We start from the raw sequence: 55,039 nt of genomic DNA, 5'->3' as shown, positions 1-55,039 counted from the left end.
GCAAGTTCTGGATGCGCTTCTTTATAATCAGCAACTAGTTTTGTCCAAGCTTGATAAGCTGATGCACCACGGTCTGCAACATTTTCTTTAAAATCAGCATAAACTTGCTCTGGAATTTCAAATGGTTCATAGTCCCAACCGAGGGCTTGACGAGTTGCTGCAGTTTCGTCGGCTCCAAGAGGAGCACCGTGTACAGCATTGGTTCCTTGTTTGTTTGGAGAACCGTATCCAATAACAGTCTTCACTTCAATCAAAGATGGTTTGCCTGAAGCTTTAGCAGCTTCGATAGCCGCATGGATTGCTTCCAAGTCTGTTCCATCTTCAACCAAGGCTGTATGCCAACCGTAGGCATTGTAACGGTCACGAACACTTTCTGTAAAGGAATCCTTTGTCTCACCATCCAAGTTGATGTCATTTGAATCATACAGAACCACCAACTTGTCAAGTTTTTGCAAACCTGCGTATGAAGCTGCCTCACTTGAGACACCTTCCATCAAGTCTCCGTCTCCACAGATCACATAAGTATAGTGGTCAAAGATATTGAAGCCTTCACGGTTATACTTCGCTGCAAGGAAACGTTCTGCTTGGGCAAAACCAGTAGCAGTTGAAATCCCTTGCCCTAGAGGACCTGTCGTAGCGTCAACCCCTGCAGTATGCCCAAATTCTGGGTGACCTGGTGTTTTGGAACCCCATTGGCGGAAGTTCTTGACTTCATCCATGCTGACATCTTCAAAACCAGAAAGGTGAAGAAGGGCATAGAGAAGCATAGATCCGTGTCCTGCTGAAAGAATAAAGCGATCGCGGTTAATCCAGTTTGGTTGAGCTGGATTGATACGAAGTTGCTTTGTAAAGAGGCTATAGGCCATTGGAGCAGCCCCCATAACCACCCCTGGGTGACCTGAGTTTGCTTTGTTGATGGCGTCAATACCTAGAAAACGAATTGCATTAACAGATAGATTTGACATAGAATTTCCTTTCTCTTTGAGGTGATTAATGAATCACACATTCTATTTTACTATTATATGAAAAAATGCATAGAATAGCAATTAAACAATTTGAGCTCCTCTAGTACATTTGATTTGTCTATCCTCTCGTCACCTCATAGTAAGGAAGTAGGAGGATATAAGCATCTTCTAACTTTTCTAAAATTGCTTCTAATGCCTGATCTTCTAAGAAAGAAATATCTGACTTGATCAAAACTTTACGGATTTCCTGATTGCGCACCTTCTCGCGTAAGAGAAGGCGGTTTTCTTCATTAGCTTCCATCTTATGATTTTCTCCATTTGAGTAGACTAAGTAATAAATACCTTCTACTGGTGGAATATCTAAAATCTTAGCTTGTTTGCTCAGTGTCTGCTCATCTTTCTTGCGCTCGATGAAACTGACTTCCAAAGAAATTCCAAAGTCAGCGGGTGTTCCATACAAACGCAAGGCCATCATAGGTTCTGTCACTTCTCCGTCTCTCTGTAGATAGGTCCAGAAATGCGGTCGTAAGCGCTGAGCTTGGTTCATCCACTGACTAGTTTGTTGCAGTTGCCATTCTGGATGCTTTTCTTGGAAGGCCTTGGCTAAGTTCGTAAAAGCCTTGCGAGCCTCCTGCCCTTTGTGGCGCAATTCCAGCATCTTCTCTCGCTCATATCCAGCCTTATTTGGATGACGATATTGGATACCTGCATAAGATAGATAGTTCCTGATTGCTTCCATCATCTGTTTCTTCTCCCTTTTCTAATAAAAAATCAGGACAAGCCTGATTTTATTTATTCTTTATCTACGACTACATAGCGATTTGGCTCGTCACCTTCAGAGTAACTCGTCACACCATCCATGCGCGATATAATGCGATGGATTATCTTGCGTTCGCTATTAGACATTGGATCTGTTTGCTGGCTTCGACCTTCTTCTAGAACGCGAGTCGCCAATTTTTGTGCATAGGTTTGCAACACTTCTGCACGGTGTTCAACGTAATCATTGACGTTGATTGTGATATAGAAAGTTCTCGAATAGCGATTGTAAAGGTAATTTTGCGCTAACAGTTGAAGAGCTTTCAAGACTTTTCCGTGGTAGCCGATAATACGGCCTGGTTCATTGGTGTCAATTTGAAGGTTGATGGTGCGGCGATTGTAGTCGCTTGAAATCGTCCCTTCAACATCCATATCATCCACAATGGTTTGAACATAGTTAGCCACTTGAGCTGCTACTTGTTCGATGTCATAACTCGGTTCCACCTTCAAACCCAGTTCTTCCAAAGACTGGCTTTCTACCGATTCTGACATAGATACAAATTCTTCACACTCTGCTGGGGCTTCCACTCCAGCATCTCCTGTCTGCAATTCATTTAAAATCGCGATGTGACCTGTTTCTTCTAAGATCGTGCTAGCATGTTTCTCATTTTTCAAGATCTCAGCCTTGATTTCATCAGAAACACCCTGACCTTCCTCTTCTATTTTTTTAATCGCCTCAACAACATGACCAAGATCAACTGTAGCCTCTGTTACTGTCTTAACAGGTTCGTTTTGTTCATTAATTTCTTTCGGAACACCTTTTACAGCTTGTTGATTGGCCTTAATCACAGTCGTCTCACTAATCGCCTCAATATCAACTTGAGCTGGTTTTTTCCCAAATAAGCCTAAAAAACCTTTCTTCTCTTTGGACACGACCTTGATGTGAGTCTTCATTCTCGGAATACCTAACTCTTTCAATCCTTTCTGGATTGCTTCTTCAACAGTTGAACCTGTAAATAACACCATTATCAGATTCCTCCTTATTATTTCGTTTTCTGAGCCTTTTTCTTGGCTTTTCTTTTTCTATTTTCCAAATCTTTTTTAGCCTGTACTTCCGCCTCACGCGCTGCAATAATCTTAAAAGGATTATTTAAGAAGTAGGTTTGCAAAACTTGATAAGCATTGGATACTGCCCAGTACAAGGCTACGCCACTAGGTGAAGAGATGGCAAAGATAAAGATCAGTACAGGCATCCCGTACATCATCCCTGTCATAGCTCCACTTCTTTCAGGTAAAGCCTTATTCGATAACCAGCTACTTAAGAAGGTAAAGACTGCTGCCAAAATCGGAAGGATAAAGCTTGTATCCACTCCCCCAAGGTTCACCCACAAAAAATGCCCTGTTTTCAAAAAGTCTACTCGAGTCAAGGCTTGGAAGAGAGCCAAGAGAACCGGCATTTGAATCAAAATCGGCCAGAGAGAAGAAGAGTGTTTGACCCCTAATTCTTTATAGACCTTCCGCATCTCCTGATCCAGCTTGGTTCTACTTTCCATATCACGACCTGGATATTGTTCTTGCAGTGCCTTGATGCGTGGTTGAGCCTCTTGCATTTTTCTAGAGGCCACCATCTGAGTCTGAAAGACTGGTAATAGAATCGTACGAATCAGGATCGTAAAGAGGATAATCCCCACTCCGATACTAATGTCAAAGGACAAGAAGCGGATGATTTCAGCAAAAAAATAGACAAATTTACTCCATATATCTGTAGAATCTGCTGCAACATCGCTTGTCCCACAGGCTGTCATGACAAACAAGGACAAGCCCAGCAAACTAATCAACTGTAGTTTCTTTTTCACTCCTAATTCCTTCCCGGTAAATCTTTGATAACTTTAATACGTGGAGTAGATTTTTCTCCATTTCTGCATAATCCAAGCCTTCAACCCCTTTTCGAGCAATTACGACAAAATCAACGTTATCAGCTAAGTGCTCCCTTACGCTTAGCAAAATGTGTCGAATCCGTCTTTTAATTTGATTTCTAGTGACTGCATTCCCTAATTTCTTACTGACGGACAGCCCTACTCGAAAATGACTTTTCTGATTTTCCAATTGGTAGACAACAAATTTGCGATTGGCAAAACTTGTTCCATCCGTGAAAATAGCCTTAAAATCTTTCTCTCTTTTTACACGAAAGCTTTTCTTCAAAACTCAACTCCATCTATTAAATTACTACTATTATACCATAAATTTCAAAAAAGCCAATAATGACAAGGTTTTAGACTGTTTTAACAACAAAAAGTTGGGAAAATTTATCTCCCAACTCCTTTTTATTGTATCTTACCTTGTAATTTTATTCAGATTATCTTACTTTTTCAAGCGTTCAACGTCACGAGCGATAACCAATTCTTCATCAGTTGGGATAACCAAGACACGAACTTTAGCAGCTTCTGTTGAGATATCACCTGTTGCTCCAAAGACATTCTTTTCAGGATCGACATCGCAGCCAAACCAAGAAATGCCTTCAATGACCATCTGACGAATCGTTACAGAGTTTTCTCCGATTCCGGCTGTAAAGATAATAGCATCTGCACCATTCAAAACTGCTAAATACTGACCAATGTATTTTTGGATACGATCTACAAAAATCTCATTTGCCAGCTGCGCTTTCTCATCACCTGCACGCATAGCTTCGTGGATATCACGCATATCACTTGATCTCTCAGAAACACCCAAAAGTCCTGACTCACGATTTAGGATTCGACTGATATCCTCTGGTGTATTAAAGTCATCTGTATGTTGCATTAAATAGGGGATGATAGCCGGATCAATATCACCTGTACGAGTCCCCATCATAATACCACCAAGTGGAGTGAAGCCCATGGATGTATCAACAGACTGACCGCCTTTGACAGCTGTAATAGAACCACCATTTCCAATATGACAAGTAATCAATTTCAACTCTTCTAGGGGGCGACCCAAAATTTTTGCTGCTTCTCCCGCCACAAACTGATGACTTGTCCCATGGGCACCATACTTACGAACTTTATTTTCAGTATAGTATTTGTTTGGAAGAGGGTAGCGATAGGCTTTCTCTGGCATGGTTGTATGGAATGAAGTATCAAAAACAACAACGCTGGTAATATTTGGAAGCAATTCCTTGAAGGCACGAATTCCTGCCGCGTTGGCTGGATTGTGAAGAGGAGCCAAGAGTCCCAACTCTTCAACCTTTTCCAAAACATCTCCCTCTACCAAGGTTGACTCTTTGAAATATTCACCACCAGCCACAACACGGTGCCCAACACCAGTTATTTCATCATAACCTTTGATGATGTCAAAACGAATCAAATCATCCAATAAAATTTTAACGGCTTGTGTGTGATCGTCAATATCAAGAATTTGTTTTTCAGAACGGCCGTCGAATTTTACAGTTGAAATAGAGTCTTTCAAGCCAATACGTTCAATCAAGCCTTTCGCCAATACTACTTCTTCTGGCATTTGATAGAGTTGCCATTTCAAACTTGAGCTTCCTGCATTGATTGCAATTGTTTTTGTCATAAGATAATACCCCTTTTAAGCGTTTTCATCCATTATAACAAATTTTTGCTTAATTTTCAGTACCTTGACTCCATTTTTGAAAATTTTCTTTGAATTTCATTAATGCAGCTGGATCTTGCAGACTGGTCAAAGGATAGACAAATGGTTCTATTTCCTTGTCTCTTTTCTTCTGTAAGACAAAAATACTTTTAGCTTGGCTTGCGATTGAGAAAATATCCTCTGGCAGAGCGATGATAGCAGCCAGACTCACTTCATCTTTGAGCCACCCTTTTAATAAGTCACTTTGAGGGCTGGTCAATAAATCACTCGGAGCTAGAAAAATAGCATAGCCATTTGACTTAAGGTACTTGATCCCTTGCTCCATCAGCAAATGGTGGGCATAGGTATGCTCTTGACTAGAAGCCACTTGATAGCGTGAAGCGATGGCATCGTCTGGGTAATAGCCAACAGGCAAGTCGCTGATGACCACGTCACTTTCTTTAAGCATTTGCGGACGAACGGCATCTCCTTGGACAAAACCAGCCTGTAAACCGATCACATCTGCCATACTAGCTGCCAAATCAATCAGCAAGTCATCCACTTCGATTCCCAAGTAATCCACTTTTTTAGCAAGAGAAGTCAAGAAAGTAGCCCCCAAAATTCCCATACCAGAACCTATTTCGAGGATACTAATTTCCTCTTGATCAAGCAATTCTTCCACAACAAGTACCAAGAGGAGGGCAATGGCATCCGGTGTAAACTGGTGATTGGCCTGTAAAGGCTCCGTTTGTCCTGCCTTCATCAAGAGAAACTGGTAGGTCTTGAGCCACTCTTCCTTGCGAAGTGCTAAGTGCTTGAGGGCTTGATTGTTCTCTTTGACCTGTTCTAGCTCGGTCTCACCATCTAGGTAGATACTATTTTGCTCCACCAAGGCATCATAAAAGTTGGTCACCAGATCACTTTGGATGACTTGGACATTTTCTAATAAATACGTATAAGCTTGTTCTATTTTTTCAAAATCCATATCCCTATTTTATCAAAATTCCCCTATTTTTTCCATCTGAAGAAAAAAATCACTGCTTTAGTCAGCGAGTGATTTTTGGGCTACAGTTAAAAAGAGCTCTGCGTAATTTCCTAGGAAAAGACCTTCAGCACTATAGAGAATCTGACTGTCTATGCTTGAAAAACCAAACTGGGCGAGCTTAGTTTCCAGTTCAGCTAAATCAAAACCATGGTGGTTGGTATCTGTCTTGACAAAATCGGCAATGAGGACCTGTCCATTCTCCCTAAGGTGATGGTGAAACATGGCAAGAGTCGCATCTAGATTAGGCATATGATGAAGAACCCGACTGACAACAATCAGATCAAATTGTTGCTCCAAAGGATTCACCAGTAAATCCTGCTCCAAGAGTTGAAGATTCCTGATTTCTTGCTGATATGTTTTCAAACGGGCTTGCTCCAGCATTTTCTCCGAGATGTCTACAATGGTAACCGACTTGGCCTGCTTGGCTAGGGGCAAGGCTAATAGCCCCGTCCCACCACCAAAATCCAGTATTTCCTTGTCTGATAAAAGATCAATCTGTTTTTCAACTGCTTGACAAACCAAGTTTGCAAGAAAGATGTTTTTGGGCGAATCAAAGGTTTCTGCTTTGTGATTAAAATCATGTTTCATGCTTTTAGTTTAACACAAAGTAGTTGAATTGACTAGGAATTGTCTTTCTTATCTGCCTTATTTTCTGTTTTTTTCTGATTTGGTTCTTGGCTTGAATCAGTCGCTACCTCTTCCTTTTTAGCTGTTTTCTTCTCTTGGGTTTTCATCGGAGGAAAGAGAAATTCATAGTTGCCCTTATTCATACGAACACTTGTTGCAAAACCTGTTTTCGTATTTTGATACCTGACTTTTCCTAAGTTGAAGACTCGTTCCCCACTTTCTTGCTCAACCTTATCTTTACTTCGCTTGGCCATAGCAAAAGCGGCCAACTTTTCTTTGTTTAGGGCAAAGTCTTTGCGATGGGCTACTTGCCGATTCAAATAAAACTGCAACAAAAGACTAAAGATAGCTGCCATGGTGACTGCATATAAGAGAACGCCTGCCTTAACTTTTTGCTTTTTCCACACGATAGATGAACTCCCTTTCTAAGCCCTTTTGAAATTGGAAATGAAAGCGAACCAAGTGATTTTCCTCTGTGATTTGTGCTGATTTCAATCCATAAACCATAGGCTGATAGCCCCGGCCACTGCTATCGGTCTTCCGAAAATCATCTAATTTAGACTTGCCTACCGCAATTTCCTTGCCATCCTGCTTCATATAAATACGATTGCCTTCCACCTTTTCGAACTGCGAACGCTCTAACTCCGCCTCCAGCTGTTCCACAAACAAGAGCCACTCCTTTTGCTCGCTTTGTTGCTGGTAACGAACTTCTGAAATGAGGAGCTGACTCATGGCTTGAAAGAGGAGCAAGCTACCGCTAATGACGATAAGGGCAACCAGAGATTCTAAAAGAGTGAATGCTCTTACCTTACCGCTCTTTAAGGTCGAGCAATTTCTCTGAACCATAGTAGACCTCCAATCCTTTTTCATTAGAATACACCTGAATCTCCACTCCATTTACCTTTACCTGATTTTGACCTGTTTGCAGAGCCATCTTAGCCACACGTAAGACTTCCTCTTTTTGCAAGATTTCTGCCTCTTCTTGTCTATTTTTCTGAATTTGTCCCAAGAGGAGGGTTGCAATACTGGCAAATATGGCTAGCGCTACTACTGCTTCTAGTAAGATCACTGCCTTAATTTTTAGTTTCCTTAATGCGTTTAATTTTTCCATTTCCTAGATATAATTGGTAACGAATCGCTCCTTTGCTAGTCTGAAATTCAACCTTAGCTAGAGAGGAATTGCCCCCAGCTCGGTCAAAATGAATCGTTTGTCCAGATGGTGCCTGAATCCCTTTGGGAACAGTCAACTTCTGACTACCATTGTTGATTGTCTGCCCATCTAAGTTCAAGCTGGTCTTTTGCTGACTGGCTAGACTGCGTTTTTGAGTTTCCCGATAGAGTTCTTCAAATTCCATAAAGAAAATCTGCTCCTCTACCGCTGCAAAACTGGACTGAACTGAGCCGGACAAGCCCAAGGCAATGATACTCACAAGCCCCAAAACCAAGAGACTTTCTAACATGGTAAAGGCCTTAATCCGCAACAGTTTGACTTGTTTTTTGTTTTGCATGGTATTCTTTATAAGCCTTGGCTTGCTCTGCTGTGATGCGACCGTCTGCCTGTAATTTGCTTAGGCTAGCATCTTCATTCTTGTCCAGACTATAGAGTTCTGCCTGACTTTCCACCACCTTAACAACAGCAGCTTTTCCTTTGTCATTCACTGCATCCTTTTGTTTGGTCAAATTAGGCACAAAGAGCAAGAGAAGTACGCTAATGATTAAAAGGACCACCAACATTTCCACGAGAGTAAAGGCTTTCGCCTTGGCTTTTTTCAAATTTGTCATAAGTTTTTTCATTTTAAAAATTTACCTCCATATTTTGATACATGGGCATAAGCATTGCCGCATAAAGTAAAACGATAATCAGGGCCACAAAGATAAAGACCAGTGGCTGCACCAAATTCATGGTGCGATTGACTCGGGTAAAAAAGGCTTCCCAAGTTTTCTCAGCATAGATTTCCAACTCACTCCCCAGCTTGGACTTGACTTCCCCATACTCGATGATGAGACTCAACTCCTTCTTAAAGAAAGGATAGGTCGCTATGGTTTGAGAAAATTCGCGACCATTTTGCAGGACTTGAGCCAGATCTTGACCGATTTCTTTAAAGAGCTGAGAACCTTGTTCCTGCATGATCTGAAAAATCTGCGTCAGCTCCATTCCCTGTGAAATCATATTGCCCCATTCACGCGCGTAATAGGCCGTCAGATAGGTCTGGACAAAGATTCCAAGAAAGGGAATCCGTGCTAACATCGAGAATACCCGCATCTTGGAACTTCTTTTGTAAAAAGTGAGGGCTAAAAGTAAAGATAGAGAGCAAACCAACACTAGTCCCAGAAATATTTGTGGCAGATTGCCGATGATTTTGGTGGCGATATTGCTACTGTCCAGTTGGGGGAGCAAATAGTTTCTCAACCCCATCATGATTAGCAGGAGAAATCCCAGCAAAATCAAAGGATAGGTCGCCACTTCGATTAACTTTTTCTTGACCTTGGCCAGATTGTCTAGATACTCTTCTATCTTTCCCAAACTCAGGTGAAGATTCCCGTGAACTTCAGCTAGGGATAATTGGGTCACAATGGCACTTGAAAAACCCAAGCTGTCCATCATTTCTGAAAAGGATTTCCCCTGGGACAAGCCTTGGTGCATCTGGGTCACATAGTCCTTTTCTAGCAAGGCACTTCTGCCCAAGAAAGAAATGATTTCCACCAAATGAAAACCACTGGAGAAGAGATTGTTAAACAGGGTGATGATTTTCTTCTGCTTAGCTGTAGCTAATTTTTTCCGTTTCAGCCTGAAGACTTGTGATATGTCCATCTTTAAGAAGCTGATCAATTTGCGCATTCCAGCTAGTTGGCTGGTGTTCTTGATAGTCTTGGTTTGCAAAGTCAATGATTCCTCCTCCCCCGATTAATCTCTGGTAACAGACGCCTTGCAGGACAACTGCTAGTTCCTCCTCCGTCACACCCAACTCCAGAAGGCGTTCATAAACACCTCGGATACTCTTGGCATGAATGGTTGAAAAAACTGTCGCACCTGTCAAACTGGCTCTGACAACTGCACGCGCCGTCTCACTGTCCCGAATTTCTCCGATAATCAAGAGATCTGGACGATGTCGGAGAGACAGTTTGATCAGATTTTCATAGGTCAATCCGATCGTCTCATTCAACTGCAACTGGAGCATGTCTTCCTGCTTGATTTCTACTGGATCTTCGATGGACATAACCTGCTGCCCCTTAAAGAGAGACTTAGCTAATTCGTGCATCAGAGTCGTCTTACCGCTTCCGACTGGACCTGCAAAAAGGTAGAGGCCCCGTTGCCGGTACTGCTCACCCAGTTCGTTCATATCCTGAAACCAGAAATGCAGTTCCTGCTCCTCATCGTGCAACAAACGAATAACCAAACTCTCATGTCCCCGATAATCTCCTACGGTAGACAAACGCAGAGAAGACACCTTCTCCCCATGCTGATAGTCGCAAGAGCCCAGCTGACTACGTCTCTTCTCCCCTACATTCATACCCGCTACAAACTTAAAATGACTAATCACAGCAGCTAAAACATCAAACTCATAGGAGTCAACTAGACACCGTTCGTCTCCAACCCGCATGTGAAGCTCATAGGATTTTTCCTTGGGAATAAAATAGATATCCTGAGCCTTCTTTTCTTTCGCAGTAGCAATAATTTTCTGTGCAATTTCTTGTACCATACCGCCCTCCTTATCTAACTATTCGCAAAAAAATAAAAAAAGCAACTTAAAAAGTTACTTTTTTTATCTCCATTTCATACGGCAAGAACGGTGTTTTTCTTGACCTGTTTGTTTTTCATAGCCTGGACGTAGCTTTTCATCGGGGATGACTTGCCCATCCTGTAAAAGAGCCAAAGAATGATACTGCTGCAAATACTCATCACACTCATCACACCAACGTTGGTCTGCAGGATCCCAAAAAATAGTCATCAAATCGCTCCGACTCTTATAAAGAGGATTCTTCTTTTCCAGCTCAAACCAGCATGATTTATAATATTTTAGAGCATCATAGTACTTGTTAAAAGAGCGACTCATAATGACATCTTTTTCCCAACCTTCTATGAACCACCACGGTTCAAAGTCCCCATACATTTCTATAACACGATACATTTTCACTACTTCCTTTGTACCGTATATTATAACGAATTTTCTAGAACAATGAAAGGATTTTGCTTCATTATAGAACAATCCTCTAGCTTTCTGAAGATACCTCTGAATAGAAAAGCAAAGGCTGAGTCATCACAGCCTCTGCTTTTTATTATGCTTGATAACGTTTCACACCATCTAGGTAGGTTGCTACCAATTCCAAATCTTTATCTAGCACGATAAAGTCGGCGTCATAGCCTTCACGGATTTGACCACAGACATCGTCAATGTGAACAGATTTTGCTGGGTTGAGGCTGGCCATCACGACTGCTTCATGCGGATTCGCAATGCCCCATTCGACCACATTCTTCAAACCGTCTTTGAGTTTGAGGATAGAACCTGCCAAGTTACCTGTAGATTTGAGACGAGCAGTTCCATTGGCAACCACTACCGGGAATTCTCCCAGCATGTAGTCGCCGTCTTCCAAGCCACCAGCTGTCATACAGTCTGTGATGAGAGCAATATTTTCTGTTCCTTTTTGTTTGATAAGGATTTCGCAGGCTTTTGGATCCACGTGATGACCGTCACAGATCAACTCTGCATAGGTATGTGGCAATTGATACATGGCTCCAACCATACCGAGCTCACGGTGAGTCAACCCACGCATCCCATTGTAGGCATGTACCCAAACGCTTGCTCCAGCATCTACCGCTTTTTTCGCTTCATCAAATGTTGCATTTGAGTGCCCAAGAGCAACCGTTACTCCCTCACCTGTAACCGTACGAACGAAATCTTCTACACCATCACGTTCTGGCGCAAGGGCAATTTTATTAAGCAAGCCATTTGCTGCTTTTTGCCAAGCACGGAACTCATCCATACGAGGATCTTTCATGTAGGCAGGGTTTTGAGCTCCCTTGTATTTCTCTGTGAAATAAGGCCCTTCAAAATAGATTCCACGAATCTTGGCTCCACTTGCTTCCTGGTAACGGGCACCGATATTTTCTGTTACCGCGAGCAATTGCTCATAAGAAGAGGTCAAAGTAGTTGGCAAGAAGCTCGTTACTCCCATGCTGAGGAGCCCTTCACTCATGGTATGAAGTGTTCCTTCGATGTTATTATCCATGACATCCACACCACCAAATCCATGAATATGCGTGTCCACAAGTCCTGGTGCAATGCTGTAGCCTGTATAGTCAATGACATCAGCACCTTCAGGAATCTGTTCTACATGCTTTCCAAACTTGCCATCCACAAGTTCCAAGTAACCGCCACGACGAACTCCGTGTGGGTAGAAAAACTGATCCGCTTTAATATAATTAGGCATAATGATAACCTCCTTGATAGATTGATTCTAGAATTTATTATGTCAATTACATTATAAACCTTTCTTTTTCATTTGTAAATGGTATAGACCTATTTTCTAGAGATATTTTAAAAGAGCTGGATTTCTCCAACTCTTTGACCTTATTTTGATTTCACAGGCAATTCTTGAGCAGCCTTAACAGCAACTGCAATCGTCTCTGCGTAAAGTTTAGCACCTTCTTCAATCATGTTGCTATCATTTCCAAAGTGAACTTGGTCAGTTCCAGCCCAGATTTCAGGGTGCTCCTTAGCGACCTTATTCCAGTCAGCGATGCTCACATAAGGATTCTTTTCAGCTAATTCCCGCGCATAAGCCGCAAACTGCTCCACTGATTTGTAAGTTTCCTTGCTCTTGTCACCTTCATAAGGTGTTACCAGAATCAGATGGTGACCTTTGGGGAGATTTTTAACGATCGTATCTAAGTCATCTTTATAACCCTCTGGTCCGTTTACACCCGTTGCAATGACAACTGTTTTTAGAAGTACCTTGTTCTGGCTGTTATTGAGCATGATGTCATTGGCTTGCTTGGTCGTTCGACTAACTTGGGCATTGATATTTGCTTCAGGAAGTGCCTCTTGTAAGGCTGTATTGGCACGCAAGGCTACCGAATCTCCTATCAGGCTTGTTCCCTCAGAAATTCCAAGTCGGCTAGCCTCTGCTTGCTCAGCAAGAGTCTTTGTTTGTCCTATATTGGTCTGGGCTTGTTTGAAACCATTGACCATCAAGTCTGTCTCAAAAGCTCCAACTTGGGGAGCCACAGTTATGATAATCAAGGTAATCAAAGTAAGAATGCCAACACCACTAGCACTAATTGGTTTAATATGAGGTAATAGACTAATCTTCCGTATTAAAGGATTGGATTTACCGGCAATCAATGGCTCAATAATATAGAAGGATAGGATAGCGAAGAAATAAGAAAAGATGATTGTCAGAATAACAGCAGGCAGATTGCTCATCAACTGAGAAAAGATAATATAAAAAGGCCAGTGGAAGAGATAAACCGCGTAGCTGGTATCCGCTAAAAATGTGATTATATGAGGTTCTTGTATCTCAGGCGTTTTCTCATGCAAGACACGCGCAGCAAAAATCATGACCACGGCCGCTAAGCTGGCAAACACGAAGCCAAATAAGTACGCAAACAGGTAGGTGAACTTGACAAAGAAAGTCAGGAGCAACAATACCAAGAGACCTGCAGCGAACACCAGTAGATTCTGACGAAGATCCCACGTCCGATCAAACTGCTTGACTAAATCGCTCGTCTGACGAACACCCACAACCGTCGCCAAAATGCTTCCTAAAAAGAAGGGATAGACATGGGTTAGACTTGAAAAGTAGACAGATGAATAGGAACTAGCCATTAGACTACCAATAAACATGGAGAAAAAGCTAATGATGAAAGCTCCCGCAGAAAGGAGAAAGACCATCCCTCTCAATTGGCTACTAGATTTTGAGCGTTTGGATAAGAACCAAACCGCTAAGCCCCAAAGGATATAGTAGTGAACCTCAACGGCCAAGCTCCAATTATGTACAAAAAGATGCGGAATGAACTGGGATTCATAACTTCCCCCTGTTAACATCTCATAGAAGTTGGTCATAAAACCAAAAACTCCAGCAATCTGGCCGCCAATTCCAGCAACATAGTCTTGACGAACCAAGAAAGTAAAAGGCATGGTCACCAGAACCATCAGAACCACAGGTGGCACGATGCGGTAAAACCGTCTCTTAAAAAAGCCCAGCAAATCAATCTGGCTTTTCTTTCCAAACTCTTCTAAAAGGAGGGAGGTAATCAAGAATCCCGAAAATGTGAAAAAGACATCTACCCCGAAAAATCCTCCAGGAAAGATGGTCTGAAAGAAGTGGTACAGAAGCACCAGAAGTAAACCTGTAATCCTAATCAAGGAAAACCATTTAATACGCATACGAGTCTATTCTCCCTTTCGTTATACACTTTATTCTATCAAAAAAAGAAGAAAAATCCTACGAGAAAACGTAGGATTTTTAGCTTCTATAAATTCCATTTTAGAAATTGCGTCCTGACTTGTTGTAGCCATATTTTTCCACAAAATACTCACGGAATTCCAAGAGATTGTCATCCATGATAGCTTGGCGGACCTGCTTCATCAGGTTAAGCAAGAAGTAAAGATTATGGTAGCTAGTCAAGCGGATACCAAAGGTTTCATCAGCCTTGAGCAAGTGACGAAGGTAGGCGCGTGTGTAGTTCTTACATGTGTAGCAATCACACTCGGGATCTAGTGGCGTAAAATCCTCAGCAAACTGAGCATTTTTGACAACCAAACGTCCCTGACTGGTCATACAGGTACCGTTACGAGCGATACGAGTCGGCAAGACACAGTCAAACATATCCACACCACGAATAACCCCATCAATCAAGCTATCTGGCGCTCCCACTCCCATCAAATAGCGAGGTTTGTTTTCAGGAAGAAGTTGGGTTGTAAAGTCCAAGACGGCATTCATCTCTTCATGCGTTTCTCCTACTGCCAAACCACCGATAGAGTATCCAGGGAAATCCATGCTGACAAGGTCATGAGCTGACTGACGGCGAAGATCTTCAAAGCCTGCCCCCTGTACAATTCCAAATAATCCTTGATCATGCGGACGACGATGAGCCTTCAAACCACGCTCAGCCCAACGACTGGTACGCTCGATGGATTTCTTAACGTAGTCATAAGGTTGATAAAATTGAGGACATTCGTCAAAGGACATCATGATGTCTGAGCCTAGATTATTCTGAATAGAGATGGCTTTTTCTGGCGATAGGAACATCTTGGAACCATTGAGATGGTTTTTAAAGGTTACTCCTTCTTCTGTGATATTTCGGCTATCTGCTAGGGAATAAACCTGAAAACCACCACTATCTGTCAAAATCGGCTGGTCCCAGTTCATGAACTTGTGGAGACCGCCTGCGCGTGCGATGAGTTCATCTCCTGGACGAAGCCACAGATGATAGGTATTAGAGAGGATAATCCCTGATCCCATCTCCTTCAATTCTTCTGGTGACTGGGTTTTTACAGTAGCTTGGGTCCCAACTGGCATAAACATAGGCGTTGGGAAGGTGCCGTGAGGGGTGATGATTTCTCCCAGACGAGCTCCTGTGTGTTTCTCTTTCTTAATCAAACGATATTTGATTGGTGAATCTGACATTTTCTACCTCCGAAGCTGGGAAAGACAGTCCCAGTTCATACTTTGTGCCCAAGGGCATACCGTATGATTTTATCAAAAAAAGCTGGAACTGTCACGAACTATGGTATAAGTGACAAATGTTTACCAATGCTTTCTGTTGCTTATCAATAGTTGAGTTTTTGCTTATTTTTCTTTAAAATTATTTTCATTAATTGCTATCGTTTTTTTAAATCGTATTCATCTTCGTATTCATTTTTGCCCGTATAGTTGAGAAGGTTTTAATTTAATTCTAATAGTTTACAAAAGGATCAGTGACTAATTTCACTGTTTTTATTTTTGACAAAACACCTCCCTATTCTTCAAGAAAGCGTTTTTTTGAACAATAGGATTGTGATTTCAGAGCAAACAAAAAAGCCCGCAAGCTTTCGCCTGCGGGTTATTAAGAAGAAAAATAGAATCTCCTTTCTTTTTTTAAATTTATTTCGTAGTGATAAGCCCATCAGGCTCAACTGTAAATTCTGGCTTGTCTGCCATGCTGCCATCTGATTTAAGGTAGTACCAGCCGTTGCCATATTTGACAAATTGATCGGATTTCATATCTCCATCTTTTTCATCGAGATAGTACCAAGTTTCACGGTATTTCACCCAACCTTTAGCCATACGACCATCTGACTTGAAGTAATACCAGCGGTTATTGATGTACATCCAGCCTGTAACCATCGCACCACGCTTGTCAAGATAGAACCAGTCTTTCCCATCGTTGAACCAACGATTGATTAGGCAGTATCCTCGTTCATTGAAGTAGAACCACTCGTTGTTGATTTGCTTCCAGCGGTCTGTCAGATAAGAACCATCCGACTCCTCCCACCACCAGCCAGTTTCATTGCGTTTCCAGCCAGCTTCAGACAGACCACCTTCAATATCTTTTTTGAATTGCTCACGACTGATTCCCCATTTTGCCAGATAAGGATATGGATCCACATGGTCTGAGTGGTTGTTTGGTTGGTTATTCGTGCAATACTCGTGCGTTTTAATTCCAGCTAAACTCCCTGTATCAAGTGTTTTCGGCAAATCTGCTTCATCCGCAAGGTTTCGCAAAAGCTCAACATAGAGCTTGTAATCACGCATGAACTCTTCTTTTGATCCATGGCTTTCAATCAATTCGACTGCTGCGTAACTCTCAGCATTCCAACCGCCCCCAACATCCCAACTTCCGTTATTTACAGGTCCGACCTGCATCACACGACCATTTCCTACAACGTGAGAAAAGAATCCAAGTTCAGGGTCTTTACGATAATGGTAGTCCGCTTCATTTTGTGCGGTTGAGTTACGGTTACCTGTTGAATGAGCGTGTACTTGACGATAAGGTTGTACACCAACCTGAGGTAAATTAGTTCTTAATCTGCTTGTATCAATGTCCATAACTATTCCCCTTTCCAGGCATCGTTCATCTGCTTAACCGCTGACTCGACAAATGTATCAAGGTCGCAGTCAGTCATGCTGATGTTATATTTGGTAAGTTCTGCACGGATTTTCGTGCGGGCTTGCTCCAGCTTCTCCTCACCTTTATAGCCTGTCTCAGAAGCGACCTGCTCAACCGCATTGACCGCATTTTTGGCCAAGATTTCAACGATTTTTACCGCTTTTTCTCCGCCTTTTCGTAAAAGATAATCTTTTACTGCTTTTACGATACTGCCTGTTGCCACTGCTAAAAAGCCTGTAGCAAATGCAATAATGATTTCGTTAAATTGTTGCATGTGTTATTCTCCTTTTTCGATTTCTTCCATGCGGTCGTTCATGCGGACCATTTCTTTTTGAATGTCTCCGACCGTGTGAGTGATTATAGTTAATTCTGTAGTGGTCTTTTCTAGGTGAGTCATCAAACGCTCTTCTCGTCTGTTAGAGTCGGCCTTTGATTGCTCGTGCAAATCCATAATCTTCTTTTCTCGCTTGTCCGAAGTCTTGATGAGATATCGAATGATAATAAAGAAAAGTAAGATAAATAAAATCGCCCAAGCTACCTGACTTTGAGCGATTTTTTCAGCTTCTTCAATCGGCATATAACCTCCTTTTACTCAATCCGTGGCATGACCACGGTCAAAATACCCTTCTGCAACATTTCGGTAAGAGGTTGCTCTTTGAAAGTGTACCCCTCTGCTTCCTGCATCTGGAATTTCAGGATGGTTAATGTGTCCTTAGGCCATTTTGGATTAGTATCGTACGGATAAGGCATCGATACGATATCACCGTTCGCATAACGACGGTCCTTAACAAGAGGTTTGATGAATTGCGCAACCTTACTATAAGTATTCGTGGGCATACCACCGTTTTGAGAGATGGCAAGGGCAATCAATACCTCGGTGATAGCTGAGACAGATTCAAGATACTCTTTGTTAGCAGTCAAATCTTCCTTAGCTTGTTTAAGCTGTTCCTGAGCCTTCACGATTGCGCTAGACGGGTCAATTTCAGTCTTGACAATATCTAATACTGCCTTGATCAAAACATCGTCAGAATCGCCTGTGCGGTCTCCTGCCAACTCACGCATATTCGTACTGTAGCGACTGCCATCGGCAAGCTTGACTTCAACGACCGTCACAGTCTTGTCTCCCAAGCCTCGTGTATAAGGTTTACTAGCTAGTTCATAATTATTAATTGCCATTTGTCATTCGTCCTTTCGCTTCTTCAAATTTAACTTTTAGCTCTTCGTCTGATTCGATGATTCGTTTCATCTGCTCAAGCTCCATAGCGGTTACTGTATAGAGGGCTTCGAGCGTAGCCGATTGAGTAGCCTCATTACCGACTTTTTCACCTAACGATTTAATTGTCAAGCTGCTGATTTGTTTATCTTGTTCGTTCATGCTGTTTTCTCCAATTTTTCTATTTTTTGATTGAGCTCTTGAATGGCCTTAATTAGATAAGGCACAAGAGCAAATGTGTTGTAAGAGTAGGCGCCGTCAGGATTTTCAAAAAATGCTTCAGGGGCGTACTTCTGGACATCTTGCGCCATGATACCGCAAGAAATGTCCTCAATTTTCCCATCGTATTCTTTGCGATAACTGTACGTTTTCAAGTTTTCGATTACATCAATACCTGAGACTGTACTGGCTTCGATATTGTGTTTGTAACGACGGTCTGAGATTTCCTTGTTCATCGGAATCCAGTCGTAACCTGAACCGCTGTAATAAAGATAAAGATAGTTGTTTGAGGGCTCGAAATTTGAGTATTTAGATGAGTGAATCCAGTACCCGGATTTTCCTGAATTCTCATTGTTGTAAAAAATATGACCGGTAACGCGCAGGTCCCCATGGATGACTGGCGTGTTCCAAAATTCTGCTGTATTGTAACAATACATCTTACCGTTATTTTTTACATACCATGCATAATCTCCAGGATACCCCCAATTATTCCCCCAGTTGACCCAAAGAGCCGTTTGTGACCATTGACCAGTCCCATTACTCATACCGACCGAAAATTGATTTTCTCCAGTGATCCAGTACACCGACGAATCTTTCTCATGTGTACCAATCTGGAATCCACCAATACGACCTTTATAGCCTTCAAGCAAAGTCGCTGTGACCACGACTGACCGCAACTTGTTGATGAAAGCCTCTTTAGCCGCAAGCGTATCCGTGAAGATATCGCTTGAAACAAACATCCGAGCCATGGCCATATCCATGACCAACTTATCTGCTGTGATGGTCTTTGAAGCAATAATCTCAGCGTTCAGCTTAGCAAACGCACCCTCACCAACAAATAAGCGTTTGAAATAACCTTGAATAGCAGTCAATTCATCAAGCAGAGTCCGACCTTCAAGTCTGATCGTCTCGGCTTTAATGCCTGCATTTCGGCCAGCTAGGTTAAAACCAGCGATGATTTCATTGACGCTGTTCTTATTATGGACTCCCCATGAACCAGCTAGCTGACTTTGAACCGTGCGAATCGCTTCGTCGTTGTCTTCAGGGGCAGGGGACCACGGTGTCGCGACTGTACCTCTTTCGAATTTAATCCTACGAACGGAATAATTATTGTTTCCACCAAAGTCATACAAGGCCATCTCTCCTCTCGCATAGCGAGGGTCGTCATTCGGGAAGATAACTGGACCTGTGAACGTGAACCGTTGCCAGTCCTTGCTTGGAGTGATGTCAGCACTAGCTTTTATCCCAAATCGGTTTGTTTGGTAATGATAAAAATGTAGAGGACGAATCTCGCCCCCTTCATTGATTTTTAAATCAAACGAGAGGGTCCATGTCTCCCCGACGTTTTCTTGTGAAAGGTAGGGATGCAGAGGAAATGAGAAGAAACGAGTTTTTGTTTGAACTTTTTCAGAGTCTCGATAATAATTCCGACCTTTTTGAACAGCTTTTCCAACCTCAACCTGAAATAGTTGATTAGTCATAGCCATGCGAGCGACCTTATCAGCAATCCCGTTCTCAGAATTTCCAAGAATCCGCTCATAGAGTTGGCTAGTTTCCTTCACACGCTGGAAGTCCGTCTGATTAGCCTTACCAGCAATCAATGAAGTGATATCTGAAAATCTGCCATCTACTGCTGTTTTGTAGTTGGCAATCTGAGTAGCAATCGAGCCATTTTGTGGGTTGGTGATCGTTTCAAATCTGCGTTCAATGGCTCTCACATCTTCCTGATGGGTTGCCTTCCCGACAAAATCACGAGTAACTAGCTCGCGTAAAGACGTCGCTTGTTTAGCGCTCTCTTCACGAGAGTATCTTCTCAAAGCTTCCTGTCGCTGACCGTCTTGAGCGACATAGCTTTCAATGGATACTATCTTAGCAGATAGGCCATCAGCGGTTTTCTTGAATTCAGTCTTGACAGCTAAGAGCTCGTCTTCTCCATCTTCAGGGGCAGGGGACCAAGGCGTCGCGACTGTACCTCTTTCGAATTTAATATTTTGAATTGAAATATTATTATCCCCTGCATGATCGTAAATAGCCATTGCTCCTTTAGCGTAAGCAGGGTTAGAACCGCCTTGAACAACCTTTCCAGTAAAAGAATATCTTTGCCATTCTTTCGACGGATTGAAAAATGTATCAATCCCTATTGCCAATCCATTTCGTTGATAGTGATAAAAGTGAAGTGGTCTGACTGTACCAGTTTCGTTGATTTTTAAATCAAATGAAAAAGTCCAATCTTGTCCGACATTATCAGCATCCAAATAAGGATATACGTCAAATTGAATAAAGCGCGGTCTAGTAACTAACTTGTCAGAATTTCGATAATAGTTCCGACCACCAACCATCATCTTAGCAAAGGTCTGCGTAAGTCCATCGATGTCCTGTTTAACCTCTGATTTGGTCGCAAATCCGTTCATCTGGCCAGTCATTCGACTAAGGGCCTCAGTGGTCGTTTTGCGATATTCTGAAGCTTGATTGACCTCATTTGCGACCGTCCGTTTCAGAACGTCCAAATCACCCGACAGAGCTGTCTGAGCGCTCGTAGCCTGTGACTTAAACGCTTCAAGTCTAGCAACAGAATCCAGACCAATCCGCTTCGCTTCTTGAGCGAGTAGACTGCTGGCCCCAGAATTTTTCAATGCTTCTTCAGTTCTACGCTTGACCTCTTGTAGTGGGCCATTATTAAAGCTATTGAAACGCTGGTCAATCGTATCAGAGAGTTCTCTCTTGACTTCTTCGGCTCTGGCTTTGGCAGCGTTGAGACCGTCTGTGAATTGATTGACCAACTCTTCTTTCTGCCTATCAAATGCAAGATCAGCATTCTTGAGTTCTCTTGCTAACTGCCTTTCAAAATCATCTTGAAGTTGTTGAGCTTCATTCTTAACCGCGTCACTGACCGCGTTAGAAACCATGTTGGACAAACCTGACTTAAATTGTCCAAATCCAATAGATAGTAGCTTATTAGCCATCGGTGAGTAAGTGTATTTGGTGATTTTCTTGCGCACATCCAGATTGTATACCTCATGAAACAGGCTCACAATGTCATACATCTGGACAGGCACGTCACTCTGGCCGACAACCTCAAGTTCAAGGCTATCTTCCATCATGTCACAGAGCGATGTCTTGAAATACTGCTCGCCATATTTTCGCAGGCTCGCTTCATCTTTCACATCTTCGTCATTAACCTCAATCACATCTTCGTATATTTGACTGTATTTGTTAATGAGTGGGCTATCCACTACCACAGAAAACTTACGGTCAGGCGCCTTTTCTCCCTCACCTTTGACAGTAGTCTTGAAGGTGATTCGAGTTTTCAAAGATTTTGTAGAGGTCTTGTGTTGATAGCTAGACAGGTTTTTCTTGTACATAAAAAGCGATTCATTCTCTGAACCGCCATTTTTCAAAAGCCGTACCTGGTAGCTATGACGCACAAGGTCACCACCCCATTGGCCAAGAATAGAATGCTTGTCTTTCACGAATGCTTCCATCGCATTCTTTGCGTCGATGTTGAAGGTGTGACGCTCGCCGATGTCTGAAAAGAACGAAAATGGATGACTACGAGTGATGCTTCCAGCAAAACGACTCAAGGCAGTCGAACCAGTCGCTCTATCCAAGGAAATCGGATTGACCACATAGTTATTCAAGAGGGTGAAGACTTGGTTGGCATAGACCTGGATATAGCCGTGCTTCTTCTCAACCTCAAAAATGACGAAATCCTGCTCACCATGTAGGTCGTCAGCCGTCAGGAATGTCTCTTCCTTCAACTTCTCCCATAAGGAATCCGAAGTCGGAAATCGGAAGGTAAGTTGGTAGGTGCTACCATCTTCTTGGACAATCTTATCCTCGTAAGCAGCATTCAGAGGTGTGTTGCCATTTGTTAAATAAATCAAATCTTATACCTCCAATTCGGTCGAATAGTGATTTTTCGGACATTTCCAGTAAACGAGATACCAACTTTCCCAGTTGGAATTTCCAAGAATCCTCCACGCTTACGAAGTGTGTTCTGGACTGCACCAGTTGCATTGTAGATATTCTGCTTGCCTTGCCGACAATCGATTGTAGCCTTGGTCTTAATCGCTAGATACATAGTCTTACGGCCAATCGTGAGGGAGATATCACCATCCCCCTCAATCTCAATGATTGGTTCAGAATAAATCGTCCCAGGATTGATGATTGTACCAGATGCCGTAAGAACCACAGGATCTACATTCTTTTGGTATCGGAACGGCTGCATGTCTAGCTTGATTTCTAACTTCCAAGCATGATTCCCAAACGGCTCAAAATTAGCAGTCACAAAATTAGCGTAGAACAATGAGCCAAGCTGATAGCTAAATTCCAAAACGTTATCATTCGATTGAAACTTATCAAGAATGCTTGAAATCTCAACCATTTTTTTAACATGAAGAATGAAGGTCCTTTCGTAACTGTCGAAAGAACCGTCCAATACACGGTAACTACCATTGACTCCGTGAAGGTTGGCTACCTCCCCTCTCGGTTTAGCAGCCTCAACTTTCCCAAAGTCAGTGACAACACAACCAGGAAGGGTTGAGGTGTTAAAACCATTGATGATCATATAATCCATTAAATTCCCTCCCTTGCATAAATTGCACCATGTTGTTCATATGTTTTTAGTGAGATAATATCATTGTCCAGATAAACGTCTGACGATTTTTCAAGGATAGCGGTAAGGATCTTCTCCATACTTGCTCTCAGAATCGCTATCTCAGACACAGTTTTATTTTCATGCGCTTCAAATTGAGCGCTTGGCATAGCCAACTGTGCCTCAAGACTTTTGGTCACGGACGCAGAGGAATTCAGATCCAGATTATCTCCTGAAAATACATCCGAAATCTCACCAGCCATACCTCCGACCGTTTTCTTGACGTCTTTAAACCCATCTTTTAATCCGTGGTCTAAACTTCCCATAATTGCATTACCTGCTGGAATCAAAAGCTTACGGTCATACTCAATAGGTCCTTTATGGTCACGGATCCAACCAGCGATACCACCGACAAAGTCAGTAACAGAAGACCACATAGACTGCAAACCATTCAAGAAACCTTGCAAGATTGCTTGACCTGCACCATACAGATCAATATTCCACAATTGATTAAAGAATCCAGTTACATTACTTATCAGATTAGATACCGCATTAGACATGCTGTTCCAAGCATTTTGCGCCCCAGATATAAGACCATTGATAATGTTTAGAACGCTAGATGCTAGAGAACTCCAAGCATTGCTCGCCGTTGACTTGATACCTTCCCACAAACTTGATAGGAAGTTCATAAAGCCATCCCAGATACTTTGAGCTCCCTGCACCAAACCTGTGATCAGACTTGTTACAGTAGATTTTATCCATTCCCAAGTCGCTGAAGCAGCCGACTTGATAAATTCCCAAATCGCACTAAGAACAGAAGAAAAGTTTTCAAAAACAGCAATACCATAGCCAACAATAGCATCTACAATACCAGAAAAGAATGTTTTAATCCCTTCCCATATCAAAGAAATGCCATTTTGAATACCTTCCCAAATTAGAGAAAGATCAGCTCCCAGCTGATTAAAGTTTCCTGTCACAAGGTCGATGATGATCAGAATAGCACCCAAGAAAATCGATTTGATAAATTCCCAAGCGCCTTGAAAAATCATCTTAATCCCTTCCCAAATTTGAGTAAGACCGTCTGAAATGTTATTCCAAACATTCATAAACCCATCAATGAACGGTTGAACAATCGCCATCACTACTGTCGTGATAGCTGTCCAGGCCACAGAAGCAGCCTCTTGAATGCTTACCCATAAATCAGAAAAGAATGTTACAACAGCATTCCACATCGCCTTTAAAGACTCGATGTAAGCATTCCAGGTTGTAACAACTCCATCCCACAATGTGCTAGCACCCTCAGAGATACCAGACCAAATACCGACAAAGAAATCAGCAATCCCCTGCCATGCCTGCTTGATCCAATCCACAAAAGATGACCAAATTTGTTGACCAGTTTCTGTTTGAGTAAAAAACCAAGCTAATGCAGCAACTGCTGCAGCAATCCACCCCACAAGAGGAATTGACGAAATAGCAGCCATCGCTGATGTAGCAAATCCTGAAATAGCCGTCTTAGCAATTGTTAATATTCCAGGCAAGCCACCTAAACCTTGCATGAATTTGGTAAACTTAATAACAGGTAAACCAACTCCTAAAGCAACTACAGCTGACTTAAGTAAATCTGCTGCTAACTGATTCTCTTTAAAAAATTTAGTAACTTCTTTTAAAATTCCTGAAGCTTCTTTCAGAATTCCAGTCAATGCCTCAAATGCAAAACCGAGCAGGTTCACTCCCTGCTCTCCGTCTTTAATTCCTAAAAGGTCTCCGACAAAATCAACAACAATGCTTGCAACATTACCAGCAACGACCCCAATATTCTCAAAAGTAACTCGGATATTATCCGCAATATTGACAATTTGAGTCGCAGCTTCCTCACTAAAACCAAGCGTATTCAGAATATCAATGTTATCTTGCTTACTTAATGATCCAAAGATCATGTCAAAAAAGGTATCAAAGATTCCAGTCACACGAGACAGCTGATCAAAAACTGCACTTCCAAAAGCATCCCCAAAAAGCTGAGATGCAATCTGACTAATCCCTTCAGTCAAAACCAAGCCAAGGCCAGAAAAAATATTCCCAACCATCGGCAAAAAATTATCAAAGAGAAAGGTCGATGTTGTTTTAAGCAAAGCATGCAGAGAAGGCAGGATGTTCTCCCCCAATGCTAGCTTTCCAAGAACGTTTTGAGCAGCTGCTTTCATGGATTCAAAAGATCCACTAAAAGTAGATGCTGCCTCTTTGGCAGTTGTACCAGTGATGTCGAGATTTTCTTGGATAGCATGGATAGCGTTATAAACATCTGAAAGGTTGTTAATATCATACTTAACACCAGTCAACTTCTGAGCGTCATTCAAAAGACGCTCCATTTCTTGCTTGGTACCACCGTAACCAAGCTTCAGATTGTCCAGCATAGTATAGTTCTGCTTAGCAAAACCTTGATAAGCCATCTGAATGCTTTCCATCGATGTACCCATCTTATTCGCATTGTCTGACATATCAATCATGGCCATGTTTGCCGTTTCAGCAGCCTTGTTCGTGTCACCGCCCAAGGACTGCAAGAGACTTGCTGAGAAGCCTGTCACATTTTCCATGTAAGCATTAGCTGATAGACCTGTTGTCTTGTAGGCTTCATTAGCATACCCCTTGACCTTGTCAGCAGAACCTTTGAAAAGAGTTTCAATACCTCCGAGCGATTGCTGAAGCGCTGCCCCCTCACTGATAGCTGCCGAAAATGCCTTGCCAATCCCTGCCGCTGCAATAACCTTTGTCATAACGCTAACAAGGCTAGAACCCAATGACTGCCCAGCGCTTTGCCCTGCTGCACTCGCTTCAGGATCGAGGATTGATTGGATTTTACCAGTAATACCTCTTGCTGATGGTATCAATTGTACATAAGCTTGTGCTATTTCTGTCGCCACTAATCCTCACCTCCAATCTTTTCTAGAATTTGCTGACGATATTCTTCAAAGTCCTCACCAGAATCAAAGATCATCTCCTTACTTTCTTTAGCTTTAGTTTTACCTGTCAGCTCCTCTGCAACCATTAATGGTTTGTTGATTCCTTTCTGTCCATCTGTTGTTTTAAACCAAACAAGAGCAGAAAGCCTATCAAGCACACCCGCAAGTAAAAAAGTTTCAAAAGGAACTTTGCTACCAGTCATTGCTAGTTTGATCCGTGAATTATCTCTCAGACCAAAAGCAAAAACAGCTACCTGGTCAGCAGGTAACTGTCTGTAATCAAAAATCCCATAAGTTTCAGCTAAATCACAGATAAGAGCGTCTTCATCTGTTTGAATCATTCTAGCAAGGAGCGCTATTTTTTTAACTGATTCTGACTTGAAAAGATCTCACTAATTTCTGCCCCCATTTTATCCAAAGGAACAATGCCATCCGCAGTTCGCACATGATTTTTCAAATCTTCGGATTTGTTACCAAGCATGAGTTGTACTACTTTTGGTAAAACTGCCGGATTTGTATCTACTTCAGCGATTGCTTCGAGCAGCTCATAGTTTTCCAAGCGCTCTTTTGTGATTTCAAAAGCAAATCCGGTCGAAGTTACCCCACGGATTGTTTTAATCTGTGGGACTGCTCCGTTATTTTTTTTCTTACGATTTCGTCTTGACATGATTAAGCTCCTTTGATGTATTCATAGTGTGTGTCGTCAGCAGCGTTAGGGAAGGCAGTTACTGTCGTACCATATCCAAGAACACTTCCATCGTTATAAGTGATTTCATCAATGGAAGTTACCTTTCCTGAAGGAATAACAATACGTTTAAGTACACCACCTTTTAGAACCGTTTCGATAACCAGACAGTGATGTGGCAATTCTTTTGAATTTGCCTTAATGGTAATTCCTGACGACAAATCCCCAGATACATTATCTGGTCCATAGACTTCCTTCAAAACATGTAGATTCAATGCTTCAATAAGCATATATTTGAATGTGTCAGTTTTTTCCTTTTGAACTGAGCTTACAACGACACCGCCCCAAGCTTTGATATTTTCTGACTCTGGCGAGTTACTGTTGGTCATACCGTCTTCCGAAATATAACCTAGTGCTTCAAACGCCTCATCTAATTTTGTTGTTGCGTCTGTTGGCAGTGCTGTACCAAGAGGGGCCGAATAAACCGCACCTCCGATTTTAGGTTTTGCAGTCGTTACATTTGCTTCTTTTCCCATTTAATTTCTCCTTTTTAAAAAAAGTTAATATCAAATACAGCTTGATATCGATATTGTTTTGTTTCAGTGTCCGTAAAATTGTAATCACTGTTCAGGTGGACACCACAGATTGAATCTAATTCAATCAGCCCTTTCACAGCACTTTTCACTTTCACATTGAGCTCGGCAGCCTTCTGCATAGTAGGACCATAGCTTTGAAAAGCAAAAGTCGCACTACCAGAATGATTCCGCTCCCTTCCTCCTGTCTTTTGAATAATGACAAAACTATCAGGAACTTCGGCTTCATGCTCAAAAAATGACGGTACATCTAAATGACCGTCAAGATATTTCTTGATAATAATTTCAATCATCTAACGTACCGCCTTCAACAAAGTGTTATTTTTCAAATTATCCCTTTTCGCTTTTCGCGTTGCTGGGTAAATCATAGCATTGGCCCTCGTCTTACCAACGTGACTATCTTGTTCATAACCAGGACCGCATCTTTTTTTAATGGCTGTCGCTTCTTTGTTCAGAATGTCCTGAATCTCTTTGGATTTCAAAAGAGCTCCTACACCCGCACCGATAAGCTTGACTTTGAAATTACTCATACACTTCAACCATCACTTTCTTATTCCATTCCAAAGGCATCATGGCTTCAATGCCTTCTAACGGAATGCCAATCGTGCGCCATTTGCGCCCAAAGAAACGAACCTCACGGTCTTTCCACTCGTTCTGATCGCCTTTTGGGATTCCTAGCGTATAAGCAGCCTTCTTTCCAGTCAAATTGAGCTGATTCGTGACATCTTCTGTCGAAGCTGGAACAACCAGGACATTATCTACTTGAATTTCAGTATTCTCGTATATTGGATGACCAAAGTCATCCTTTCCAGTCTTGGTTTTTCCAATCAAGGTTACAGTAATTCCTTTAATCCGTCCCATAGATATCAATCACCCCATATCTTTGCTTTTTGAGGCCCAGACGTTTCAATTCTGAATCCTTGATAAAGAGACCACCGCCAGGCACTAGATAAGAACCGCTGAAGGAATAGCCTAAAGCGGACTCAGCTACCTGAGTCATCGGCTCCTGGTCAGTTGAGGTCATCAACGTGCGAGCCACCACATCAACTGTGACAGACTTGACCACCATAGCAAAAGATGGATCAGTAGCCACTAACCCATCTAAATCCTTGCCAACTTTTTTAGCTTCAACACGAAGAGAATGAGAAACAACTTCCAACAGCGCCTCGGATCGTTTTTCCTCATCGAATTTCAACGCCCGCCACAATTTTTTCAAATCTTCGACTGTTGCAAAGTTTTCCATTTCTACCTCCGGCCAAGCGACTACTGGGCTTCAGTGTCAGCTTGTTCAATCAGCGAAATCAATTCAGGTTTTGTAGCGCGGCTATCATAAGTAATACCTTTTTCATCAAGGATTTCTTTCAACGCTGCGTTGGTCAATGAGTCCAAAGGTTTGTATGCTGCAATCGGAACCCAATCACCTCCAGAAATTTCTGTATTAGTGTTGATTGTTGCTCCTGTCTTTTGGTTTACATACTCAGCCATGATTAACCTCCCGTTTTCACAATACGAGCGAAACTAGCAGCGTCCATGATGCCCCATCCAATGTATGCTTCGCAACGGATATAAATCTGGTTATACCCTTTAAGGTCGCGACCGCTGTTATCAGGATCACCATACTTGATGATTTCCATCGGAACTTCTTTCGCATAGCCCCATTTGAACATTGTTTCAAAGTCCCCAACAATCGCTGTGTTTTTAGGATCTGTTTGTGAGTATGATACAGTGCGGTTTTTATCTACTGCCAATCCATTGATTGCATCAGGTACACCGCCCCATGCCAATTCAGGATACAATTTTCCACCTTCAGCATTTTTCATTTTTGAAAGTGCTGTAGTGAAGATAGGATCCAAAATTGCTCCAGTGATGTCACGTTCTGAACCATCAATCATACCAACTGCATCTTCCATACTTTCGTCTGGGTTAGTTTCCTTGAAAGTAACTGTCTGAGTAACTTTTTTATCAAAGCAATTATCACCAATAATTGTGGAGGCTTGTTTTGTTCGTGGATTAATACCATGAATACTCATGATGTCAAGACCACGAGCTAATTTTTTAGAAAAACCTTCAACAAAATCAGTGAGCATGTCAACTTTTGCTTCTTCAGAAGCATGCAAAAACTCATCAGATACTCGAGCGCCGTACTCAACTTTAAGTGGCACAATAGTTACAGGTTCAAGGCTCACACCACCGTGAGTCTTTTTGCCGTTTTCTGCTACAATATCGATATCGGAATCGAAATCGAAAATGAACTCTCTTTGTCCATTAAACGGAATAGGTTTTTGGGGTGATAGCTTAGCGATTGACGAATGACCCTTCACCTTGTTGATTACTTTTGTTACAAGTTCTGGATCAAATAGATTTCCTTTTGCAAGTTGAGCTTCTGACATATTTTTCTCCTTTAATCTTCAATATTTAAACTTTGAACCAAGTTTCTAACCATGGCTCTGTCGTCGTCCTCTTTAGGGATGATTGGTTCTGTTGATTTTATAGGCGCTACTTTGCTTACTGGTTTCATAAACCCAGCCAAGCGCTCCGCATCAGCTTTGAAGCTTGCTTCATCAGTCCCCTGCAAACGATCTGCAAGGTCGTAAGGCAATCCATGTTGCAAAGCAATCCGAGTTCGCAGACTAGCCGTCTCATAATTAGAGATTTGATTCTGCATCTCTTCAAGTTGCTTGTCAGCATCCTCCTTACTTTGACGATTAGCTTCAATTGTTGACTTCAAGCCAACATTTTCTTTTTCCAATTCTGTAACACGAGACTTGAGCTGATCATAGTCGCTATGCTTCGATTTCTCACGAGATAAGCGTTCCTTAATAGCATTATCAAATTCTTCTTGTGTAGTGATTGGTTTAAATTCTGACATTCTCATGTCTCCTTTCTCCTGCTTTCCCGGCAGTTCGGTAATTTTTGGCATCAAAAAAAGCAGTCACAAGACCGCTTATTTTAATAACTGATTTTTTGCTTTTTCTTAGGCTTGGTCGTAGCACAAGCCCAGTGCGCAAGCAAAGCACTATCCATCAAAGAAATATCCATGTCGTCAAAGTGCGATCGATAGCCAAAACCACCATTTGAGCCAATGTTCCGCTTATCGCAGTTAGTAGCTACTTTTGATAGCGATGGTTGTCCAGCGTGACAGATGGTTTTCTGGTAAATACCCTGTTCCCAAAGAGCGTTGGCCACGATGATTTCCTTCACCGTCGGCAAAATCACATTCTTCATTCTATAGTCCTTCAACTCTTCGTCTAGGATTTTTTGACCACTTGCGCCATCGATGACAATTTGAGCCACATCAGATTGACGCAAGAAAGCAACCATCCACTCATTCCCGTTACGAACGGATTGACAATCTACTGTCTCAATGAAGTAACGACCATCCTTAGTCCGTGCAGCAATACTCAATGCCACGTTCGTTCCGTCTTGACCGTACTTGATACCAACAGACAGCTTGCCAGACAATTCTGGTACATCATCCACCTTGAGCTCATTCCACTCCGTTTCAGAAATGGCAGATTTTTGGTTGTAAGTCGGCCAGAATCCCAAACGTTGGATATTATGGTCCAGCTTATCCTCACCAAGCTCTGCCTCAATCTTACGCTCATTTAAGTGGTATCCCATAGACGGATTAGAATTATACCAGGCTTCCACATCGTCAATTTCCTTTTCATCAGAAACTGACCACTCAGCCCAGCCAGAATACTTCCCTTTGCCGAAAAGACAAGTCTCACGATATTTAGTAAAGACCGTACCGCTTGATACAGGTGTCGGAGGTGTTCCACACATGATTGTGATAGGATTCTCACTATCCGTAACCGTGTATTTCAAAGCAGATTCTTGCTCAGTCGTGTACTCCTGAGCCTCGTCAATGATCAGCATGTCGAACCCTTCACCAAGACCACCATTTGATGTCCTAGTACGAAATTGGATAACACCACCTGTTGAATAAAGTTCAATCCGCTCCTGCCCCTTCGCTCGAATGGAATTGAAATCCTCACCATCCACATACCCCATTTTCTCAAGGTATCGTTTCACCTTCTCAAAAGAGGAATGAGATGTAGAAATTCGGTGAGCCGTGTGCAGGATATTCAATCCCTTATGCAAGCCCCAAATTTCAAGAATATAAAGGATTTCAGATTTCCCATTACGACGAGGAATAGAGTAACCAAACTTCTGATGCACCCAAAGACCGCTCTTGTCAACAGCCATCATGGGTAATAAAAGATTCTTCTGCCAAGCATAGCAAGAAAGACCAGTCCGTTCGTAAAGTTCAATCGCTTCTTTAGCTTTTGAATTTTTCTTGACGTATTTTAAAATCACCGATTGAGTAGGATTCTGATTGCCAAGTTTCTTCCTCGCCATTCTACTTTCCTTTCAATCGTCATCGCATGATAACCCTATCGCTGGGAGATATCAGATCACCTCCTAAACTAAAGCACAATAAAAGCACCCTTTCGAGTGCCTAATTAAGAGATTTGAGGTAAAACTTCATCCCATATATCCACTAAACTTTTACCATCAAAAACTTTAGCTTCCATAGCTTCATCAATTGTATCAAACTGCTGACCTTCATAATCATAACCAACTACACAAATGCTAGATAAGAAACAAGCACCTCGATCATTATGATTAAATACAAGATCCGTGTCCAAATATTTTTTAATTTCATCTTTTGTCATAATATGTCCTTGTTCTCCTTTCTATCCTTTGCAGATAAAACAATAGGTTTCCCATCGGTCAAATAATTCCCAGACTCATCATATTCCATAATGTGCTTATGAGCACCCATTGGATGATACTTAGGCTGTTTATGATCCGAGGTATCAATACGCATTCCACGGCGACCATATTCATCGATGAATGTCCTGCTTACAACTCCATCTTTATTTACCACATCAATTACTTCAAAAGGACTAACATCAGCAGGAATTTTCCTTTCGACTGTGCGACTCACTTTAACAGTTCCATCTGCATTATGTGGATACCTACTCGTATCATAGTTGACTTTTAAATTAAGATTCTTTCTCATCTCAATTATACCACTATTAGCAGGCTTTACAATTCTTTTATTCCAAACATTTTGCCTTTTTCCATCGCTAGTTTTGTAATTAACTGTACATCTACAATTTTGATGCCTACGGTACACATCATGAGGAACATTTGGATATACATAGCTACCAGCTAGCTTTTGACACCATTTGCAACAATTTCCAACTGTTGTTCGAACAATTTTCGGACTCAACCCTACTTCAGCATGAAACTCCGCATTCTTCCTGATTGTATCATCAATAATGGATTGAGTAAAGTTCACAATAGGTTCGCCAAGCAACCAACTGACATCCTCAAAATTATCTTCAGACGAAAAGCGATTAACAATGCCAGCAATTCGATCCTGATTTAATTCAGGAACTTGAACTTTAAGACCTATTTTCGCTTCATCATTCAAATTCTTCTGAACATCGCTAGCATAACCACTTACAAGCTCGTGATTTCGTCCTAGCACGTCCGTCAGCAAACGCTGAGCGATATTGTAATACATTTTACCGTCTGGTAATTTATCGGCGCTCAGAGACGCTCCTAGAGCCTTAGAGAGAATATCTCCAATTTCAATCGCAAACTCATTTGCAGTTTTGTAAGTTGCTTTTTTTGCCTTCAATGTAGCAAAAGCATTTCTGACAATCTCGCTCTTGCCAAAATCTCGTTCAAACCTCTCCTGAACCTCTTTCAAGATACCAGGTAAAACATCATTCTCCATTTGAACCACCCTCGCTTATCACTGGCCTAGCAGACATATCTCCAGCGATACCAGTAAGATCTCGAATGGTTTCTGCGTTGATGTAACCAGGTAATGCCTGATTTAATTTGACAACACCATCACCAATCATAGTCATGGTATTCGCATCAGCTTCAAACAAAGGCTCCCACTTAACTGTTGTTCTTACAAATTGACTTCTGGCATAACGAAACTCATCACGCAAGCATGCTGCAACATAGGCCACATTAAGTAGACCAGCCCCCAGAGAACGCTGAGCCTTGCGACCAGCCAGGCGCAAGTTCTCATGACTAGCCTTGATAGCTTCTACTGACGAAGGGTTATCCGAAACAAAACCAAGGTCATCCAAGGTCAAACCCATTTCCCCAGCAAATCCAGCAGCAGCAGTTCTCAGCTGTTCAGTAAACGGTGACATGCTAGCGGTAGTAAATTGACCAATACTTGGTTTTTCTCCACTATCACTAGCAGAAATTGTCAATAAACTTGATACAGTGGCTTTATAAGTTTCCAATTGCTCTGCATCAGGATCTAATCCAACAATATATTTTTGTGGCCACGAATAGAATTCAGCAGTGATGTCAGCTCGCTCTAAAGTACGCTTCGCATATTTTTGATGATACATCCCTGCCCTAGTAATACGAGATCGACCAAACGGACGGACCGCATCAGGACGATGAATGACCGGAACCAGCAAAGGAATACCCGTCTCATTCGTAACCGAGTAAGGCTCCCCATCCTTTGGAATGAAGTGAGTAGCATTGGGCTCGAAGTAGGCTTCAAGCGTTGGACGATTGTAATCATCACGAGCCAACACCGCATAACCTTCCACAAGCAAGCCAATTATAGGATCAATAACACCAGTCGCATTGCTTGATTCAATGACTTGTAACCTCACCTCATCATCTTCACCCTTCGAAATATAGACGAAACTACACGAACCAATCAGCGCAGCCAAAATAGCACTATCAAAGAAGATGTCAGGATTGTTCCGATTAAAGATTTCTGTAACATTAAAATCATCGTTAGCAAATTCCCTGAAAATCAAACGATCTGCAAGACTATCAACGCCCTTTGCAGCCCAACCAAGAACGGCTTGATACTTCACCCTGACATGTGCAGGAATTGTGATTCCTGTAGGTGCTTCATAGTACTGCATCGCATAATGCTTGTATCTCAGATTGACTCTACTCCGATAGAGATTCAACTTCCTCCTGAGATAGTCAATTCCTCTTAATTCCAAACCGTTCTCCTTTCATTTTGATGATTTGGCGCGAGAAAAAATGTACAGTGACGGCGTGAAGCTCGCGAGCGCCTAGTGGGAGGGGGATACCCCCCCTATACTCAGCTAGGACTTACTTCACACATCTGTTATTTTTTCAAGATCTAAGTATTCAAAATTATTTTTGACATTTTTAAAAAATAATATAATTTTTCTTTTTTGGCTTCTTCAAGCTCTGTACTTTGTCCAATCTCTTGATTGTGGCAAGTTCCTGTTACCAACAACAGTACTACTTGCTGATTTATAATCAGCGTAAAGCTTGTCAGACTTCTGTCTATTGCATTGCCAATGGGCAAGCTGTAAGTTACGAATGTCTGACGGATGACCATTGCGATTGATTGGAATAACATGGTCAATGACCGGAGATAGAGGATGTGGGTACTTCAATGATTTATCGACGGGGAGTCCACAAATCCCACAAGTATTTTTTGTTTTGAGAATAATATTTTTATTCTTTTCAAAAGCAACTCGGTGAGGACCACTCCGGTCCGGTCTGTCCTTTGGGGTATTCATCTAGGGAGGGGCCTTTCTTTTTAGTAGGTAGGGGGGCTAAATTTTTATGATGTAGGGGGGAGTTTTTTCAGTCTCTAACACCCTCGTATATTTAACATATCTTATATTCTGTTAAATTCAATCAAATATCCCTAGAGTCAGATTCTTCAAGGATTCAGCATTGTTTTTTAAAAACTGAATTTCAAAATTCTCAATATGTTAAATATAAGATGCTTTAATACTTAAATTTAAGCATCACATCATCTATCTCATCCTGCTCATAACCAATATAGTCAAGTGTTTGTCTCTGTGTTGAATGATTAAATATTTTCATCAGCATGACCAGATTTCCTTCTCTTTTATAAAAGTGATATCCAAAAGTCTTCCGCATTGAATGCGTTCCAATTTTTTTAAGACCAACATGTAAAGCGGCATCTTTGAATATCATATAAGCTGCTTCTCTACTTATATGATGGATTCTTGCACCTGGCATATTGCCAGATTTTGACCGTTTCTTCTTTCTGCTTGGAAAAAGGAAATCGTAGCTTTTTAAGTCATTTTCTATGATATATGCATCCAGTGCCTTTCTTAGCTGGTCATTTATAGGAAATCTTTTTCTTTTTCTTGTCTTTTTTTCGTAGATATCAATGTGATCTCCAAGAACATGCTTGACTTGTAGTGGAATGATGTCGCTAATTCTCAATCCAGAGTACAAGCCACACATTATCAGTATATAGTTACGCTCGCTTTTAGAACGTAGATAATCTTTCATGCGTTCGATGTCATCGACTTCTCGAATTGGATCAACTTTTTTCACAACATCACCTCCAATCCACAAAAAAAGGCAGGATATGCCTGCCTTTATAATATTTTCATAATATAATTTTAGCACACAAAATCGTATATTTACTCTTGACTTACTCCGCTTTTACTCCAGAATTGCGACCTGTTCACCATTTCGGTAGAGTTCTGCAAATGCCAAAAGAGCTTTATCAAGAATCTCATAATATGAGCTTTCTGAGATTGAAAGTTCGTTGTATATCGTCTCATCTTTCTTTCGATGCCAGACCATGTACTTTTCATATATGATTCTGCGATAGTAAGGATCATGAAGCTCGCTGACTGCTTGCTCGATTGCATCTAATTCCATCTCTGCATCTACTTTTCTAATAGCAAGATTCTCAACCTGACTAGTCGTGTCGCTTCCGGGATTTCGAGGCATGAAAGAGTATGTAGTTGTCACCTTTTGACCGTTCTTGTCATTAGCCACACGACGCCAGCGAGGATAGCCTTTTAAGATTTTCTTGGCATTTTCTTTCGTTTTTGCTTCGTTGATTTCTGGAAAAAAAGGCATCTCTCACCTCGTTTCTATTTCAAATAACTTTTCCATCAAATACTAGAGTGATTGTCCCTGTACCATCTCTGTGCTTTGATACCAAAGCACGACAATCTGACCCAAACTCAACACCTTCAACAGTAATGCTATTTTTAGTTTTATCAACATTAATGATTGTCCCGTTTGATGTTTCAATTCTCATGTTCCATCTCCTCAATCAACCAATCAAGGTTCTTGCGTGCTTTTTTCAGGTCTTCGAGACCGTTTTTCTTCTGATGACGTAGTAAATACTTCAAGCTATTCCCTAAGTAGAAACCTTTCATCTGTTCAGGTGTCATGAAATTTCTTAAAGCATCGATAGACTCCATTCCATACCGTCCTTGGTAATGGCTCGGGTTATTTACGTTATCAATTATTTCTGGTTTCATTTTTTCTCCTCATTTAACTTTCTAATGCGCAAATTCGTTGACCAGGTCGCGGATAAAGAACTTCCAATCGGATTCTCTAAACGTCAAGAAACGATCTGTAGTAAAATTTTTAAGCCTCTTATAGAAAAGCATCTTTAGTTGGATTGACTCACCAACACTCAGTAAGGTGCCGGGGAAGCGATGCACTGAATGTACTCTATTTCCATACCCAGAAATATCTAAATGTATTATCGTTTCTGGATATATGCGCCCCATACTAGCTTCAACTCCGAACTCAACTTTGACCTCTTCCACAATTGGAACCTCGTTAAAAATTGGTCGTGCAGAAAACAATGACGATGGTGTTTCTTGCCTTTTTCTTCTTCCTAAATATGGATATTTTTTCGGTCTCATTTGCCGTCCTCCAAAATATCTTTATTTTCATAGATATTGCCGATGATTTCGTTTTCGTCAGTTTCTGACCACAAATAACTTGCTAATTGATCATTATCATTCATAATCAACCAAGCGCCCTCAAACATGGTTACAACACCTGTGATTATTTCATTTTCCGTTGTTGGTTGGGTTCGTACTTGTCTAACTATATCCCCCTCAAAAATCTCTTTGTTATTTTTGTCAAACAATCCTGTTGATTGCATGAGGATAACATCCTCTCCGTTTCGCTTGTCTTCGAATTTTAACGGAACCGATATATAGCCATTACTAAACTTCCCTATGATTTCTTTTCTGAGAAATGAAATCATCAGTATTTCGTCAATCATTTCTTCTGCTAACACATACCATGCTCTAAAATTTTGTTTCATAACCTCACCTCATCCCCAATTCTAACCTTGTCATAGACTTCTTTCGTAATCACGAACACCCCGTAATCACGAATTGTGATTGTGTATAACTTGCCATGCCGCCTTTTTTCGACGACCTTGCCAAATATCTCAGCGCCTTGATTGTCTGCCTTATAGATAACCATCAGCTTTTTTTCTTCTAGTTCTGCAATCTTGCCCATCTGCCAGATGTTCAATCCAGCAGATAGCAGAATCCAGATTGCGATAAAACGTTTCAATCTGTGTGTGAGTTCTTTGTTAATTCCATTTCCTAGGCAATGATAAACCACATCTACATCGATATTAGAACCTAAATATTTTCTCAAACGGTCACGATTATCTATATAAAAGGCGATATTTCGTTTTTGTTGTTGATAAGGTCTAACTTTCGCTATATCTCTAGTACACCACATCAAGACTTTTGCGATTATGTCTCTCTTTGTGCCACAACCGACGAGAGAAAAGTAGGTGTTGGTTTTAGGAATAAGGATTACTTCAAGGTTGCGATTTATGTGTGAATCAGGAAAACAATTCAGCAATTTCTGTAATTCTAAAACGAACTGCTCATTCATCACTCCACCTCCTCAATTTTCTAGCGTTTTGATTACATTTTCAATTTGTTCTTTCTTCTTCTGCAACTCTTCCAAACTTTTGACTTCTAATGCTTTTTTAATAATTTCAAGTTGTTCAATTTCTTTTTTAAACTTTATAAGTCCGTCAACTTTGCGAGCATAATCCCTAAAATTATTTGCCCAATCATATTCATCCCAACCGAAAACTCTTATAATTTCGTGTTTTAAGTCATTGTATTTTCTTTCCAAATCTCTATTGACCATCGCTTGAGAATACATAATGTAGAATGTCATAGCTGAAATCAGCAAACAAGCAATAAACATTCCCCAAAACATTAAATTTTCCATTTACTCCACCTCCTCAATCTCAATCCCTGGGCAATCAAACACCCAGCCAAAACCAGCTTCTTCTAGTTCTTTGCGGGTGTGTTCCCTTCTTTGCGTATAAATCGTACTATAAAAACGAAGTCCATTCCTTTCTGTATTTACCAAATAATCAATTTCTTCTGAGTTACTTTTTAATTTAATCCGATACCGCTTCTCTTGTTCGATCTCGTAGCCAAACTGGTGCATATTGATTAGAATTTTTAAAGCATCCTCAGTTTCAAGAAACCATTTACAAATAGGCATATTAGTATTATTTCGATAATTTAGCACAAGCCGTTCTAAAACAATATAGAACTCATCTACAACGTCTTCATACCAATCCGCCACAAACTGCGGAACTTTGATTTTTTCTGGTTCGTCTAGCTTTTCTAAATCTTCTAAAATTTTCTGACAAGCTACTTTTGCTCCAATGTCATATAAAGCATTTTCATATTTTTTATATTTCTCAATCAATTCCTGTATGTTCATCCTTCACACCTCCCTAAAACGGCAAATCATCATCTGAAATATCCATCGGATTTGTTGCGCCAAAACCTGATGGCATCTGGTTTTCCATGCTCGCTTGGTTTGCAGAGTTATCCTTCTTTTCAAGCGTTTGAAAACTCTCAGCTACTACTTCTGTAACATAGACACGCTGACTGTGCTGATTTTCGTAACTACGAGTTTGGATGCGACCTGTGATTCCCACAAGAGCACCCTTTTTAACCCAATTTGCGAAATTTTCAGCTTGCTTACGCCACATAATACAATTAATGAAGTCTGCCTCTCGCTCTCCATTCGCACCCTTAAAATTCCGATTGACTGCCAGATTGAAAGTCGCAACTGCAACATTTGATGGCGTGTATCGCAACTCAGGGTCACGAGTCAAGCGCCCAATTAACACTACGTTATTGATCATCTTTCTTTTCCTTTCTCGCTGCACGTTCTCCGATTAAATATCCTAAGAACATCCATAAAATAGCCATTCCAAATTCTTTAATAAGTTCAATCATTTTATTATCCTCCTGAAAAGGTTGCTAGATAGTAACAATCCTTAGCACCGTAGTCAAACCGTGTTGTCCGTTTGCCTATATGCTTCTCAAATCTTGGGTGAGTGATAGCCGAGAAAGCCCATTGATGGTATTCCATCCGTTCAATAAGATCATCAACATTGTCAAACGTCCCAAGAAAGAATTGACAGTGCCCGTTGTATACGAAGTAAAGATTTAACATCAATACCTCCTAAAATTTCATAAAAGCCATCCAGTGAGTTGTCCCACGTTGCTGACCGAAAAGTGGTTGATGCGGAACCAATTCCAAAATTTCCTTAACATTTACTTGAGCATCAGACCACTTGAAAATAAGTGTTCCACCTGTTTTCAAAACCCTAAAACATTCTTCAAAACCTTGCTGCAAGTCTAACCTCCAAGTCAATAAGTCTAGTTGACCATATTGCGCAAGCATGAATGATTTCTGACCGGCCCAGAGAAGGTGTGGCGGATCAAATACAACAAGGTTAAATGTTTCGTCATCAAATGGCATATCTCGAAAATCTGCAACAATATCTGGCTTGACATTGATTTTCTTTTTGTGAATTTCAAATTCTTCTTCACGTCTATCCATGTATGTCGTATGTGGTTCCTTTTTATCGAACCAAAACATTCTAGACCCACAGCACGCATCTAGTATTCTGATATCTTTCATCTCTTCACCTGAATCACATAAAAATTACCAAATGATCTTAGCGCCTTGGCCACCTGCATTGCGACCGCACGAGAAACAAACCGAATAGCTCCCCTCTCTTCTGAAAATGAGATATCTATTCCAGTCACGCCGATTTTAGCAGACATCAAGTACGGTTTTTCCTCTTTTGTTCCATGTTTCAAAATAAACATCAGTTTCTTCCTTTCTCAAGTCTTTCTAGCATTTCTTGTTTCTTCTTCTCAAGGTCCTTTTTGGTCTCGTCACTAGTCTTATTGACATAGTCTGGTTGTGACCATTCAGGAACATTTGATTTCTGATTGCTTGGACGTTTGCTGATTTTGCTTTCTTTGTACGCTCGCTCACGTTCATCGACTGCTGCAATCGTCAAAACTCCATCGTTCTTCCAATTCGTCAAAATCGCTCTGATATAACTAAAATTCCTTTTACCATTGTCAGCAGCAAGACCAATTGCTTTCAAGACTACCTTTGCTTCCATGCCATCTAATGTGATGAACTCTTTCAAGATTTCAAATTGAGTTCCATCTAACGGAGCAATACGAGATTGATATTCTTCCACGATGAGCTCGACTGGATTTTTATCTCTATCTTTCTCTATCTCTATATCTATCTCTTTATCTATATCTATATCTCCGTTACGCTTTATTACATCGTTGTTACATTGTAACGCCAATTGATTCTCTCGAAATTTGCGAACCCTTCTGGCGCTTGCGGTTTCACTACCTACCATCTCAGGAACTTGCTCTAAGAAATAATCTCTGTCATTTTTTCTAGTCAGCAAACCTTTGCTTTCTAAAAAAAGCAAAGTAATTTTGATGTCTTCAACATTCTCATCAATCATAAGAGCGATTTCTTCAGCTAGATTGTCAGCAAGTCCATCATAGTAGATGTGCCCGCCATCCTCTAAACTAATCAACATCATTTTGAGATAGATGATAGTATGCGTATCGCCACCTGCAATCTTACGAAGTAGTTTCATCTCCTTTGACTTAAAGAAGTCCTGAGCAAGCTGGATCCAGAAATACCGCTTGTTTTTTAACGCCATAATCTAACACCCCACTTCCTACGATTCGCACGGTACTTCATCCGCATATCCTCATAGATGTGCATACCCTCTAGCGCCATCTTCTCGACCTTTAGCAGCTTATTCTCAGAGACTACATCACGATAGTCCTTAGCTAATTTTTCATAGTCGGTTAGGTATTCTTTGACTAGTAATAGATTTTTGTAATCATTTTCCCAAATCGTAATAAAATGTCTTGAAGCTGATTCCTTTTCTTTCAGTTCTTTAACAGTCATAATCAGGTTATCCAGCCATTCAATCAATCTTTCCATTTCCTGACGCCCTCACTTCATAATGTGCATTTTAGGTTCTGGCAAGGCCAACGGCTCAGGACGCAAGCCTTCAGGACGTTCATTGTCGTAGGTAAAGCCTTTGAACTCTCTGCGAATATTCTTGCGAATTTCTTGACGTTCTGCCTCTCTACCACGTTCGTATGCATGGTTATACCCTTGGATAATCATAGACGCAAATTCTTGCTCTTCTCGTCTTTCTTCTTCCTTGCGTTGTTCCTGCAATTTGATATGACGGCAAGCACCTGCAAATCCAATCAGCAGAGCTCCAACACCCATCAGCTGGTCTAAAATCGGTGGTTCAAACATTTTATTTCTCCTTACGCTCTTAATTTTCGTACTTGTTTTTCTAACTCTAAAATCTCATAAACATCATTGACATCGTACATAATATCTTTCCCTTGCTTACGAAATCTTAATCCTTTACGTTCTAACTTTTTAATATAGCCATGAGTAAAGCCAAACTTCTTCATCAAAGCCTGTTGATTGATTGGCATACGATCATTCTCTAACTGCTCCTTGACCTGCTTTTCAGCAAAGGCCAATAATTGATTCGTGAACAATTCAGCACTTTCGCCGTCCAATCGTAATTGTAACGTTATTCCTTCCATTTTCTACATCCTCTCAACTATGCGGGCAAGCATTTTTGTGATATAATGGTTTTAATTATTTAAGTATGCGCCTGATTGCTGTCAGGTGCTTTTTTGTTTATACAATATTACTTTCCATCGCCCTGAGTTCAATCTCATGGCTGACTTGTTTTAATAGCTTCTCACACGCTATTTTAGCTTCTCTGTAGGTTTTAGATTCGCTGATGAAGTAATCAGCAAGTTCAATGATTTTATCTTCCAATTCAACCTCCTATATCCGTCTCAAGACTGATGAAATTTTCTCCTCGATTGCTATAATAAATTTGACTAGGACCTCTCACCGTTTTAGTCAAAATTCCAATAGAAAGGAGAAGACCGATGTCACGATTACGACCTAGACCTGAAAAGAATTATCCTAGCTTTGGCTGGGATGATTTGGACCGCACCATTCAATCGATTCTGAGCAATCCATTATTTAAAGTTTGTCATATAGATCCAGCACTATATTCAATTCCTAAAGATGAAATTATTTCAGAATGTATCAGTGCTGGCTATACGGTTGAAGAACGTGAAGATGGTATCTTGGACATTTCGTGATTCGCTAGATTAATCACTTGAGATTCGAGTATACTAATTCTTGTTAGTAAGTCTATCGATTGCCCGATAGGCTTTTTTCTTTTCCCACTATACGGATATCGTTTTGGTCTCATCATACTGCCTCCTCATTCAAAAATTTGTTGATAAAATACTGCTGCCCCTTGCCAGTGACCTTGACGGTCTTGCTGACAGAGATATGACCGTCAGGATGTGTGATGGTTGACTCCTTGATTTCAAAGAGTTTCATTTCCATGCTTCGTTGTGTTGGCATGTTCCAGTCAGATCCTTTTCGCTTGATCAAGTAGCCATTTTCACGCAACCAGACAAAAAGACGATTGCCTCCGATTTTGTAGCCGTTTTGACTGATGAGCTTAGCAAGGTCTCCGACCAAGATAGATGTGTGACTTGCGCTGACTGCGTCCGCAAAGAGTACCTTCGGTTTATCAGCCTCAATCTGAGCTTCCAGCTTATGAACCTTCTTGTCTGCCATGAGTAAGGCTCTTGCCATGATTTTCTCAGGGCTATTGAAATCTTTCTCTACTTGGATGAAATACTGTCTGACTTGCTTGCCTCGCTCCGTTCGCTGGATCATAGCAATTTCTTTAGCCATGTCTAGCTTGATGAGGTGGTCAGTCGTGTTTTGACCTGTTGAAGAGGTGAGACATTTTTGGGTCACCTTTAAAAAGTCTTCGTTTTCATTAAAGCCGTATTCAGTCATACGACTAAACCACTTCTTATATTCTGTTTTAACTTCCAGAGCCTCGTGTAGTTGTCTACCTGATACTACTGGCTCATGATTATCATTTAGAGTTACGTTGATGAGTTCGTTCATAGCGTCTCCTTTCTATGCTATTTGTTCACAAACATGAACTTTAGGTGTAAAAAAATATTCATGTAATTGATTTACATTAATATCTAATAACTCTGAGGCTTTTGCCATCTCAAAATCTTTCCAAGGAACTCTATTATTCATCTTTAAAGAGATTGAGCGCTCTGAGAGCCCCATTGCTTGAGCAAAGTTGTATTGAGTGCCATACTTTTCAACAATCTTTCCTGCAAGTTTTGAATAATCGTTACTCATTAGCTTACTCCTTTCTTGTTCATTTTTCATGAACTTTCTTACAAAACATATTCTATCACGTTGAATGAACCTAGTCAAGTAAAAAATTCATTTTTTATGAACTTTCTATTGAATTTTTGTTCAAGATGGTTTATAATAGGCTTATAAACAGGAAAAAGGAGGAGGTTTCATGAGAAGCAGCAACCCATCTGAGCGACTAAAACAGCTCATGTCTGAAAGAAATTTAAAACAAGTTGAAATACTTGAAAAATCATTACCTTATCAAAAAGAATTAGGAATAAGAATGGGGAAAAGTACCCTTTCTCAGTATGTTAATGGCGTACAGTCTCCTGATCAACACAGAATTTACCTACTTTCTAAAACACTTGAAGTAAGCGAACCTTGGCTTATGGGCTATGATGTTGAGAAAAAACGTGTACCAGATAATGAACGTAACTCAACATCAAATGAACAACCTGAAATCTTACCTATCTACGATAAGTTAGAGAAACCTAGACAAGAAAAAGTTCTTAGCTATGCTAAAGACCAACTTGAGGAGCAAGAAAGCACTAATATTATTTCTATCTTTAACAAGTCTCAAGATGACGAGGACTACATTACTGATTATGTAGAGGGTTTGGTAGCTGCTGGTCATGGTACTTTCCAAGAAGACAATTTACACATGGAAGTAAGACTGAGAGCCAATGATGTCCCTAACGAATATGACACTATTGCTAAAGTGGCTGGTGACTCAATGGAGCCTCTGATAGAAGATAATGACCTGCTTTTTATCAAGGTCACTAGTCAGGTTGATATTAACTCAATAGGCATCTTTCAGGTGAATGGCAAGAACTTCGTCAAAAAGCTTAAAAGAGATTATGATGGATCCTGGTATCTTCAAAGTTTAAATAGTGGATACGAAGAAATCCATCTGACAGAGAATGACGACATTCGAACTATTGGGGAAGTTGTCAGTGTATATAGAAATTGAGAGAGAAAAGATTATGAAAATAGGAATGAGAACACCAAGTCTAAAAAAGAGCTTGAAAGCTAGAACTACCAGCAAATGGAAAAGACAAGCTAAAAAAGCTATTATTCCTGGATATGGTAAGAAAGGGATGGGGTGGGTTAAAAATCCAAAGAAAGCCATGTATAACAAGATCTATCATAAGACAACATTTGGACTTTCTGATTTTCTGAAACCATCTAAAAAGAGAAAGAAAAAAGTAGTCACAAAAAAACAACAATCTATTTTGTTATCTAACGGTAAAAAGCAACACACTCCCAAAGAATATAAAGAAGCTGGACTTGTCTTTATGGTTTTAGGTGCTATATTCCTATTTTTATTTCCACCTCTCGGCTTCTTCTTGTTTATTACTGGTTTTATAACTTACATTATTGGTCGTTTAACTGCAAAGCGAGAGAAAAAGAAGAAAGTTGAAAATTACAGTCCACAGATTGATACAATTGTTTTCCGAGATGATTTCTTGTTAATGGGAACAAATTATCATAAAGAAGAAGCTGAAGCTGCTGCTGATTTTCTTTCCAAGGGTGTCCATTATTTTGGAAAAGATAATAAATCTTTGAAATCTTATATGCTCGAAACATATAAACCTGTTTACAAATACAATAAATTGAAAACAGTAGACGTTCAACTATTACCAGAACCTTCAAATCCGCATGATAAAAATGCTATCAAAGTTTTAGTGAATAATATCTTTGTTGGATACTTACCAGCTGTGATCGCATCACAAATTTCATCTTACATAGCTAATCCAAATTACAGATACGATGCAATCCTAACTGGTAGAGGTGGTCCATATAAAACTCTAAATATTGAAACCGAGAGAGTTGTTACTCGTGAAAAAGAATTAACGTATTATCTAGATTTAACAATATGGCGCCTAGCTAAAAAATAAAAAAATCCCCACACTCGCCATCGCCAAACTTTGAGTGTGAGGATTCAACTTTCCATGTGACAAGCAATGGAAAAGATGATAAAAAAATACAACTATAGTTTATCATAAGTTCTACACCTTTTCAACTATGCGGGCAAGCAATCGAAAAGAAAGGACTTTTTATGATAAAAAAATACATTACAAAAAAAGGAGAGACTAGATATCTCTTTCAAACATACCTGGGCATAGACCCTGCAACTGGAAAAGAAAAACGCACAACACGTCGTGGTTTTAAAACCATTAAAGAGGCTAAGGCTGCCGAACGTGACCTTCTCTTAGATGTTGAAGAAAATGGTTTTTCAAACAATGAAGATTTCCAGAATCCTACTTTCGCTGAAGTCGCTGATTTATGGCTTGATAGCTATAAAAATACCGTCAAACCAACAACTTATCAGAATGTCAAGAAAAAGCTTGATATTATGATTGACTTGTATTTCACAGATATGAAGATTAAGCAGATCAGTGTCGCTTATTGTCAGAAGGTTGCTATAAAGTTAAGCAATCGCTATATCCTATATTCTAATTACTACTCTGTCATTAGCCGTATTTTCAAGTATGCCACTTCTCTTGACATCATTAAGTCAAATCCCTTAGACAAGATTATCAAGCCTAAAAATAAACCCTTAAAGGGCAAAGAAAACTACTATACAAAGCAGGAACTGACCGAATTCCTTAAAGTTTCCAAAGCAAATTTTAAGCCTGTAGACTACACTTTTTTCCACTTACTCGCTTTTTCTGGCTTGAGAACTGGAGAAGCTATCGGTCTCATGTGGTCAGATGTTGACTTTGAAAATAAACGGTTAAGCATTTCTCGCACGGCTGTCGTGATTGGCAAAAAACAAACTGTTCAGGATCCTAAAACCAAAAGGAGTAAGAGGGTTATCACCTTAGATGATGAAACTCTGAATGTTTTGAAATTCTGGAAACGACAGCAAATAAAAGAATATTTCCAGGCTGGTGTGCCTTACAAACATGATTCGAATTATATTTTTACGAATGACATAGGGGGATGGCTTTTAGCCGCAACTATGAAAGTGAAGCTTAGCAGATTCTTTTGTAAACACAAAGATCTTAAAAAAATTTCGCCTCACGGATTTAGGCATACACATGCTTCTCTTCTGTTTGAAGCTGGTATTACAGCCAAAATCATTTCAGATAGACTCGGTCACAATAATGTTCAAATCACCCTTGATATGTATACCCACATCAATGATAATCAACGTGTTGAAGTCGTTGACCAGTTCATGGATTTCATCCGCTCCAGCTAAAAGTAAAGTCGTATTCAATCTCGTATTCACTTTTGCTTAACACGCTAGAAGTCCACTGGTTTCAAAGGATTAGCAAGCTGTGTACTATTTATGGTATAATGAAAGAATGAAATACCCAAAAATTGATTTAAAAACCATTCGTCTGCAGACGAGGCAATTTCAGGCTGAAAATCCCCGCCTCTTTCTCGTCTATCTCTTACCTAGCATACTGGTCATCTTATCAGGCTTTCTCAACCCCTTGGCTCGTCTCCAAGAAAGTGTTTTAGAGCAATCCTTTTTCAGCATGCTGGCACAAGTGCTCCAAGCCTATCTCTTCCCGCTAGTGGTTTCTTTTATGAGCACGATTTTTCTAGCAGGTGCTGCCTTTGCGACACTCCGACTTCTCAAGGATCCTGATACGGAACTCTCCGTAAAATCAAGCCTGACCCTCTTTGCTGAAGAGCGCTTCTCGCAAACCTTCCTGACCCTGCTCCTCAAACGTTTCTACCTATTTTTATGGAGCATTCCAAACTTAGTAGGCATTTATTGCCTCTTTTATAGCAATCTCTTGGCTCGAAGATTTGTTGCCCTACATCCGGAATTTCCAAAATTAGACCTCTCATCAGTTGAAACCGAGCAATTCCTTATGACCTTTGGGCTCTACTTTTTCGTGAGCCTCATCTTGATGATCGTGGGCAATCTCCTCTACGTACCGCAACATTATGCTTACTCGCAGGTAGAATTCCTCCTCTGCGACACTCTGGATTTAGGACATGCTAAACCCCGTCAAATCCTGAAAACTAGCCGTTTCTTGATGAAGGGTTACAAATTCCAGCGCTTTGTCCTCGACCTACAACTATTCCCTTGGTACTTCCTCAACTGGATTACCTTTGGTATTGCTAGTTTTTCATTCTTACCCTATATCCAGAGCAGCCAAATCATTTTCTATCGAACTTTGCTCGCTCTCAAACGCCGAAAAGTATAAACTTTCTACTATTATCTCAAAAAAATCAGCACTTTCTAAAGAAGGTGCTGATTTCAGTTATTTTTAAAATATAATGGAGAAACTCCTGTAACAGGACTAAGTTGCTTATTCACAATAAAGAAATAATCACATGCTGTCCATTTACCCTACCAAGGTCACATTTTCTATATTTCCTTCAATATCTGCCCTGACTTCTACCGCATGCCCAGCAAAAATATCCTCTTTATCTCCATAATAAAGAGTCAAATCCCCCGCTTCGCTGATAGACAGTTCCCCCAGATACAAGGAATTATAAAAATAGTCCTCTGTTAATACTTCGGCATCTCCGTCTGAAGCTAGCCAGTCCTCTGCTGTTTCCCACATCTCTTTTACTATAACGTCTCGGATTTCAGAGTCTCTTCGGTCAATATCCCTGACAAATGTTTTCAAGTAGCCAAATGATTTTGGTGGTAAGCTGGCATCTTCATTTGCATCCAACATCACGCTAACCCTGCTTCCCGCAAGATCCATACTTCCCTCAAACCATGAATAAGCTCTATTTAAAGTGAATTCGCCTATAGAATCTTTGATGACGACTGGTTTAACATATTCTGCAATCAGAGCTTCTAATCTACTATCCGACTGCCCATCTTCAATGTATTCCAGCAGACGATAACAGTTATTCGCTACTGCTGCCATATAAGGTTCTAATTGCCTTTGTGGTCTTTTCTGACATTTGATGTGATGAATCTGATAGGGCTCGAAACTATAGCTATAGAGCAAGCCCTTTTCTTCATATTCCTCTGGACTCACCAACCACTCCAAACGTCCCTCTGTTTCCGAGAACTCCTTTGTCTCCACATTCACACTTGCTACAAAATGAACCGAAGGCAACTTCCATCCATTCTTTAAAACAGCCGCGCCTCCCACATTTTGTAAGGTAATAATCAAGAGTTCAACGACTTCACCACAAAATTCTTTTTCAAAGTCATCAATGATTTTCTCAAATGTTTTTTTCAAACTATTCATCATAGTGTTCTCACCTTCTACTAAAATAAAAATACTTGATTTTCAGCCAACTTCAGTTTGATTATAGCATAAATTTGAAAACATTTCGATTTAGAATAACAAAAAGAAGCCTCAACCATATGAGTTTTCAGCTTCTTTTGCTATTAGTTCATTGAAACGTGAACGTGGTCATAGTGGTTTTCGGTTACGCTACCACGGTCTGGCATTGGATTCCACGTGTAGGCCGGTCCATATTTACTATCGTATGGAGCGTAAAAACGTTGTTTCCAGATGATATAGTTGATACCACGGCTAGCCATATTTTGGACTGCATATTCTGCAATTTGATCTCCGAGTGCTGAACTCACTGGAACCATAAAATCGATGGCCAAACCTTTACCATGGTCCCCACTGTCACCAGGACGGTAGCCACTAAAGGATGTGATTCCAAACAAATTGGCAATTTCTTCTTTAAAGGCTGCAGTTTGTGGTTGTAGACCAGCATTCTCAGACTTGGCTACAGCAAGCCCTGCATAGTCAGGAGCCGCTGGAGCTGAATAAGTTCTTGAAGGAGTTTGGCTTTGCTCTGCTTGATAAGTCGAAGTTGCAGTGTCAGAAGTTGCTGTTGATGCTGCTGTTTCTTCTGTTGCACTTGTTTCCGTTGTATCAGCAGGTGTTTCAGTTGCTGGCGCAGCTGCTATTGGTGCTTCTGTTGGAGTTGTTGCTGCCGTTTCTTCGGTAGCTGGAGTCGCTGCTTGAGGAATTTCTTCTTCAACTGGACGAGTTGTTTCTGCTATTTCTTCTGCTACAGGTTCTTCTGTAGATGGTGTCTCTTCAGCAACTGTCGCTGTCTCAGAAACTTCTGAACTTGGCGCTACTTCTACTGGTTTTTCAGTCTCTGTTGCACTTGGTACTTCCTCAATTGGTTGAGAAAGGTCTTCCACTTGAACTGTTTGCTCATCGACTGTCACTTGGTTGGTCGTCAAATCAGCTGTCGCAGTCGTCACTTCTTCACTAGAATCTACTTGAGGAGTTTGGATTTCAACTTCTGTCACCTCTTCTGCCTCATTGACAGTTGTAGTGAGGACAGTATCTGGGAAAATCAAGTCCATATTAGTGATCTTGTTCAAATTAGCAAGAACTGTCACATCTACTCCCAAAGCTTCTGCAATCGTGCTCAGGGTATCACCATACTGTACTGTATAGCTTGTTTTGTTGTCCGTTTTAGTCAAATCGTTTTGGATTTGCTCAACGGTACGTGCTGTCCATGCAATTTCTTCCGCTTGAGTTGCCAATTCTGGCGCAAAAGACAAGGCTACTGTTGAGGCTAAAATAATTCTTTTCTTCATTCTTTCACATTCCTTTCAAATGAGTACCTGTCTATCATAACACAAAAAAAGCCCTCTCGGGCCTATTTAATAGAACTGTCTATTCCTTGTAACAAACTCGATTACTTGAAATAGTTTGTTAGGTTTCTGTCACAAAAATGACACAATTTTCTCGTCACTTATCCTCAAAAATATAAGGAATATTTGCTAGCGCTTGAATCTTCTGATTCCCTTCATAAGACGACTCTAGAAAGTTAATGCTTTGAATGCTGCTATTCTGGGCAAATTCCACATCCAAAATCCGATCCCCTATATAATAGGTATCCCTAGGATCCAACTTATACTTGTCTAGCAGATATGTCGCCGCTTCTGGATTAGGCTTGCGCGCAAAGCCACTCTGACTGGTTAGAATCTCTGTAAAATAACATTCCAAACCCAAGTCTCTTAGAATAGCGAAAGCATTGTCCCCCTTATGAGTATAGACAAACTGCTGAATTCCTGCTTGGTCTGCCCAAGCTAGCACTTCACGCGCACCTGGCATCAAAACTACCTGGGCATTCTTCTCAGACAAGCTCTGGGCACGTACCTGATTGAGCACTTCCGCATCCAGATTTCTCTCTTCTGCCACCTGTTCCAGCAAATCCTGCACCGAAAATTTGAGGATAAACTCTCTCACTTTCTCCTTATCATAGGGAATAGCAAACTGAGCAAATGTCTCCTCAATCCCTGATAAAATCGCTTCGTAAGAGTCCAATAAGGTTCCGTCTAAATCCCAAATAAAGGCTATTTTTTGCATTTCCTATCCTTTCAAGCTCATATAACGCTGGTAACGGTAACGTAGAAATAACCAGCGAAAACCGTTATCCAAAAGTGTCCCTGCCCAAATACCAGGCAAGCCCCAACCAAGAACAAGCCCCATAAGATAAGCTGTGCCAATTCGGATACACCACATCCCAATACTTGTCGCATAAAAGGGGAGGCGAGCATTCCCCAATCCCTGCCAAACTGCCGTATATATAACTGTCCCTATCGCCATTGGAGTTCCTAGTAGAGAGAACAGTGCCACCAAAACGCTAGCTTCAACCGCTACAGGATCGGTCGTATAGAGATGAGTCAGTGGTGTCCCTAAGGCATAGATACTGAGAGTTAAGGGCAACATGAGAAGCAGAGAAAGCCAAAAGGTTTGCTTGCTCAAATCATCTACTCTTTCCCAGTTATCCTCTCCAACTGCTCGAGCTACCTGCATGACCGTCGCCGTGGCGACGCCAAAGGCAGGCATATAGTTAAACTGGGTCAAGACTTCTCCGACTGCATTCCCCGCTACTGCCTCCGTCCCAAAAGAAACAACCAAGGCAATGATCACTACATCTCCAGCTCGCATCATGAGACGTTCTCCTGCCGCTGGCAAAGCCAAGGTCAATAGTTCTTTATCTAAAGCAAAAGTCGGTTTCTCAAAAGGCAGCTTTAATTGCGACCACAAAATCACAAGACCGACTAAGCGAGACAAGATAGTCCCCCAAGCAACACCCGCTATGCCCATATCAAGGACAAAAATAGCTAGACTTGAAAAAAGAATATTCAAGGCATTGGATAACAGACTCACATAGAGGGGTAGACGCGGATTATGCGTTGCACGAATCAAGGCACCTAGACTCGTCATCAAGCCCAAGAGAACAATCAATCCACCCACCAAAGATAGGTAGAGCCCACCACTCTCAGCCACAGCCTGTTCAGTTCCCAAAAGTCCTATCATCTCTTGCCCAGCAAAGATGGATAAGGCGCCTAAAAATCCACTCAGCAATAGGGTTATCTTGAGAGCCTCTGTCACGTGATAAGCCAACTTGGACTGATCTTTCTGCCCCAAACTTTTTGAAATAACGCTGGAAATAGCAGCTCCCAGAGCGATAAAAATCGCCTGGTAAATCGTGATAATATTGCCAGCAACTGAAACACCTGAAATAGCTATCAGTCCCAAGTGAGCGACCAAGTAACTGTCCACCATGCCCATAAGCATCTGCAAAAAGTTTTCACCCATAGCTGGCAATGCAATATTAAGAATGTCTTTATTTTTCTTAAACAATCCTTCCTCCTGATGAAAAGAAACTCAGTTGATTTCCCAACCGAGTTTACTCCCCCTGTCTTAAAGTCCTAGATAAGCCTCCACCGCTGCTTGCATGTCAGCAGCTGCCACTGTTGTTTTATGACGAACTGGAGCTGTTTCAAGGCCATCAACCGCTGGTGGCACTGCCACTCCTGAGATTTCATGCAATTGAGCCAAGGCTTCAAAGTCTGTCAAGCCTGCTTTTCCTGTTACCGCTTCTACGGCAACCACTGGGAACTTGTATGGACTAGCTGTTGAAGCAATCACTGTCTTAGTCGCATCGCCAGTAGCCACTTGGTATTTTCTATAAACAGCTGAGGCAACCGCCGTATGTGGATCCTCGATATAGGCATCTGTTTGATAAACACGTTTAATTTCTGCCGCAGTTTCTTCCTCAGTCGCATATTCAGCTGCAAAGAGTTCCAGAATCGCTGCATCAAAGTCTGTCAATTCATATTGTCCTTGTGTATTCAAGGTGTTCATGAGTTCAGCTGTCTTAACCGCATCATTCCCCAAAAGATGGAAAATCAAACGCTCCAAGTTTGAAGATACCAAGATATCCATAGATGGACTAGTTGTTACTTTAAACTCACGTTTCTTGTCGTAAACACGAGTTTTAAAGAAGTCAGTTAAAACATTATTGTCATTTGAAGCACAGATCAATTTGCCAACTGGCAGACCAATTTGCTTAGCATAAAAGGCAGCCAAGATATTTCCAAAGTTTCCTGTTGGTACTGTGAAGTTGACCTTTTCTCCAGCCACAATATCACCAGACTTGACCAACTGAGCGTAGGCATAAACATAATAAACAATCTGTGGTACCAAACGACCAATGTTCATAGAGTTAGCTGATGAAAATTGCAATTTGTCGGCAGCCAATTTTTCACGAAGAGCCACATCGTTAAACATATGTTTGACGTTAGTTTGCGCATCGTCAAAGTTCCCATCAATGGCGATAACATGAGTATTGTCGCCAGTCTGAGTAGTCATTTGCAACTCTTGCACCTTGCTGACACCATCTTTTGGATAAAAGACGATGATCTCTGTACCAGGTACATCTGCAAATCCTGCCATAGCAGCTTTCCCAGTATCACCAGATGTCGCTGTCAAAATGACGATTTTGTTCTCCAAGCCATGTTTCTTAGCAGCTGTTGTCATAAAGTATGGCAAGATAGACAAGGCCATATCCTTGAAGGCAATGGTTGAACCATGGAAGAGTTCCAAGTTGTATTGCCCATCCAGTTTCACCAATGGCGCAATAGCTGGAGTATCAAACTTACTATCATAGGCATTGTTGATACAGTAGTCCAACTCCTCCGCAGTAAAGTCATCTAAAAAGGCTGACAAAACTAATTTAGCCACTTCTTGGTAAGAAGCATCTTTCAATTTTTCAAAGTCCAAATCCACCTTTGGATAAGTAAGCGGTGTAAATAAACCACCATCCGTCGCCAAACCTTGCAAAATTGCTTTGCTGGCAGTTACTGTATTGTTGGCATCACGCGTTGATTGATAAACTAATGTCATTACTCTCTATCCTTTATCTATAGTCTCTTTCATTATATCATGATTTTTCAGAAAATTCTCGCTTTATAAGAGAAATTATAGTCCCAATTCTTCTTTCAAAGGCTGTAAGTAGGTCATTTCATGCTTGCCTCTCTTCTCCAGTCCTTGCTCAGCTAGAAGGAGTAAGCCTTTAGAAAATTCTCGAATCGCAGCTTCCTCCTCATCTGTGAGTTGTTTTTTAGAAAATTGTCGCCTTAAAAACTTATAATTACGCCCAAATACTTTAAAGAAAGGTGCTGCTTCTAAGTAAGATTCCAGTTTGTCTAAATTAACCAACAATCCCAAGTGAAAGGCTGCAGAAGCAAAAGTCCTATCAAGCGGCTGAGTACAAACACTGCGAAACTCAACCGTTCCTCGAGTCGTTAAGTCTTGGTACTGGTAACTACGATGAGTTTGGAAATCCTCCTCCTGAGGATGAATCAATACCTCATCCCCATTAAGGGTGAATGCTTGGATTTCAGGTGTAGTCAAATAATCTTTTGCTCGAATTGGATAAAAATAATAGGTTTCACCATCCCGTTCCGCAGTAAAAATCGCAGAGTGATCCAGATAATCAAAAAAATCATTCTCATCTTTGAAGAGTCTGGCATTAACACCTACATTTTCAGGATAAATCCCATGCATAGACTCTTCCCAAAAAATATCCCTAGAAATCTTGGTATTCCAATCTTCCCCTGAAAACTCTGAATTGGCAAACAAATAAGCTTTGGCTGCTTCAATCTGAGTAAAAGCGTTAATGACCCGCAGAAAGTTAGACTTTGAAACATCCAGTTGAACTTGGCTCCCACAGATAAAAGCACCATATTGCAGGTAATCGTGCAAATCCGTTCTTGGAACGGTTCTGCTCAACTTCAAATAGTTCATCAACATCTGATAGCGTGCAGAAGCAACTGGTTGATTCTCATTCTTCTCCCAGTAGGGATGGATTCCAGAACCAACTATGGCATGATTTGTTTCACCCAACTTTTTCTGAATCAGATCCATGTAGTCTCTAAAACGCTCCTCAACCTCTTGAATGGATTTAGCCCTACCAAAAGCAAACTCAACGGTCGTATAAGCAACTTCAAATAAGATTGTATCCTGACTGACCGGATCTAGTAACTGAATTGGATTTCCAAAATCATCAACTTTCTCAACTGTAAACTTCAGAACAGAAGATAAATA

The 55,039-nt window shown here is 41.0% G+C and carries 73 protein-coding genes (2 of these 73 running past the window's edge); 5 read left to right on the top strand and 68 right to left on the bottom strand.

Features of this window, described 5'->3' with window-relative positions; translation table 11 throughout:
* From tkt to EJF26_RS09860, 60 genes are all read right to left on the bottom strand, one after another.
* Nucleotides 1-965, bottom strand: partial view of a transketolase gene (gene tkt, locus EJF26_RS08490; protein ID WP_000067898.1) — the start only. The gene continues 1,012 nt to the left of window position 1, outside the view; only the first 965 of its 1,977 coding nucleotides appear in the window; it begins with the start codon at nt 963-965; the stop codon falls past the left edge of the window.
* A 118-nt stretch (nt 966-1,083) separates the two neighbouring features.
* A complete protein-coding gene (locus tag EJF26_RS08485; RefSeq protein WP_000969605.1) occupies nt 1,084-1,707 on the bottom strand; it encodes a hypothetical protein in 624 nt (207 codons plus the stop codon).
* A 50-nt stretch (nt 1,708-1,757) separates the two neighbouring features.
* A complete protein-coding gene (gene jag / locus EJF26_RS08480) occupies nt 1,758-2,747 on the bottom strand; it encodes an RNA-binding cell elongation regulator Jag/EloR (RefSeq protein WP_000242595.1) in 990 nt (329 codons plus the stop codon).
* Between the two features lie 17 nt (nt 2,748-2,764).
* Complete coding sequence (locus tag EJF26_RS08475; RefSeq protein ID WP_000728094.1) at nt 2,765-3,577, bottom strand: YidC/Oxa1 family membrane protein insertase; 813 nt, start codon at nt 3,575-3,577, stop codon at nt 2,765-2,767.
* Nucleotides 3,552-3,923, bottom strand: a complete 372-nt coding sequence (gene rnpA, locus EJF26_RS08470; protein ID WP_000748123.1) for a ribonuclease P protein component — start codon at nt 3,921-3,923, stop codon at nt 3,552-3,554. The genes EJF26_RS08475 and rnpA overlap by 26 nt, the downstream gene beginning before the upstream one ends.
* A 159-nt stretch (nt 3,924-4,082) precedes the next feature.
* Nucleotides 4,083-5,273 carry an acetate kinase gene (locus tag EJF26_RS08465; RefSeq protein WP_000167801.1) on the bottom strand — a complete coding sequence of 397 codons (1,191 nt, stop codon included), beginning with the start codon at nt 5,271-5,273 and terminating at the stop codon, nt 4,083-4,085.
* 49 nt (nt 5,274-5,322) lie between these two features.
* Nucleotides 5,323-6,276 (bottom strand): class I SAM-dependent methyltransferase, encoded by a 954-nt coding sequence (locus tag EJF26_RS08460; RefSeq protein WP_000345148.1) that lies wholly within the window; start codon nt 6,274-6,276, stop codon nt 5,323-5,325.
* A gap of 57 nt (nt 6,277-6,333) precedes the next feature.
* On the bottom strand, nt 6,334-6,924 hold the full coding sequence (locus tag EJF26_RS08455) for a class I SAM-dependent methyltransferase (RefSeq protein ID WP_000679780.1): 591 nt from the start codon (nt 6,922-6,924) through the stop codon (nt 6,334-6,336).
* Nucleotides 6,925-6,956: 32 nt separating this feature from the next.
* The gene (comGG, locus tag EJF26_RS08450) at nt 6,957-7,370 is read right to left on the bottom strand and encodes a competence type IV pilus minor pilin ComGG (RefSeq protein WP_000265655.1); all 414 of its coding nucleotides are present in this window, start codon (nt 7,368-7,370) and stop codon (nt 6,957-6,959) included.
* On the bottom strand, nt 7,348-7,809 hold the full coding sequence (gene comGF / locus EJF26_RS08445) for a competence type IV pilus minor pilin ComGF (RefSeq protein WP_000250704.1): 462 nt from the start codon (nt 7,807-7,809) through the stop codon (nt 7,348-7,350). Before comGF ends, comGG begins: the two co-directional genes overlap by 23 nt.
* Nucleotides 7,772-8,074 (bottom strand): competence type IV pilus minor pilin ComGE, encoded by a 303-nt coding sequence (comGE, locus tag EJF26_RS08440; protein WP_000413366.1) that lies wholly within the window; start codon nt 8,072-8,074, stop codon nt 7,772-7,774. The genes comGF and comGE overlap by 38 nt, the downstream gene beginning before the upstream one ends.
* Entirely contained in the window at nt 8,037-8,471 is a 435-nt protein-coding gene (gene comGD, locus EJF26_RS08435; protein ID WP_001180063.1) for a competence type IV pilus minor pilin ComGD, read from the bottom strand. Before comGD ends, comGE begins: the two co-directional genes overlap by 38 nt.
* A complete protein-coding gene (comGC, locus tag EJF26_RS08430; RefSeq protein WP_000735797.1) occupies nt 8,434-8,757 on the bottom strand; it encodes a competence type IV pilus major pilin ComGC in 324 nt (107 codons plus the stop codon). The genes comGD and comGC overlap by 38 nt, the downstream gene beginning before the upstream one ends.
* 1 nt (nt 8,758) lies before the next feature.
* Nucleotides 8,759-9,775 (bottom strand): competence type IV pilus assembly protein ComGB, encoded by a 1,017-nt coding sequence (comGB, locus tag EJF26_RS08425; protein WP_000355376.1) that lies wholly within the window; start codon nt 9,773-9,775, stop codon nt 8,759-8,761.
* A complete protein-coding gene (comGA, locus tag EJF26_RS08420) occupies nt 9,723-10,664 on the bottom strand; it encodes a competence type IV pilus ATPase ComGA (protein ID WP_000249589.1) in 942 nt (313 codons plus the stop codon). The genes comGB and comGA overlap by 53 nt, the downstream gene beginning before the upstream one ends.
* Nucleotides 10,665-10,727: 63 nt before the next feature.
* Nucleotides 10,728-11,093: a DUF1033 family protein gene (locus EJF26_RS08415; protein ID WP_000286403.1), complete on the bottom strand. Its 366-nt coding sequence runs from the start codon at nt 11,091-11,093 to the stop codon at nt 10,728-10,730.
* Between the two features lie 148 nt (nt 11,094-11,241).
* Nucleotides 11,242-12,393: an N-acetylglucosamine-6-phosphate deacetylase gene (nagA, locus tag EJF26_RS08410; RefSeq protein ID WP_001134436.1), complete on the bottom strand. Its 1,152-nt coding sequence runs from the start codon at nt 12,391-12,393 to the stop codon at nt 11,242-11,244.
* Between the two features lie 140 nt (nt 12,394-12,533).
* Nucleotides 12,534-14,351 carry an acyltransferase family protein gene (locus EJF26_RS08405; RefSeq protein WP_001220896.1) on the bottom strand — a complete coding sequence of 606 codons (1,818 nt, stop codon included), beginning with the start codon at nt 14,349-14,351 and terminating at the stop codon, nt 12,534-12,536.
* Between the two features lie 100 nt (nt 14,352-14,451).
* Nucleotides 14,452-15,594: a tRNA guanosine(34) transglycosylase Tgt gene (tgt, locus tag EJF26_RS08400; RefSeq protein WP_001285237.1), complete on the bottom strand. Its 1,143-nt coding sequence runs from the start codon at nt 15,592-15,594 to the stop codon at nt 14,452-14,454.
* 456 nt (nt 15,595-16,050) lie between these two features.
* Nucleotides 16,051-16,995 carry an N-acetylmuramoyl-L-alanine amidase family protein gene (locus tag EJF26_RS08395; RefSeq protein ID WP_000350544.1) on the bottom strand — a complete coding sequence of 315 codons (945 nt, stop codon included), beginning with the start codon at nt 16,993-16,995 and terminating at the stop codon, nt 16,051-16,053.
* 2 nt (nt 16,996-16,997) lie between these two features.
* A complete protein-coding gene (locus EJF26_RS08390; protein ID WP_001183890.1) occupies nt 16,998-17,330 on the bottom strand; it encodes a phage holin in 333 nt (110 codons plus the stop codon).
* Between the two features lie 3 nt (nt 17,331-17,333).
* The gene (locus tag EJF26_RS08385; RefSeq protein ID WP_004246694.1) at nt 17,334-17,633 is read right to left on the bottom strand and encodes a hypothetical protein; all 300 of its coding nucleotides are present in this window, start codon (nt 17,631-17,633) and stop codon (nt 17,334-17,336) included.
* A gap of 11 nt (nt 17,634-17,644) precedes the next feature.
* Nucleotides 17,645-18,232, bottom strand: coding sequence for a hypothetical protein (locus tag EJF26_RS08380; RefSeq protein ID WP_000996835.1), 588 nt, complete (start codon nt 18,230-18,232; stop codon nt 17,645-17,647).
* Nucleotides 18,222-18,431, bottom strand: coding sequence for a hypothetical protein (locus tag EJF26_RS08375; protein ID WP_001005196.1), 210 nt, complete (start codon nt 18,429-18,431; stop codon nt 18,222-18,224). The genes EJF26_RS08380 and EJF26_RS08375 overlap by 11 nt, the downstream gene beginning before the upstream one ends.
* Nucleotides 18,428-22,372: a phage tail spike protein gene (locus tag EJF26_RS08370; protein ID WP_000639863.1), complete on the bottom strand. Its 3,945-nt coding sequence runs from the start codon at nt 22,370-22,372 to the stop codon at nt 18,428-18,430. The genes EJF26_RS08375 and EJF26_RS08370 overlap by 4 nt, the downstream gene beginning before the upstream one ends.
* A complete protein-coding gene (locus tag EJF26_RS08365) occupies nt 22,369-23,064 on the bottom strand; it encodes a hypothetical protein (protein ID WP_000386128.1) in 696 nt (231 codons plus the stop codon). The genes EJF26_RS08370 and EJF26_RS08365 overlap by 4 nt, the downstream gene beginning before the upstream one ends.
* Nucleotides 23,064-26,000 carry a phage tail protein gene (locus EJF26_RS08360; RefSeq protein ID WP_000179873.1) on the bottom strand — a complete coding sequence of 979 codons (2,937 nt, stop codon included), beginning with the start codon at nt 25,998-26,000 and terminating at the stop codon, nt 23,064-23,066. The genes EJF26_RS08365 and EJF26_RS08360 overlap by 1 nt, the downstream gene beginning before the upstream one ends.
* Nucleotides 26,000-26,380 (bottom strand): DUF5361 domain-containing protein, encoded by a 381-nt coding sequence (locus tag EJF26_RS08355; protein WP_000616541.1) that lies wholly within the window; start codon nt 26,378-26,380, stop codon nt 26,000-26,002. The genes EJF26_RS08360 and EJF26_RS08355 overlap by 1 nt, the downstream gene beginning before the upstream one ends.
* A 14-nt stretch (nt 26,381-26,394) precedes the next feature.
* The gene (locus tag EJF26_RS08350; protein ID WP_000091190.1) at nt 26,395-26,706 is read right to left on the bottom strand and encodes a hypothetical protein; all 312 of its coding nucleotides are present in this window, start codon (nt 26,704-26,706) and stop codon (nt 26,395-26,397) included.
* A gap of 2 nt (nt 26,707-26,708) precedes the next feature.
* The gene (locus tag EJF26_RS08345) at nt 26,709-27,260 is read right to left on the bottom strand and encodes a phage tail tube protein (RefSeq protein ID WP_000513972.1); all 552 of its coding nucleotides are present in this window, start codon (nt 27,258-27,260) and stop codon (nt 26,709-26,711) included.
* 14 nt (nt 27,261-27,274) lie between these two features.
* Entirely contained in the window at nt 27,275-27,610 is a 336-nt protein-coding gene (locus EJF26_RS08340) for a hypothetical protein (RefSeq protein ID WP_000569762.1), read from the bottom strand.
* Nucleotides 27,611-27,847 carry a hypothetical protein gene (locus tag EJF26_RS08335; RefSeq protein ID WP_000064508.1) on the bottom strand — a complete coding sequence of 79 codons (237 nt, stop codon included), beginning with the start codon at nt 27,845-27,847 and terminating at the stop codon, nt 27,611-27,613.
* A complete protein-coding gene (locus EJF26_RS08330) occupies nt 27,840-28,178 on the bottom strand; it encodes a hypothetical protein (protein ID WP_000532631.1) in 339 nt (112 codons plus the stop codon). The genes EJF26_RS08335 and EJF26_RS08330 overlap by 8 nt, the downstream gene beginning before the upstream one ends.
* Nucleotides 28,165-28,560: a phage Gp19/Gp15/Gp42 family protein gene (locus EJF26_RS08325; RefSeq protein WP_000426909.1), complete on the bottom strand. Its 396-nt coding sequence runs from the start codon at nt 28,558-28,560 to the stop codon at nt 28,165-28,167. Before EJF26_RS08325 ends, EJF26_RS08330 begins: the two co-directional genes overlap by 14 nt.
* A 20-nt stretch (nt 28,561-28,580) precedes the next feature.
* Nucleotides 28,581-28,802: a HeH/LEM domain-containing protein gene (locus tag EJF26_RS08320; protein WP_000852856.1), complete on the bottom strand. Its 222-nt coding sequence runs from the start codon at nt 28,800-28,802 to the stop codon at nt 28,581-28,583.
* Nucleotides 28,803-28,804: 2 nt separating this feature from the next.
* Entirely contained in the window at nt 28,805-29,707 is a 903-nt protein-coding gene (locus tag EJF26_RS08315) for a phage major capsid protein (RefSeq protein WP_001287543.1), read from the bottom strand.
* An 11-nt stretch (nt 29,708-29,718) separates the two neighbouring features.
* Nucleotides 29,719-30,186 carry a capsid assembly scaffolding protein Gp46 family protein gene (locus EJF26_RS08310; protein WP_001288669.1) on the bottom strand — a complete coding sequence of 156 codons (468 nt, stop codon included), beginning with the start codon at nt 30,184-30,186 and terminating at the stop codon, nt 29,719-29,721.
* Between the two features lie 80 nt (nt 30,187-30,266).
* Entirely contained in the window at nt 30,267-31,679 is a 1,413-nt protein-coding gene (locus EJF26_RS08305) for a hypothetical protein (protein ID WP_000101483.1), read from the bottom strand.
* 104 nt (nt 31,680-31,783) lie between these two features.
* Nucleotides 31,784-31,996 (bottom strand): hypothetical protein, encoded by a 213-nt coding sequence (locus EJF26_RS08300; RefSeq protein ID WP_000158851.1) that lies wholly within the window; start codon nt 31,994-31,996, stop codon nt 31,784-31,786.
* Nucleotides 31,993-33,072 carry a hypothetical protein gene (locus tag EJF26_RS08295; RefSeq protein ID WP_000426640.1) on the bottom strand — a complete coding sequence of 360 codons (1,080 nt, stop codon included), beginning with the start codon at nt 33,070-33,072 and terminating at the stop codon, nt 31,993-31,995. The genes EJF26_RS08300 and EJF26_RS08295 overlap by 4 nt, the downstream gene beginning before the upstream one ends.
* Nucleotides 33,062-34,330: a phage portal protein gene (locus EJF26_RS08290; RefSeq protein WP_004246082.1), complete on the bottom strand. Its 1,269-nt coding sequence runs from the start codon at nt 34,328-34,330 to the stop codon at nt 33,062-33,064. Before EJF26_RS08290 ends, EJF26_RS08295 begins: the two co-directional genes overlap by 11 nt.
* A gap of 207 nt (nt 34,331-34,537) precedes the next feature.
* Nucleotides 34,538-34,882, bottom strand: a complete 345-nt coding sequence (locus EJF26_RS08285) for an HNH endonuclease (protein WP_001095817.1) — start codon at nt 34,880-34,882, stop codon at nt 34,538-34,540.
* Between the two features lie 214 nt (nt 34,883-35,096).
* Nucleotides 35,097-35,678: a site-specific integrase gene (locus tag EJF26_RS08280; protein WP_000754879.1), complete on the bottom strand. Its 582-nt coding sequence runs from the start codon at nt 35,676-35,678 to the stop codon at nt 35,097-35,099.
* A gap of 111 nt (nt 35,679-35,789) precedes the next feature.
* The gene (locus tag EJF26_RS08275; protein WP_001115775.1) at nt 35,790-36,215 is read right to left on the bottom strand and encodes an ArpU family phage packaging/lysis transcriptional regulator; all 426 of its coding nucleotides are present in this window, start codon (nt 36,213-36,215) and stop codon (nt 35,790-35,792) included.
* A gap of 19 nt (nt 36,216-36,234) precedes the next feature.
* Nucleotides 36,235-36,399, bottom strand: a complete 165-nt coding sequence (locus EJF26_RS09865; RefSeq protein ID WP_001217748.1) for a hypothetical protein — start codon at nt 36,397-36,399, stop codon at nt 36,235-36,237.
* On the bottom strand, nt 36,389-36,625 hold the full coding sequence (locus tag EJF26_RS08270; protein ID WP_000801678.1) for a DUF3310 domain-containing protein: 237 nt from the start codon (nt 36,623-36,625) through the stop codon (nt 36,389-36,391). Before EJF26_RS08270 ends, EJF26_RS09865 begins: the two co-directional genes overlap by 11 nt.
* Nucleotides 36,626-36,646: 21 nt before the next feature.
* Nucleotides 36,647-37,018 (bottom strand): hypothetical protein, encoded by a 372-nt coding sequence (locus tag EJF26_RS08265; RefSeq protein ID WP_001247535.1) that lies wholly within the window; start codon nt 37,016-37,018, stop codon nt 36,647-36,649.
* Nucleotides 37,015-37,428, bottom strand: a complete 414-nt coding sequence (locus EJF26_RS08260; protein WP_000812325.1) for a YopX family protein — start codon at nt 37,426-37,428, stop codon at nt 37,015-37,017. The genes EJF26_RS08265 and EJF26_RS08260 overlap by 4 nt, the downstream gene beginning before the upstream one ends.
* Entirely contained in the window at nt 37,425-37,685 is a 261-nt protein-coding gene (locus EJF26_RS10145; RefSeq protein WP_025168965.1) for a DUF1372 family protein, read from the bottom strand. Before EJF26_RS10145 ends, EJF26_RS08260 begins: the two co-directional genes overlap by 4 nt.
* Before the next feature lie 345 nt (nt 37,686-38,030).
* Nucleotides 38,031-38,366 (bottom strand): hypothetical protein, encoded by a 336-nt coding sequence (locus tag EJF26_RS08250; RefSeq protein WP_000429372.1) that lies wholly within the window; start codon nt 38,364-38,366, stop codon nt 38,031-38,033.
* On the bottom strand, nt 38,367-38,873 hold the full coding sequence (locus EJF26_RS08245) for a DUF1642 domain-containing protein (RefSeq protein ID WP_001025454.1): 507 nt from the start codon (nt 38,871-38,873) through the stop codon (nt 38,367-38,369).
* A 13-nt stretch (nt 38,874-38,886) separates the two neighbouring features.
* On the bottom strand, nt 38,887-39,303 hold the full coding sequence (gene ssb / locus EJF26_RS08240; protein ID WP_000609564.1) for a single-stranded DNA-binding protein: 417 nt from the start codon (nt 39,301-39,303) through the stop codon (nt 38,887-38,889).
* A gap of 98 nt (nt 39,304-39,401) precedes the next feature.
* A complete protein-coding gene (locus tag EJF26_RS08235; RefSeq protein ID WP_000933622.1) occupies nt 39,402-39,617 on the bottom strand; it encodes a hypothetical protein in 216 nt (71 codons plus the stop codon).
* A gap of 9 nt (nt 39,618-39,626) precedes the next feature.
* Nucleotides 39,627-40,088, bottom strand: coding sequence for a class I SAM-dependent methyltransferase (locus EJF26_RS08230; protein ID WP_000651969.1), 462 nt, complete (start codon nt 40,086-40,088; stop codon nt 39,627-39,629).
* Entirely contained in the window at nt 40,085-40,279 is a 195-nt protein-coding gene (locus EJF26_RS08225) for a hypothetical protein (protein ID WP_000470299.1), read from the bottom strand. Before EJF26_RS08225 ends, EJF26_RS08230 begins: the two co-directional genes overlap by 4 nt.
* The gene (locus tag EJF26_RS08220) at nt 40,279-41,151 is read right to left on the bottom strand and encodes a phage replisome organizer N-terminal domain-containing protein (RefSeq protein ID WP_001185494.1); all 873 of its coding nucleotides are present in this window, start codon (nt 41,149-41,151) and stop codon (nt 40,279-40,281) included. The genes EJF26_RS08225 and EJF26_RS08220 overlap by 1 nt, the downstream gene beginning before the upstream one ends.
* The gene (locus tag EJF26_RS08215) at nt 41,142-41,441 is read right to left on the bottom strand and encodes a hypothetical protein (protein ID WP_004246186.1); all 300 of its coding nucleotides are present in this window, start codon (nt 41,439-41,441) and stop codon (nt 41,142-41,144) included. The genes EJF26_RS08220 and EJF26_RS08215 overlap by 10 nt, the downstream gene beginning before the upstream one ends.
* 12 nt (nt 41,442-41,453) lie before the next feature.
* Nucleotides 41,454-41,768: a hypothetical protein gene (locus EJF26_RS08210; RefSeq protein WP_000462817.1), complete on the bottom strand. Its 315-nt coding sequence runs from the start codon at nt 41,766-41,768 to the stop codon at nt 41,454-41,456.
* 11 nt (nt 41,769-41,779) lie between these two features.
* Nucleotides 41,780-42,070, bottom strand: a complete 291-nt coding sequence (locus EJF26_RS08205) for a hypothetical protein (protein WP_000398535.1) — start codon at nt 42,068-42,070, stop codon at nt 41,780-41,782.
* Nucleotides 42,071-42,167: 97 nt separating this feature from the next.
* Nucleotides 42,168-42,311 (bottom strand): hypothetical protein, encoded by a 144-nt coding sequence (locus tag EJF26_RS09860; protein ID WP_000389584.1) that lies wholly within the window; start codon nt 42,309-42,311, stop codon nt 42,168-42,170.
* A 116-nt stretch (nt 42,312-42,427) separates the two neighbouring features.
* On the opposite strand from EJF26_RS09860, the gene EJF26_RS08200 reads away from it, so the two are divergent.
* Nucleotides 42,428-42,646 (top strand): hypothetical protein, encoded by a 219-nt coding sequence (locus EJF26_RS08200; protein ID WP_000088838.1) that lies wholly within the window; start codon nt 42,428-42,430, stop codon nt 42,644-42,646.
* A gap of 112 nt (nt 42,647-42,758) precedes the next feature.
* Here EJF26_RS08200 and EJF26_RS08195 read toward each other — a convergent pair whose 3' ends face one another.
* Nucleotides 42,759-43,478 carry a phage antirepressor KilAC domain-containing protein gene (locus EJF26_RS08195; protein WP_001004038.1) on the bottom strand — a complete coding sequence of 240 codons (720 nt, stop codon included), beginning with the start codon at nt 43,476-43,478 and terminating at the stop codon, nt 42,759-42,761.
* 12 nt (nt 43,479-43,490) lie between these two features.
* Complete coding sequence (locus EJF26_RS08190; protein WP_004246378.1) at nt 43,491-43,727, bottom strand: DUF739 family protein; 237 nt, start codon at nt 43,725-43,727, stop codon at nt 43,491-43,493.
* A 169-nt stretch (nt 43,728-43,896) separates the two neighbouring features.
* On the opposite strand from EJF26_RS08190, the gene EJF26_RS08185 reads away from it, so the two are divergent.
* The 4 genes from EJF26_RS08185 (at nt 43,897) to EJF26_RS08170 (ending at nt 47,896) form a co-directional block, all read left to right on the top strand.
* A complete protein-coding gene (locus EJF26_RS08185; RefSeq protein ID WP_001257898.1) occupies nt 43,897-44,697 on the top strand; it encodes a S24 family peptidase in 801 nt (266 codons plus the stop codon).
* Complete coding sequence (locus EJF26_RS08180) at nt 44,681-45,625, top strand: HIRAN domain-containing protein (protein ID WP_000275064.1); 945 nt, start codon at nt 44,681-44,683, stop codon at nt 45,623-45,625. The genes EJF26_RS08185 and EJF26_RS08180 overlap by 17 nt, the downstream gene beginning before the upstream one ends.
* A gap of 161 nt (nt 45,626-45,786) precedes the next feature.
* Nucleotides 45,787-46,932: a site-specific integrase gene (locus tag EJF26_RS08175; RefSeq protein ID WP_000592963.1), complete on the top strand. Its 1,146-nt coding sequence runs from the start codon at nt 45,787-45,789 to the stop codon at nt 46,930-46,932.
* A gap of 106 nt (nt 46,933-47,038) precedes the next feature.
* Nucleotides 47,039-47,896: a DUF975 family protein gene (locus EJF26_RS08170; RefSeq protein ID WP_000876915.1), complete on the top strand. Its 858-nt coding sequence runs from the start codon at nt 47,039-47,041 to the stop codon at nt 47,894-47,896.
* A gap of 141 nt (nt 47,897-48,037) precedes the next feature.
* Here EJF26_RS08170 and EJF26_RS08165 read toward each other — a convergent pair whose 3' ends face one another.
* The 6 genes from EJF26_RS08165 to EJF26_RS08140 all read right to left on the bottom strand — a co-directional run.
* Nucleotides 48,038-48,904 (bottom strand): DUF2262 domain-containing protein, encoded by an 867-nt coding sequence (locus tag EJF26_RS08165; protein WP_260468657.1) that lies wholly within the window; start codon nt 48,902-48,904, stop codon nt 48,038-48,040.
* Nucleotides 48,905-49,047: 143 nt separating this feature from the next.
* Nucleotides 49,048-50,232 (bottom strand): LysM peptidoglycan-binding domain-containing protein, encoded by a 1,185-nt coding sequence (locus EJF26_RS08160; protein ID WP_000745994.1) that lies wholly within the window; start codon nt 50,230-50,232, stop codon nt 49,048-49,050.
* Between the two features lie 154 nt (nt 50,233-50,386).
* Nucleotides 50,387-51,007, bottom strand: a complete 621-nt coding sequence (locus tag EJF26_RS08155; RefSeq protein ID WP_001169118.1) for an HAD family hydrolase — start codon at nt 51,005-51,007, stop codon at nt 50,387-50,389.
* 3 nt (nt 51,008-51,010) lie between these two features.
* Nucleotides 51,011-52,291 carry an MATE family efflux transporter gene (locus EJF26_RS08150; protein ID WP_000473990.1) on the bottom strand — a complete coding sequence of 427 codons (1,281 nt, stop codon included), beginning with the start codon at nt 52,289-52,291 and terminating at the stop codon, nt 51,011-51,013.
* Between the two features lie 60 nt (nt 52,292-52,351).
* On the bottom strand, nt 52,352-53,836 hold the full coding sequence (gene thrC / locus EJF26_RS08145; RefSeq protein WP_000177119.1) for a threonine synthase: 1,485 nt from the start codon (nt 53,834-53,836) through the stop codon (nt 52,352-52,354).
* 75 nt (nt 53,837-53,911) lie between these two features.
* Nucleotides 53,912-55,039, bottom strand: the 3' portion of a protein-coding gene (locus tag EJF26_RS08140; RefSeq protein WP_000091642.1) for a glutamate-cysteine ligase family protein. Its footprint extends 150 nt past the window's final position; the window shows 1,128 of its 1,278 coding nt (coding positions 151-1,278); its start codon lies off the right edge, out of view; the stop codon is at nt 53,912-53,914.

Origin of the sequence: Streptococcus oralis subsp. dentisani (assembly GCF_007475365.1) — a bacterium.
In the GTDB taxonomy this organism is placed as follows: domain Bacteria; phylum Bacillota; class Bacilli; order Lactobacillales; family Streptococcaceae; genus Streptococcus; species Streptococcus mitis_AX.
The sequence above is the reverse complement of the archived record's forward strand: the minus strand, read 5'-3'. Positions and strand labels throughout refer to the sequence as shown.

What these genes read in the sequence shown, in the direction of transcription:
- EJF26_RS08485 (WP_000969605.1), bottom strand. Translation starts at nt 1,707, where the DNA reads ATGATGGAAGCAATCAGGAACTATCTATCTTATGCAGGTATCCAATAT.
- jag (WP_000242595.1), bottom strand. Translation starts at nt 2,747, where the DNA reads ATGGTGTTATTTACAGGTTCAACTGTTGAAGAAGCAATCCAGAAAGGA.
- EJF26_RS08465 (WP_000167801.1), bottom strand. Translation starts at nt 5,273, where the DNA reads ATGACAAAAACAATTGCAATCAATGCAGGAAGCTCAAGTTTGAAATGG.
- EJF26_RS08460 (WP_000345148.1), bottom strand. Translation starts at nt 6,276, where the DNA reads ATGGATTTTGAAAAAATAGAACAAGCTTATACGTATTTATTAGAAAAT.
- EJF26_RS08455 (WP_000679780.1), bottom strand. Translation starts at nt 6,924, where the DNA reads ATGAAACATGATTTTAATCACAAAGCAGAAACCTTTGATTCGCCCAAA.
- comGF (WP_000250704.1), bottom strand. Translation starts at nt 7,809, where the DNA reads ATGGTTCAGAGAAATTGCTCGACCTTAAAGAGCGGTAAGGTAAGAGCA.
- comGE (WP_000413366.1), bottom strand. Translation starts at nt 8,074, where the DNA reads ATGGAAAAATTAAACGCATTAAGGAAACTAAAAATTAAGGCAGTGATC.
- comGD (WP_001180063.1), bottom strand. Translation starts at nt 8,471, where the DNA reads ATGCAAAACAAAAAACAAGTCAAACTGTTGCGGATTAAGGCCTTTACC.
- comGC (WP_000735797.1), bottom strand. Translation starts at nt 8,757, where the DNA reads ATGAAAAAACTTATGACAAATTTGAAAAAAGCCAAGGCGAAAGCCTTT.
- comGB (WP_000355376.1), bottom strand. Translation starts at nt 9,775, where the DNA reads ATGGACATATCACAAGTCTTCAGGCTGAAACGGAAAAAATTAGCTACA.
- comGA (WP_000249589.1), bottom strand. Translation starts at nt 10,664, where the DNA reads ATGGTACAAGAAATTGCACAGAAAATTATTGCTACTGCGAAAGAAAAG.
- EJF26_RS08415 (WP_000286403.1), bottom strand. Translation starts at nt 11,093, where the DNA reads ATGTATCGTGTTATAGAAATGTATGGGGACTTTGAACCGTGGTGGTTC.
- nagA (WP_001134436.1), bottom strand. Translation starts at nt 12,393, where the DNA reads ATGCCTAATTATATTAAAGCGGATCAGTTTTTCTACCCACACGGAGTT.
- EJF26_RS08405 (WP_001220896.1), bottom strand. Translation starts at nt 14,351, where the DNA reads ATGCGTATTAAATGGTTTTCCTTGATTAGGATTACAGGTTTACTTCTG.
- tgt (WP_001285237.1), bottom strand. Translation starts at nt 15,594, where the DNA reads ATGTCAGATTCACCAATCAAATATCGTTTGATTAAGAAAGAGAAACAC.
- EJF26_RS08395 (WP_000350544.1), bottom strand. Translation starts at nt 16,995, where the DNA reads ATGGACATTGATACAAGCAGATTAAGAACTAATTTACCTCAGGTTGGT.
- EJF26_RS08390 (WP_001183890.1), bottom strand. Translation starts at nt 17,330, where the DNA reads ATGCAACAATTTAACGAAATCATTATTGCATTTGCTACAGGCTTTTTA.
- EJF26_RS08385 (WP_004246694.1), bottom strand. Translation starts at nt 17,633, where the DNA reads ATGCCGATTGAAGAAGCTGAAAAAATCGCTCAAAGTCAGGTAGCTTGG.
- EJF26_RS08380 (WP_000996835.1), bottom strand. Translation starts at nt 18,232, where the DNA reads ATGGCAATTAATAATTATGAACTAGCTAGTAAACCTTATACACGAGGC.
- EJF26_RS08375 (WP_001005196.1), bottom strand. Translation starts at nt 18,431, where the DNA reads ATGAACGAACAAGATAAACAAATCAGCAGCTTGACAATTAAATCGTTA.
- EJF26_RS08365 (WP_000386128.1), bottom strand. Translation starts at nt 23,064, where the DNA reads ATGGATTATATGATCATCAATGGTTTTAACACCTCAACCCTTCCTGGT.
- EJF26_RS08355 (WP_000616541.1), bottom strand. Translation starts at nt 26,380, where the DNA reads ATGATTCAAACAGATGAAGACGCTCTTATCTGTGATTTAGCTGAAACT.
- EJF26_RS08350 (WP_000091190.1), bottom strand. Translation starts at nt 26,706, where the DNA reads ATGTCAAGACGAAATCGTAAGAAAAAAAATAACGGAGCAGTCCCACAG.
- EJF26_RS08345 (WP_000513972.1), bottom strand. Translation starts at nt 27,260, where the DNA reads ATGGGAAAAGAAGCAAATGTAACGACTGCAAAACCTAAAATCGGAGGT.
- EJF26_RS08340 (WP_000569762.1), bottom strand. Translation starts at nt 27,610, where the DNA reads ATGATTGAAATTATTATCAAGAAATATCTTGACGGTCATTTAGATGTA.
- EJF26_RS08335 (WP_000064508.1), bottom strand. Translation starts at nt 27,847, where the DNA reads ATGAGTAATTTCAAAGTCAAGCTTATCGGTGCGGGTGTAGGAGCTCTT.
- EJF26_RS08330 (WP_000532631.1), bottom strand. Translation starts at nt 28,178, where the DNA reads ATGGGACGGATTAAAGGAATTACTGTAACCTTGATTGGAAAAACCAAG.
- EJF26_RS08325 (WP_000426909.1), bottom strand. Translation starts at nt 28,560, where the DNA reads ATGGAAAACTTTGCAACAGTCGAAGATTTGAAAAAATTGTGGCGGGCG.
- EJF26_RS08320 (WP_000852856.1), bottom strand. Translation starts at nt 28,802, where the DNA reads ATGGCTGAGTATGTAAACCAAAAGACAGGAGCAACAATCAACACTAAT.
- EJF26_RS08315 (WP_001287543.1), bottom strand. Translation starts at nt 29,707, where the DNA reads ATGTCAGAAGCTCAACTTGCAAAAGGAAATCTATTTGATCCAGAACTT.
- EJF26_RS08310 (WP_001288669.1), bottom strand. Translation starts at nt 30,186, where the DNA reads ATGTCAGAATTTAAACCAATCACTACACAAGAAGAATTTGATAATGCT.
- EJF26_RS08305 (WP_000101483.1), bottom strand. Translation starts at nt 31,679, where the DNA reads ATGGCGAGGAAGAAACTTGGCAATCAGAATCCTACTCAATCGGTGATT.
- EJF26_RS08300 (WP_000158851.1), bottom strand. Translation starts at nt 31,996, where the DNA reads ATGACAAAAGATGAAATTAAAAAATATTTGGACACGGATCTTGTATTT.
- EJF26_RS08295 (WP_000426640.1), bottom strand. Translation starts at nt 33,072, where the DNA reads ATGGAGAATGATGTTTTACCTGGTATCTTGAAAGAGGTTCAGGAGAGG.
- EJF26_RS08285 (WP_001095817.1), bottom strand. Translation starts at nt 34,882, where the DNA reads ATGAATACCCCAAAGGACAGACCGGACCGGAGTGGTCCTCACCGAGTT.
- EJF26_RS08275 (WP_001115775.1), bottom strand. Translation starts at nt 36,215, where the DNA reads ATGCCTTTTTTTCCAGAAATCAACGAAGCAAAAACGAAAGAAAATGCC.
- EJF26_RS09865 (WP_001217748.1), bottom strand. Translation starts at nt 36,399, where the DNA reads ATGAGAATTGAAACATCAAACGGGACAATCATTAATGTTGATAAAACT.
- EJF26_RS08270 (WP_000801678.1), bottom strand. Translation starts at nt 36,625, where the DNA reads ATGAAACCAGAAATAATTGATAACGTAAATAACCCGAGCCATTACCAA.
- EJF26_RS08265 (WP_001247535.1), bottom strand. Translation starts at nt 37,018, where the DNA reads ATGAGACCGAAAAAATATCCATATTTAGGAAGAAGAAAAAGGCAAGAA.
- EJF26_RS08260 (WP_000812325.1), bottom strand. Translation starts at nt 37,428, where the DNA reads ATGAAACAAAATTTTAGAGCATGGTATGTGTTAGCAGAAGAAATGATT.
- EJF26_RS08250 (WP_000429372.1), bottom strand. Translation starts at nt 38,366, where the DNA reads ATGGAAAATTTAATGTTTTGGGGAATGTTTATTGCTTGTTTGCTGATT.
- EJF26_RS08245 (WP_001025454.1), bottom strand. Translation starts at nt 38,873, where the DNA reads ATGAACATACAGGAATTGATTGAGAAATATAAAAAATATGAAAATGCT.
- ssb (WP_000609564.1), bottom strand. Translation starts at nt 39,303, where the DNA reads ATGATCAATAACGTAGTGTTAATTGGGCGCTTGACTCGTGACCCTGAG.
- EJF26_RS08235 (WP_000933622.1), bottom strand. Translation starts at nt 39,617, where the DNA reads ATGTTAAATCTTTACTTCGTATACAACGGGCACTGTCAATTCTTTCTT.
- EJF26_RS08230 (WP_000651969.1), bottom strand. Translation starts at nt 40,088, where the DNA reads ATGAAAGATATCAGAATACTAGATGCGTGCTGTGGGTCTAGAATGTTT.
- EJF26_RS08225 (WP_000470299.1), bottom strand. Translation starts at nt 40,279, where the DNA reads ATGTTTATTTTGAAACATGGAACAAAAGAGGAAAAACCGTACTTGATG.
- EJF26_RS08220 (WP_001185494.1), bottom strand. Translation starts at nt 41,151, where the DNA reads ATGGCGTTAAAAAACAAGCGGTATTTCTGGATCCAGCTTGCTCAGGAC.
- EJF26_RS08215 (WP_004246186.1), bottom strand. Translation starts at nt 41,441, where the DNA reads ATGGAAAGATTGATTGAATGGCTGGATAACCTGATTATGACTGTTAAA.
- EJF26_RS08210 (WP_000462817.1), bottom strand. Translation starts at nt 41,768, where the DNA reads ATGTTTGAACCACCGATTTTAGACCAGCTGATGGGTGTTGGAGCTCTG.
- EJF26_RS08205 (WP_000398535.1), bottom strand. Translation starts at nt 42,070, where the DNA reads ATGGAAGGAATAACGTTACAATTACGATTGGACGGCGAAAGTGCTGAA.
- EJF26_RS08200 (WP_000088838.1), top strand. Translation starts at nt 42,428, where the DNA reads ATGTCACGATTACGACCTAGACCTGAAAAGAATTATCCTAGCTTTGGC.
- EJF26_RS08195 (WP_001004038.1), bottom strand. Translation starts at nt 43,478, where the DNA reads ATGAACGAACTCATCAACGTAACTCTAAATGATAATCATGAGCCAGTA.
- EJF26_RS08190 (WP_004246378.1), bottom strand. Translation starts at nt 43,727, where the DNA reads ATGAGTAACGATTATTCAAAACTTGCAGGAAAGATTGTTGAAAAGTAT.
- EJF26_RS08185 (WP_001257898.1), top strand. Translation starts at nt 43,897, where the DNA reads ATGAGAAGCAGCAACCCATCTGAGCGACTAAAACAGCTCATGTCTGAA.
- EJF26_RS08175 (WP_000592963.1), top strand. Translation starts at nt 45,787, where the DNA reads ATGATAAAAAAATACATTACAAAAAAAGGAGAGACTAGATATCTCTTT.
- EJF26_RS08170 (WP_000876915.1), top strand. Translation starts at nt 47,039, where the DNA reads ATGAAATACCCAAAAATTGATTTAAAAACCATTCGTCTGCAGACGAGG.
- EJF26_RS08165 (WP_260468657.1), bottom strand. Translation starts at nt 48,904, where the DNA reads ATGAATAGTTTGAAAAAAACATTTGAGAAAATCATTGATGACTTTGAA.
- EJF26_RS08160 (WP_000745994.1), bottom strand. Translation starts at nt 50,232, where the DNA reads ATGAAGAAAAGAATTATTTTAGCCTCAACAGTAGCCTTGTCTTTTGCG.
- EJF26_RS08155 (WP_001169118.1), bottom strand. Translation starts at nt 51,007, where the DNA reads ATGCAAAAAATAGCCTTTATTTGGGATTTAGACGGAACCTTATTGGAC.
- thrC (WP_000177119.1), bottom strand. Translation starts at nt 53,836, where the DNA reads ATGACATTAGTTTATCAATCAACGCGTGATGCCAACAATACAGTAACT.